Below are 57671 nucleotides of genomic sequence, written 5' to 3'. Positions count from 1 at the left end.
AAAGTCATGTCCATTTTGTTCAAACAACTCTAATCAAGATAGATTAAGTCTTGAAAATTTTTTCAATAATGTTGAGATAAAATTTGAAGGTGAACTTGCTAATAAAATGAGTAATTTTTTGCTAAAAACTCTTGATGATATTGTACAAAGACTTCCTAATGAAAACGCGTTTAAATCTCCAGGAACCATCTATTTTTCTACATTAGAAAACATAGCGAAAAGACGCAAATCTGGTCCTATTCATCTTAAAAAAACCAAATATTTGCAAGACATTGAAAATGCAGAAAAAGAATGGAAAAATTTGGCTCCAATAATTGGAAATAATCCTGATAATCTTTTTGATATTGTTAGTACTATGAGAGAATATCCTGATGGAGTCTGTTTTCTAGATTTTTATCTTGACTCTAAGGATGAAACCAGTCTCAAATTTGATATCGATATTGTAATTGATCACCGGATTCATTGCAGAAATGATGATTACATCAAAGGAGTGATAATCCATGAATTAGTTGAATATTCTACAAAATACAATGTGTTAGAAGAACATAATGATGAAGTAACTACAGTTGAAGACATTGGACTAATACTCAAGAAATATTTGAAATCTGGATATTATCCCCCTTCAAAGGAATATGATGAACACGAAAAAATTGTGAATCAAGAAGTAAAACGTTTAGGATTTGAAAAAGAGATTTCAATAATGGAAAAATACGAATTTACCAAAGAAAATATACAAAAATAAAAAAAGGATTGAATTCAGGATTCACACCTGATATTTTTACCAGCCTCTGTAACCTTGTGTAACTCCGGATCTAGCAGATAGTATGTTGCAAACATCATTTGCGCTACCAGTCTGACTCGTCCGGGAGTTCCAAGTGGATACTTTTTCTCCATTTTTTCGACAAATCCTTCGACTAACGGCATCAAGTGTGTCGTTTCTGGAAGGTCTGTACAACTTTTCAAGTAGATGTGACAGTATCTGACGAGATTGCTGATTATCTCAAATCCGTCAGTTTTTTGTTCCAGTGCTAATGTCCACTTGTCAAGACCACCATTAATCCATGCTCGAATTTTGTATCGTTGTTCCAGATATTCTTTTTGAGCAAGTTTTGGTTCCAAATATGGCGATGTCACTTGTAAAAGTCTCCACGTGGCATACTTGCTTTACTTCTTACGAAGTTTATGCCATGGATTAGCTCGTCAAAGTCTTCATCCCAGATGTATAGCTTTGTCGTACCATACTCTAAGATGACAGCATCGTTTCCCTTTTCGTCTTTGTAGTCATAGAGGCTGATTCTATTTCCATTGAACAGTTCTTTTTCGTTTCCCATTTTTGATGACAACAAATTACGGCATTGTAGAATTTAAGCAGTATCCATATAGTAACAATAGTAATTTTATGTTAAGGAATACTGTATTGCAGCAGTAAAAATTTACTATCATTTCGGGCAATTTTTTGTGCCTGAAATGATAGTTTTACTATCAAAACGGAACTAATTGCATTTCTACGTTACATAGAATTCTTATAGTAATGGCAGTCTAGGATCGATCACTATGGTACAAGAAATTGAGATTCCTTTAGATTTAAAACGAGTCGTACTGATGGGTGCAGAAGAGACAAAACTTGGCGATAAAAAAGGCGCTCTAAAACAATACAGAAAAGGAAATTTACACATTCGAGAATACGCAGACAAATTTACAGTTCATACCGACAAGGTAGACCCAAGAACAGACCCAATGGGGCATCTAATCCATGACGCACAAGAAGTGTTAATCGGTTTAGCAGGTGCAGCCATTTCTGGCGCAGCAATTGGTTCTTACATTTACAAAATTAAAAAAAACTCACCATATAGAAAACAGCAAGCAGTAATTGGCGGACTGGCAGCATCTTTGGCTGCAGGATATGCATCTTACAAAATATCTAAAAAAATAAAGGAAAAAATGGATTGATACAATGGACGAAAAAGAGACAATTCAAAAAACAATTAATTTTATCGCATCTGAGATAAGAGAAAACAAAATCCAGCTAAAAAAATTGAATCTAGAGCTACAGGCAGCAATCAAAAAACAACAGGAACTAAAGGAGTAATTTACAATGGTTTTAGGAAGAACAATCTACGTTTTCATCAAATTATTGCCATCAATCATGGCATTAAGAAAAGATCGCGTCTTATGGATATCTGATGACAAAAAAGATGTAGATGAAGAACGATTCAAGCGTCATGCTAGACGTATTCTAAACACCTGCATCTCATTAGGTCCTGTTTACATAAAGTTTGGACAGTGGCTATCATCAAGAGCTGACATTTTACCTGAACCATACATGAAAGAATTATCAAAACTACAAGATGATGTTCCTGCTGAATCATTTGAAAAGGTCAGACCAGTTATAGAACAAGACATTGGAAAGATTGATGAAAAATTTGATTCTCTAGAAACTACTGCACTATCTGGAGCCTCTCTAGGTCAGGTTTACAGAGGAACTAGAAACGGTCAGCAGATTATAGTCAAGGTAAAGAGACCAGGAATTGAAAAGGTTGTTGAAAAAGATCTCAAGGTTCTAATGAAAATTATTCCATTTGCAATGAAGTTTGTAGATCCAAACTTGAGATTCTCAATAATTCCAATAATGAAACAGTTTGTAGAGTCAATGCACGAAGAATTGGACTATACAAAAGAGTCCGACAACCTCAAAACCATAAAGAAAAACATGGCACCATACAACAATGTAGTCATTCCAGAAGTCCATGATGATTATTCCACAAAAAATATCCTAACAATGGAGTATATTCCAGGAATAAAGGTAACAGACATCCAGTCTTTAGATGAAAAGGGAATAGACAGACAACAACTGGTAATTGATGTTCACAAGGTTTTCTTTACAATGCTTCTCAAGCATTCCATCTTCCATGCTGACCCACATCCAGGAAACATCTCTGTAAAAGACGATGGTACGCTCATTTTGTATGACTTTGGAATGATTGGTCGTATCAATGATGAAACTCGAGTAAAGCTAGTCAGATTATACCTAGGATTGATAGAGAAAAATCCACCAAGAACAGTCACAGCAATGGATGAGCTAGGAATGTTAGCACCTGACTTTAATCGCCAGGTAATTGAAAAGGGAATCGAGTTATCAATCAAGTCAATGTATGGAAAGAAACCTGATGAGATGGAAGTTGAGCAGTTAATGAACATGGCAAACAAAACAATGTCAAAATTTCCATTCAAGTTACCAAAACATTTAGCTCTATACTTGAGAATGTCTACAATTATTGAAGGCATATACCATACACACAAAGTTGATTTCAAGTTCATCAAGGTGTTAGGACAAATTTTAGAAGAAGAGTCTTTAATCAAAGATGCATACGTTGAAGAAATTAAAAGATCATTTTCACGTTTTGCAAAAACAATTGAAGATACATTAACGATTGCACCTGAGATAAAAAAATTCATGGAAGACACAAAACTAATGCAGCAACAATCTGGCAAAAAGAACAATGCAATGTTGGCTGGAAGTATTTTTGCAGCAGCGGTCTTTCTTGGTTCTGCATTTATGTTCCAATCGAATGAAACCGTTGGAGTGCTAGGAATGATCGCATCTGGCGTTATAATTGGAATTTCTGCTCTATTTAGGAAGAAATAATCCTATGTTATCTGTATAGAGAACGATCGCTAGTGTTAATATTGTAATAGTGGTAATTGTGTAATGAGCAAAATGGCATCTTCTAAATCAAAGAAATCAAAAGAAATCAAAGATGAAGTTGAGGATACTGTAAACGATGAAGAAACTACACGTCTTGATAAACTCAAAGTAGGCAGAAAAAATTATTCTTAATCCTGCCCAAGATTTTAATTCCAAGAAACATTCGTCTATACATTGATTATAACATTTGAAGGTGGTGACCAGGCTGGAAAAAAGACCCAGTCTGCTATGCTGCAACGAAAACTCCGCTCTGCAAAATTAAAGGTAAAATTATTCTCATTTCCTGATTATACAACTCCTATTGGAAAAGAAATTGATAGATATCTACATGGAAAGAGAAAGTATCCTGCACAGGTAATCCATTGTCTTTTAGCTGCAAACAGATGGGAACGAGCTAATGATGTCATAAAAGCTCATGAGAAAAATTCTGTTGTTATAATGAATCGATATAGAGAATCTAATTTGGTATATGGAATAACAAACGGCCTCAAACTAGACTGGCTAGAGAAGTTAGATGAAGGATTACCAAAATCAGACCTTGTCATTGTTTTAGATGTGCCTCAAAAGGAATCATTTGCAAGAAAAAAACAAAATCGTGATAAATTTGAGAAAAATAAGGAATTTTCAAACAAAATTTCTCAAGGATATCGAAAATTGGCAAAAAAGAAGGGGTGGAAAATTGTCAATGCCTCTCAATCAAAAAATGATGTTCATAGTGACGTAATGAAGGTTGTAACAAAAAAGATGAGGCTATGAAAAACCAATTTCTAGAAATTACAGATCCAATTCATGATTTTATTCGACTGAACAGTACTGAACAAAAAATTATTGATACATCTGTCTTTCAAAGATTGAGACGAATCAAACAATTGTCTGGTGCGCACTTGACATATCCTGGCGCACAACATACAAGATTTGAACACTCACTTGGTGTGATGCATATTGCAGGAATGGCAGGAACTTCACTTGCATCAAAAAAACAAATGCCTGGAACAGATATTGATGATATTAGATTAGCAGCATTACTGCATGACATTGGTCATGGACCATTTTCACATCTATTTGAAGAAGTGTTACAGAAAAAAAAGCGAATAACACATGAACAGATTGGAAAAGAAATTATCTTAAAATCTGAAATTGGTGATATCATCTCTAAAACTACTGATAAGAAAAAAATTAATCGTCTTGCAGTTGGAGAGGGAAGTAAACAGTTTGAAAATGAAATCATCTCTGGTGCGCTTTCTGCTGATATGATGGATTATCTGCTAAGAGATGGTTATTTCACAGGTGCTGAGCATGCAAAAATTGATCATAATCGAATAACAAACTCCTTTGAGGTTTACAAAAACAAGTTAGCACTCCAAAGTTCTGCTTTGGTAAACTTTGAAACAATGATGATTTCTCGTTTTCAGATGTTCAAGGCCGTATATTTCCACAAAACTGTGCGTGCAGGAGAGGTAATGTTGTTAGAGGCAATGAGTTTGGCCGATGATCATCTCGGATTGAGTTCAATGAATGCTCAAGAATATGTCAAACAAACAGATGATACCATTTTAGAAAAATTAACATCTCTTCCAGAAACTAATTCTGAATTAAAGGCAGCCAAAAAAATTGCCAATGACTATCAAGATAGAAAACTCTTCAAATGTGTATTTGAAAAAACAATTTCTGGCAAAAAGACATTTGGAAAAAATACACTAAAACAATTTCGAGCAGATATTGCTAAAAAATCAAAACTAGCAGAAAATCAAATTTTCATAGATACCACCACTACTCATTCGATGCCTCTTGCTCCATCCAAAAAAGAATCAAGCTCGATAATCCTAATCAAAAAAGAGGGAGGCAAAATCACTCCGCAGATAATCCCGATATCTAAAATCCCTCTTGTATCTACAATGTCTGGAAAAATGAATATTCTTAGAGCATATACTCAACAAAAGAATAGAAACAAAGTTGAAATTGCTGCAAAATCAATTCTTGGTGAACTGTAAAAATGAAGAAAAAAATTGTAATCAAATTTTCAGGCAAAGTCTTCGCAATGGAGAATGTAAAACTCCTCAAAGATTATGCTAGATTTCTTGTAAAAATTAGCAAGACATACCAGCCAATCATAGTTGCTGGCGGCGGAAAAATTGCAAGACACTACATTACACATGCACGCTCATCTGGTGCTGATGAATCCACTTTGGATGAGCTTGGAATTGAGATATCGAGATTAAATGCAAAATTACTCATTTATGCACTAAAAGACAAGGCATACCCACATCCTCCAACCACTTTGCGAGAAGCAAAACATGCAGTAGATAGCGGATTAATTGTAATTGCTGGTGGATTACATCCAGGTCAATCAACAAATGGAACTGCTGCATTAATTGCTGAAAAAGTAAATGCTGAACAGTTCCTTAATGCAACAGATGTATCTGGAATTTACGACTCTGATCCTAACAAAAACAAAAAAGCAAAACTCTTCAAAACAATCGAGATGAAAAGCCTCAAAAAACTTCTAATTCATGAAGATTCCGTAGCCGGCGGTTATGATCTGATGGATATAGTTGCACTCAAAATTATAGAACGCTCAAAAATTAGAACCAGAGTGATAAAATCTGATATCAAAACTCTTGAAAAGGCAATCAAGGGTGGGGCAGCTGGAACTGAAATCATCTTAGGAAAAAAATAATCGCATAATTCATGTCTGAAATAGAATCATTACTAAAAAGTGGACAAACTGCACTAAATTTGGGTAATCCAAAAGACGCACTAGCATTTTATGAAAAGGTTCTTGAACAAGATCCAACTAATCTTCAGGCGTTATTCAAAAAAGGTAACATATTTGGAAAATTTGGAAAATATGAAGATGCCATCATTTGTTATGATGGTGTTCTCTCACAAGAAAAAGAAGACATCTTGTCATTACTGAACAAAGGATTATGTTTTCACAAAATTGAGCAGTATGTTCCAGCCATAGAATGTTTTGATATAGTTTTGAAGATAAAACCTGACAGTAAAACTGGGATGTACAATATGGCATCATCTTTAATCAAATCAGGAAAACTCAAGGAAGGATTGCAAGTTTTATCTCAATTAATTGAATTAGATGCCTCATACAAAGAGCAGGCAAAATGTGATATTGATTTTATTGATATCAAACATCTGAATGAATTCAAAGAAGTTACCGTCTAATTTTTTATTTGAATTCTGATTGAATTGTATCAAATGTCTCGGTCCAAATAGTAATCTGGTTTCCTGAAAATTCTTCAATTCCCGATTCTGCAACTTTGGAATAAATTTGTCCTGCCTCTTCTTTTTCCAAATCCTTTGTTTGTGCTTTTGTATATCCCTCTGCATCAACTAGAATTACCAGATAGCCTTCAGGTCGATGTATTGCGGCACAATAGTTCTCCGCTCCTATAGGAATGAATTTTCCATCTTTCTTCTTTGTAGTTAGAGTTAGCATGGCAAATCCTGCAATATCGAACAGTTTCATCTGGGCTTCATTTGCCCGTTTTTTGCCTTCCTGAACCGCTTGAAAATACTGCATAATTTCCTTCAGCACTAGTGCTATATTTTAGATTCCTTTTTATGAAGAAAAAATAAGAAATTTTTATTGAATCCCAGAATACCTGTAATCGGAGTTGTTGGCGCTTTTGCCGTAGTAATCCTGATAATCGCATATTCTGGAACCTCCGTCATTGATGATACCTCTGGTGAGGCACGTTTGGGTAGTTCAAGTGGCACTGTAATTGAGCCATTAGTAATTGATCTGGATGAGATTATAATCAAAGATGTTGATGAGAGAACTGCATATGTAGAAATAGCATTCAAGGTCACAAATCCAAATTACAAATCTGTAATTTTAGAAATGATTCGTTATAATGTGTATGAGGATGGAATGAAGATTGGTACAAAATCAATTGGTGACAGAGCCGCTCCTGGTGGATTAGTTTCTGCTTCCAATTACTTTACAATTCTAAGTGACAGACCATCAATTATCAAAGATGATTTTACCATCAAAAATGATGGCAATATCCCTGAGCTTTGGAAAGCACTAGAGAATGATACCCCGCAGTGGCGTGTTTCAGGTGAGGCATACTACAACCTCAGTTCGATGACTGCAGGCGGAGAAAACGAGATCACCTTCGAATTTACTAGGTAATAGTATCATAATTTTTCAAAATTATGATACAACATGTTATATTCTATTTCTAGTCGATTTTTACCATGGCAGAAGCAGATATGGCCGCATTCGGTTCAGCAATTGGCGTAGCAATCGCACTAGCAGTAGTTACATTTGCACTTAGAGGCAAAGGCCACCCAGAAGAACCAGGCGAATAAACTAAAACCAAAAAAGAATTTTCTTTTCTTTTTCTTATTTTTATAGATCTTCCAGCTCGAATTTGTGCGCGTCATTATGGACACCTTTAAAACACTGATGATTTGCAAATGATCTACAATGATGGGAGATCGCGACTATAGGTCGGTTATTCAAAATTCAGTTGAATCAGTCGGAAGGGAACTGGAATACAGATTCAAAAAAGACGATATAACAAAAATTCATGCCAGTGAAGTGACAGGATGTCTCAGAAGAGCATTTTATGATAGAACAGACGAAATTGAAAAAGATAGAACAAGTTTTTCAGATCTAATAGGAGGCATGTTCAGACAGTTAGATTATGGAGCACAGCCTAAGGATTTCTCCTTAGAAGACATTAGCCTACAAGCCCAAGCAGACCTAATTGTAGATGATTTAGTGATGGTTTTCAGATCAACAGGAGACTTTCCAGAGAGTCCAAATGCAAAAGATTTGTTGTACATTAACGCATGTATGTACGCATACGATAAGGTTGATGGAGTTATAATTTACATAAACGGCAAAGGTGATGAGATATCATTTTCAGTTACAAAACATAAGAAAATGTTCGAAGAAACTATCAGAAGAGTTCGTGTCCTAAACGATTTACTAAAAGAGAAAAAGACTCCAATCCTAGAGACATCTGTTGAATGTACAGATTGTCAATATTTTGAAAGATGTTACACAAACAGGAAGGCTGGAAAAACCATTAACTTCTTTGGTGCAGGAAAAGACTTCTTGGATAGTATGAAATCGTAGCTAATAGGTTAGTTTCGGAGTACTTTTTGAATATTTGTCCAAAGCTACATGGAATACTTGATGCTCAAGCATGTAGCTATGAACATCTTTTTTCTCCTTTCCATCTTCGTTAATACTCAACACCATCACGTTTTCCTCATCTGTCTCAAATGTGAAAAAGTCACTTGACATGAATCCATGTGTGTCTGCTTTTTTCTCTTTATCATCTATCAGATTTGTCAGAAAATTCGAAATCTTATCTGATTTCATTAACAGCACAAAATGAACAACAAATGCAAGCACACCGCCAACCAGAATATTGTCAAAAACTGCGTAAAAATACACAAAAACTCCTATTGCAGGAACTGCCAAAATTGCAGCCACAATTGAACTCACCCAAAATCCTAATGCAAGAAAATCAATTTTCTTGTCCTTGTATGGGCTCATTACTCGTTTGATTTCTGGTTGAGCTCGTTCCTTGATTACATAATACAGTTTGTTATTTGGAATTACTCTTAGATTCATTTCTATTCAGCTTCTTTAATGATTAATTTTGACATTGTAGTTTCAACTGGAATTTTTTGTTCAACGCCAAATGCAATTGAGCCAATGTTTCTGACCTCATATCCAATTAATTTTGAAATTCCTATAACTGTTGCAAAGTTAAACATCTTTGAAAATGCTCCGTTAATTGCTTTGTAATATCCCATCTCAAATGCATGTTCAAATTCGGCAATTGCTTCAACATCATCTTCTGTTTCTGGTACCAAGTCTTTGTATTTTGTTGATGCTAATTCATCTAATGCATCTTTGACACTTTCAGCTGCTCTCATTCTATCCATTACTTGATTTGGAATGTTTAGAGTTGCAGCACAGCTCAAATCCTGAATTCTTTCATCATCCAGTCCCCAGAATTTTCCTCTAACAACGGTCATGATATTGAAAAAGTCAATTTCCATTCCAAACACATGAGATATGTCCTGATCATTTTCACTGCGTAGTGATTTTGATACATTTTGATAATACATCTTATCAAAGTAGATATCAAATGCCTGAATGTTTTTAGTTTCATTGTATAGTTCAACTGCTTTTTGAATTTCTGAATTAAATGGTGATGAGGCTAATGATGATACTGCCTCTTCCAAATCTTTTGAGACTAGTGCTTTCACAACAGTATCTCTTTGTTTTGTCAATTCTTCAGCTTCCATGTTAAAGTAAGTTGAAATTTCATCTTGAGATTTTTCAAGAATTTTTCCTTTTAGGATTAGTTTTAGATTTGAAATAATAAATTTCTGGAAAAATGCATCTAGAATTTTTGCGTTTCCAGAAGCCTTTGCAATCTTGTATTGTTGATTTGCAAGATATGTCTTGAGTGCCATTTCCAACTTTTCGGCTGTATATGGTTTTGACACAGAGTTAACAGCATCGATATATTTTGTATTTTTGATTCTGGTAACTAATTCGTCTAAATCGCGAGATTCGGCTAAAGTTTGGAGATCTGGTCTTTTTAGTAATTGACCCCTCTTACTATAAGATTTTACAGTAACGAAAATTTTCTGAGAACCTCCAGAGCCCATTTAGCTTTTCTCACGCCGAACTGATTTTAAATGTTTGTTAACTCAGTCAATCTTCTTCAGAAAATCAATAGTCTGATCCCGATCTGACTTTGAAAGCTTAGAAAATCCTTCTAATAGCTCCATTTGGAGTTGGGCTGAATTATCTGCTGATTTACTCACATTTTCTACTGTAAATGGAAGCAGATCGTCAATCTTGTTTTCACAATATGCCTTGACATATCTTTCAAAAATTGAAAATCCAAAATGAGGTGCAATCTTAACTAATTTCTGCATAATCTCAAATGCTTGTTTTTCATGTTCATCTGCCTGATTTACTATTCCTTTGAGAATCTTCTTCTTTTCTGACATGCTGTCAATCGCTAATGAGACAATCATTCCCTTTTTTGTTAGATGGTAAAATGGCATTCCGTTTTGTTGCAATGCTTTAGGTCCTCTTTTCAGAGGAAGTCTACCTTCTTCTTCAACTATTCCTAATGGAATTAAAATTTCATCCAAATCTCTGAATATTCCTGAATAGATATTCTTCCACAAAATCTTATTTTTCTCTGCAATGCTTTGTGATATGGCAGTTCTTGTCTTTGATGCGGAATTCGTCGAGTTTGACAAGTGATGTATGATTGCTCTTTGTCTTGATGCTTCTCCAGTAATCTGTTGAGTTTTGGTTTTGAATGTATCAAAAATTGCTAATCGTGATTTTTCTGATTTCATACCCCTTTTTGCCTCATTAAGTAACATAATTTACTCATTTTATGTTACTATCACAATATGCTAGAATATAATAATTTACATTAGGTACAGATTTTACATCTTAATTGTTATATACATTCATCCAGCGGATTTGATCAATGAAATCTCGAAACCATAAGTATGCTCTAATACTTATGGCCGCAGTCGCTATGACGGCAACAGGTGCTCTATCAACAGCATATGCCCAACAAACCTCTGATGGTATGGACGGCTATGTAGTCGGTGATCCCGATGGAGGTGCTGGTATCTATACCGGTAACCCAAACGAATGTTGGTATGACACTGATGATGACGGCGTCCCAGACATGTACTGTTATGTAGATACAGGTGACATGGCTTGGATGCTAACCGCAAGCTCTCTAGTACTTTTCATGACTCCAGGTGTAGCATTCTTCTACGGAGGATTAGCACGATCAAAGAACGCAGTCAATACAATTGGCATGGTCTTTGTAATCATGGGTCTCATGAGTGTACAATGGGTATTGTGGGGTTATTCACTTGCATTCGGCGGAATAGACAACGATGCAAACATGTTCATGGGCAACCTTGATTATGTTGGCTTCAACCAAGTTTCACACTGGGCACCGTTAGGTGCTCCAAGTCCATGTGAAGATACTTGGGCACACTATTACCAAATGCAAACGATGAAGGAGGGAGATGTATGTAGTGATACATGGCCAGGCACAGTGCCTCACCAACTATTTGCTATGTTCCAAGCAACCTTCGCAATCATCACACCAGCACTCATTGTTGGTGGTTTAGTTGACCGTATGAAATTCAGTGCAATTGTAGTCTTTGTTCTCTTATGGGGAACATTCGTCTATGACCCAATTTGTCATTGGGTATGGGGCGGTGGTTACATCGGCGGAGGAAGCTTAGACTTCAACCCTGACTTATCACCATCATATGCACTTGACTTCGCTGGCGGAACTGTGGTTCACATTTCATCAGGATTTACAGCACTTGCAGGAGCCTTAATCCTCGGAAGAAGATTAGGTTACGGCAAAGTTCCAATGGAACCACACAATGTACCAATGGTAGTTCTAGGTGCATCTATTCTATGGTTCGGATGGTTCGGCTTTAACGCTGGAAGTGAAGTAATGGTAGATGGAATCACTGTAAGCGCATGGACAGTCACAAACACTGCCACCGGTATGGCGACAGTAACGTGGGTGTTGATGTCATGGGCACACACCGGCAAACCTAGCATAGTAGGTGCCGCAACAGGAGCCGTCGCAGGCTTAGTCGCAATCACACCAGCATCTGGTTGGGTTGGACCAATGGCTGCAATAATTATCGGTATTGCTGCAGGTACAGTTTGTTATGGATGTGTTGCATTCAAGAACGCTCGAAAGTGGGACGATGCCCTCGATGTTTGGGGAGTTCACGGTATGGGTGGTTTAACAGGTGCTATCTTAACAGGTACACTAGCTAGTCCACACATCTGGGACACAGGCGATGGTATTGGCGCATGGACCGGCACACCAGAAGGTTACGAACAACAAGCAATTTCAATAGTTGCTGCAGGAATGTCAATTGCATATGCATTTGGTGTCTCCATTGTAATCTTCAAGGTTATGGATGCAGTATGGCCTGGAGGAATCAGAGTCACTCCAAAAGAGGAGGAAATCGGACTCGACCTCTCACAGAACGGTGAAAGAGCATACGTAAACGAATAGAAAAAAACCAATTTTCTTTTTTTCTTTTTTTAGATTTTCCAAGCAGCGGATGCTAAACTAATTTTTATTCCACTTGCGAAAAGTTAGTTTATGTTTATCTCAACTATGGATTTGGCAAAAATCTACAAAGATGATTCTGTTCTCATAATAGATGCCCGCTCTTACAAGGATTATTCTAAATCACACATTCCCGGTGCTGTAAGTTTGGATCTATTTTCATTTCATTGGGCTGATACATCTGAAAAAGGATTGATAAGTTTTGGAGAACATATGAGAAAAATTCTATCATATGCTGGAGTCGATGAAAATAAAAAAATAATTTTCTATGATAATACCACTGGAATGCTTGCAGCTAGAGGAGTATGGATGTGTCTATATTTCTCACATCCAGATGTTCAAATGTTAGATGGTGGTTTATCAAACTGGACTGGGGAAAATCAACCGACTGAAACTGAATCTACTATTTACAAACCTTCTAGACTTACCACGACAATTGACCCTTCAATCATAATTGGATTTGAGGAATTAAATGAAAATATTGGCAAAGTTACAATAATTGATGCTCGTTCACCTGAAGAATTTGATGGAACTACTCCTAGAGCAGCACGTGGTGGCCACATTCCTACTGCAAAAAACATAGATTGGAATAACAATCTTGATGATTCTGGAAAACTAAAGTCTGATGAAGAATTAGAGTCTCTATATCAAATAGATAAGGAGACTGAAATTGTTACATATTGTCAGGGTGCATATCGTGCTGCAAACAGCTATCTCTCTTTGAAAAAGATTGGATTCAAAAACATCAAAGTGTATTTGGGCTCTTGGGGCGAATGGGGAAATGACTTGAATCTTCCTATAGAAAAATAGCATACGATTTTTAATTAATCTATTCAAGACTAGATATGTCTGAAAATGATATTGAAAAGACAAAACAAGAGATAGTAAAAATAGATGAATTAATCGTCAAGAAACAAAAAGAAATGAATGAACTCCAAAAAGTACTGATGATAGAACCATCCAAGATTGACATCTTAGGAGAAAATTATGAAGAATTACGTAATGAGATAAAGGAATTAGGAGACAAACTCAAAGAACGCAAACAAAGGATTTAAAAAAAATAAATTATTTTACAAATGAATAGTGTTGATTTAGACTTATTTCAGATTAACATCCTGTATTATTCTGCAAAATTCAAGGTCATGGAGAACGTGCCACGATCTTCATGTTATCATACTTCTTTTCATTATGTGTCAGTTCATCAAATTCATTGAAGCATTTTTGTTCTTCAGCTTCTTGTCTTTTCTCACATTGATCATTGTCAACACAAGGATTATCCAAATGCTCACTAATGATTGCCCTACATTCTCCAATTTTATCAAGTCTGTTTTGTTCGTCAATCTCCATGTTTACAAGAACTCCAACTATTATCACAATGCTAACAATTCCTACTATGATTTGGTTTCTTCGTAATTTATTCAATATCTATAATATACTGGTTATTTTTTGTTCCACTTGAATTGATTGTAGAACATTTCTGGAACAACTTGTTTGAATGGTTGTGCTCCACCATCATACCATTTTGTGAAAAATTCGTACAAGTGAAGTCTTAGTGACTGGATGTATACGATTAATCCTTCAATCATCATAATTCCGATGTTTCCACCAATGAGTAGTGCTAGTGCACCTGGTGATTCCATACCGCCTAGTGATGCATAAGAATTGTTAACTGTCAATAATAGCGCCGCATGCACAAGCAACATAATTCCAAGTCTAGCATAACTAATTGTATGTGCAAGACATTCTACACTTTTTCCAAGTAAAACTTCCATGAAGACATTTGCGGGACTTCCACCTTCTTCTGGATGTGCCTTGATATGTTTTAGTCCTCCAATCATCATTACTACAATTGATGCAATTACAATAATTCCTGCAATTCTAGTAATAATCCAAACTTGAGCCCAATCACCTAGGAAAACTGTAACCCATGGAACTGGTTCTGTGTGTATTTTTGAATACATGTTCATTACATCATAACCTGAACCAATTGCACACATCATGATTACTACAATGCCGCCGTAAAGTGTAACATTAGGAATTGCTTCTGTAAACATTGTTGTTTTGTGACCATCTTTTGCAAGTTTTCTGATGTGTAAAATAAATGCCCAAACGATGTGAATTATTCCCAAAAATAATGAAACTTTTAGAATCATAATTACTTGTTCAAAGTTTAGTTCTGCTACACTAATCACGCCAACTAGCCATGAAACAGAGTGCAATGCGCCGCCCTCTTCTAACAATCCTTTCCATGGATCGAAGTAGTTTATGTGGAATCCAAACGCTTCTCCAGTTCCCACTCCCGCTATTGCAGCAGCGGCACCGGAAATTGCAATTAGCATTCCCCATCTTGAAAGATTTCCTTGTCCTTTTAGTTTGAAAACTAATCCTAATCCCATTAGTAATAATCCGTGACCTACATCTGCAAACATCAATCCATAGAAGATTGGCCACATCAATGCAATCATTGGTGTTGGATCTGCTTCTCCTTTCTTTGGAATTCCCTGACTTTGTGTAATTACCTCGAATGTTCTAACAAAAATTTTGTTATCAAATAGAGTAGGTCTCTTTTTAGATAGTTCAGGATCTGATACATCTTCAACAACTGACATCCATTTACCTGTAGTCTCTTTGAATTTTTTCTCCATTTTTTTAGGAATATATCCTTGAACTACTGCAAAGTTTTTGGTTCCACCAGGTTTTCTTAATAGCTCTAAAACATCTTTTGCAACTGAAGCTCTTTCATGTAAGGTTAGTATGTCTTGTCTAATCTTTGCTATCATTTTTGCAATTTCTTTTGTTACTTTCTTGTGTTTTTCTTCAAACTCTTTTATTTTTAATTCAGCAGTTGCATATGCTTTTGTTGGAACTTGTTCCACATTTTCTGGAATAGAAAATGGGTTTGCATTAAAACTGCGCATGACTTTGAGAATTTTCTCCAAGTTTGCAACATCTGCAATAATCATCAATGCAGATTCTTCTTTTGTATTTAGAGGATATTGATTGAATGTAGCATCGTCTAATGTTTTTTTAATTTCATCAATATCTTTTGTTTGAACAATGAACAAGTTTGTGTAAAATTGCTTCATTAGTCCAAATCCTGTAAGATCGATATTGAGTTTCTTTACTACCTCTAAAGTCTCTTTTAGTGTCGTATAATCCGAAATCTCTTTTTTGTACTCTTCTTGCTGTTTGAGTAATTTTGCAGGGGCGTCGATTATTCCAGGTGCCTTTTTTGCAATCTCATCAACCATCTTTTCTAATTCGTCTAATTCTTGATTCTGTTTTTTGAATACAGTTCCCTTGAACAAAATCTCAAGCATTCCTACCTCTCTAGGAATTTCTAGTCCTTTGATGACTTCGTCAATTTCCTGAAATGTCTGTTGGGCTTTTAGTAAGATATCATCAACTTCAGGAGTTACAGTCTCAGATGTAGAGTCTATTTTATGAAACCATTCAAATTCTGTTAATCTAGAAACGATCTCCGGTGTTTCGGATCTGGGCAAAATAACTGTCCCAATTTTTAGATCTGCCACTACCAAGATATCCAGATGTGAAACGTGTGTGTTTAATATCTTTCCAAAACCCCAACATTAAAATCCCATTCTTTAAAACGGCATTCATTGTCATCTAATTCCGCATTAGAATCTACAATCGATCAGGTTTTAGACCGAAATTCTGCGGAATTTTCACAAAGTCTGAAAAATTCTCTTACAGATGCACAAAAAACACTCTCTGATTCCTTACCTATGCTAGAAGAGGAATATGAAAAAATAATTGCTGATGGAAAAAAAGAAGCAGATAAAATTGAAAAACAGATAGTTGGAAGTGCCGATCTAGAGGCCAGAAACAAGTCTCTTTTAGTTGTACAAGAATCTGCTGAAAAAGTCTTAGAAAAAGCAAAAGAAAAAATCGCAAATATGGAAAGAAATTCTGAATATTCTAGTTTAATTACAAAATTACTAACCGAAGCAACTTCGGCACTAAACACTAGTGATGTTATAGTTTACACAAATTCTAAAGACAAAGATTTAGTTCAATCTGCTGTATCAAGTATGTCTGGCGCAGAACTCTCAAGCGATCTAATTGATTGTATGGGTGGAGTAAAAGTTACATCCAAAGATGGATCAATGAGCTTTGATAATACCATAGATGCAAGAATTGAATTATTGAAACCTTTAATTAGAAAAGACATCGCAGCTCAATTTAACCTAGGTAATTGATATGGTAGCACAAGGAAAAATTGTTTGGATTAGTGGACCTGCCGTCAAAGCTGATGGTATGGCCGATGCAAAAATGTATGAAACTGTATCTGTCGGAGAATCAAAATTAATCGGTGAAGTTATTCGTCTTACTGGAGACGTAGCATTCATTCAAGTTTACGAATCAACCTCTGGTCTTAAACCAGGCGAACCTGTAGTTGGTACCGGTAACCCCCTTAGTGTATTACTAGGACCGGGAATTATTGGTCAAATTTATGACGGAATTCAAAGACCGCTAAAGGATTTGGCTGCAAAATCAGGCTCATTTATTGGAAGAGGTATTACTACCACTCCTGTTGATATGGAAAAACAATATCATTTCTCACCATCTGTAGCAGTTGGTGATGAAGTAGAGGCAGGAAACATCATTGGAACTGTTCCAGAAACATCATTAATTGAACATAAAATTCTAGTCCCACCAGATCACAAAGGTGGAAAAATCACAAACATTGTTGCAGAAGGTGACTATGCATTAGAAACTGAAATTGCAACTGTTGAAAAAGATGGTCAATCATTCCCATTGAAAATGTATCACAAATGGCCTGTTAGACAACCAAGACCATATCTCAAAAGATACGATCCAACTGTACCATTACTTACTGGTCAAAGAGTTATTGACACATTTTTCCCATTAGCAAAAGGTGGTACTGGTTCAATCCCAGGTGCATTCGGTACTGGTAAAACTGTAACACTACATCAAATTGCAAAATGGGCTGACTCTCAAGTTGTAGTCTACATTGGATGTGGTGAAAGAGGTAACGAAATGACTGAGGTACTTGTCGAGTTCCCAGAATTAAAAGATCCAAGAACAGGAAAACCACTCATGGACAGAACTGTACTTGTTGCAAATACAAGTAACATGCCTGTAGCAGCAAGAGAAGCAAGTATCTACACTGGTGTAACAATTGCAGAATATTATCGTGACATGGGTTATGACGTTGTACTTGTTGCAGATTCTACAAGTAGATGGGCTGAAGCACTTCGTGAAATGTCCGGAAGATTAGAAGAGATGCCTGCAGAAGAAGGTTATCCATCATATCTAGCATCAAGATTAGCAGAATTTTATGAAAGAGCAGGACGTGTTCGAGCAAAAGGTTCTCCTGAAAGAGACGGCTCTGTATCTCTAGTAGGTGCAGTATCTCCATCTGGTGGTGACTTTACAGAACCTGTTACAACACATACAATGAGATTTATCAAAACTTTCTGGGCTTTAGATGCAAGTTTAGCATATTCAAGACATTATCCATCAATCAACTGGATGAACTCCTATTCTGGCTACCTTGCAGATATCGCAAAATGGTGGTCTGAAAACATTAGTCAAGACTGGCTAAGCCTTAGAAGTGAAACATACGGAATCTTACAGAGAGAAGATACACTAAAAGAAATTGTAAAACTACTAGGACCTGAAGCACTTCCTGATGAAGAAAAATTAATCCTAGAAGTTGCAAGAATGATTAAGATTGGAATATTACAACAAAACTCATTTGATGATGTTGACACATATTGTAGCCCTGAAAAACAATTCAAATTAATGAAATTACAAGTTGACTTTTACAACAAAGGTCAACAAGCACTCAAAGATGGTGCATCACTAGCTGACATTCGTTCTATGGATGTAATCTCACTATTACTCAAAGCAAGAATGGATGTTAAAGACGACGAGATGCCAAAATTAGATAAAATCGAAACTGATATGGCAGAACAATTCAAAAGTATTACAGGAGTTAAAGTTCAAAATTGAGTAATCAAGGCGGAGTTCAATACAGCAAGATTGCTGAGATTAAAGGACCACTTGTAATTGTTGATGGTGTAGACAATGCAGCATTTGACGAGCTTGTAGAAATTGAAACAACTGAAGGTGAAAGACGTCTAGGTAAAGTCTTAGAGGTTGGAAACGGCAAAGCAGTTGTTCAGGTCTTTGAAGGAACAACAGGTCTTTCTGTAGCTGGAACAAATGCAAAATTTGTTGGAAAAGTTATGGAAATGCCTGTATCGGACCAAGTACTTGGTAGAGTTTTTGATGGTTTAGGAAGAGCAAAAGATGGCTTACCAGAACCAGTTGCAGAATCATTTTTAGATATTAACGGCGCACCAATGAATCCAGAACAAAGAGAATATCCAAAAGATTTCATTCAAACTGGAGTTTCTGTTATTGATGGAATGCTTACTCTTGTAAGAGGACAAAAACTTCCAATATTTTCTGGCTCTGGTATGTCACACAACATCTTAGCAGCACAAATTGCACGTCAAGCAGCAATCATTGGAACAGATGATAGTTTTGCTGTAGTATTTGCAGCAATTGGTGTGCAATACAGTGAAGCAGAATATTTCAAAAGAAGTTTAGAAGAATCTGGTGCACTAAAAAGAAGTGTACTATTTTTGAATCTTGCAGACGATCCTGCAATTGAGAGAATTATCACGCCTAGAGTAGCATTAACTGTTGCAGAATATCTTGCATATGATTTAGGAATGCACGTACTCGTCATTCTTACTGATATGACAAACTATGCTGAAGCACTTCGTGAAATCAGTGCAGCAAGAGAAGAAGTACCTGGAAGAAAAGGCTATCCTGGATATCTTTACACTGACCTTTCAACAATTTATGAAAGAGCAGGAAGATTAAGAGGCAAAAAAGGAAGTGTTACACAAGTACCTATCTTAACAATGCCATCTGATGATATTACTCACCCAATTCCAGACCTTACCGGTTACATTACTGAAGGACAATTGGTACTTGGAAGAGATTTGTTCAGACAAGGTGTTTATCCTCCAATCAACATCTTGATGAGTCTTAGTAGAATCATGAAAGACGGAATCGGTGAAGGAAGTACACGTGCTGATCATCAAGAAATTTCAAATCAAAATTATGATGCATATTCTCGTGCTCAAGAAGTTAGGGCACTAGCAGGAATTGTAGGAAAAGCAGGACTTACACCAGTTGATCTTAATTACATGAACTTTGGTGATGAATTTGAAAAGAAATTCTTGACACAAGCAATAGATGAAAACAGAACAATTGAGGAAACTCTGGGACTACAATGGAATTGTGTCTCAAAACTTCCAAAGAATGAATTAACCAAAGTCAAAGACAAATACGTAGACCAATACTATAAGGAATAATTCTAATGTCATTTGGGCAAAACGTAACAGCAACAAAGATTGAGCTATTCAAGTACAAACGTTCTAGTCAAGTTGCAACTATGGTACAGAAAATTTTAGATGATAAACGTAAAGTTTTACTAAAAAATATTGAAGAGATGATTGCCGAAGCACAAAAAACCAGAGGTGGAATCTGGGAACCTTTACAAGATATCTACCAATCAGTTAACGAATCATATCTATCTCTAGGTGTAGGAACAGTCGATTCTGTAGCACAATCCACACCTGCTGTAATGGAGGTAGAATCAGATGTAAAACGTGTAGTAGACGTAACCATACCTGTCCTGAGCGTTACTGAAAAAGACACAAAATCAATTCCATATGGATTTGCAGATACTAATGCATCAATTGATCGTGGTGCAAAACTAATCAAAGATTTACTTCCAAAAATCTGCAAGGCTGCTGAGTATGAAAACTCTATCTTTAGTCTTGCAAAAGCACTTGAAAAGACACAAAAACTTCTAAATGCATTAGAAAATGTGATTATTCCTCAATACAAACAAAGAGTTCGCTTTATTCTTGCTACCCTTGAAGAAAGAGAAAGAGAGGAATTCGCAAGGTTAAAAAAAGTGAAAGCTTCCATGGAGAAAAGACAGTAAAATGGCAAAAGATGAAATTAAAAGATTACTTGAAAATTCTAAGAAAACTTTAGACAGTGAGTATGAGACTTCTTCAAAATCGATCAAAGATAAACTTCAATCCGCAAAAAAGAAAACTTTGGATAAGATCTAATAAAATTGGGTGTTGGTTTAAATATGGTCACTAAAATTCAAAAATTGAAAATGAGACCACTCTCAATATTCTTACTTGCAGTCATCGCAGTTTCATTTACAGGACTAACCGGCGTTGCACATGCTGCTGAAGAAGACGCTTCTTCTGGTAGTGGTGACGGTTCAAAACTAATCGGTGCAGGTCTTGCATTTGGTCTTGCAGCAATGGGTGCAGGAATTGGTTTAGGTTATGTCGGTTCTGCAGGTTTAGCAGTAATTACTGAAAACCCAGCATTACAATCTAAAGTGTTCATCTTCATCGGAATGGTAGAATCAATTGCTATCTACGGTATCGTCATGATGTTCATTATCTTAGGACAATAATCAAAAATAATTTTTTTAAAATTTTTTAATTTTTCTTTTGGATTACTAGATCATTTACATCTAAAATCCGTCCACAATATCTACACTTTAGAACAAGATTATCCTTGTCAATGACTTCCATTATGGACTCTATGTGCTCTTGACTGTTTGTAATGCAGTCTGGGTTTGAGCATCGAAAAATATCTTCAATCTGATTTGGTAGTGAAACTCTTCTTTTTTCTACAAGTTTGTAATCTTTGATTATATTCACCGTAGATGATGGGGCAATCACTGCTAACCTGTTTGTATCATCCCCTTCTAGAAACCTACCTTCTACCTTTATCATGTCTTTTTTCTTTAATTTACCGCTAGGCATATTCAAAGCGATGGTAATGACGTTTCCACTACTGCCATCAATTTCTAGTGCTTCTAAAACATTGAGGCCCTTTCCTTCGTTAATATGATCAATTACTGTTCCGTCTTTAATACGCCTGACTAACAGATCAGATTGTTCCATAGAATAGTTTGTATATCTGCCACTATATATGATTCAAAGAATGAAGAATTTTTCCCAAAATGATATCATATCTATACGTGATTTATCAAAGGATAATCTAGAAGAAATCTACTCTAAAACAAACGAAATTATCGAAATGAAGGCAGAAGAGAGACGTGAAATAGCTAGAGGGAAAACTCTAGGTTATCTATTCTTTGAACCAAGTACTAGAACTAGACTTAGTTTTCAATCAGCAATGGCTCTACTTGGTGGTACCTCATTTGGAATTGCTGATGCAACATCTTCTTCTGTTCAAAAGGGTGAAAGTCTAGCTGACACTGTAAGAATAATGTCTGGATATACTGATGCAATTGTTTTACGTCATTCTCTAGACGGCTCCAGTAAATTTGCAGCAGAGGTATCTTCAAAACCTATTATCAATGCAGGTAGTGGAACTGAAGAACATCCTACACAAGCGATTCAGGATTTGTATACAATAAAAAAAGAGCTAGGCAAGATTGATGGAAAAAATATTGGAATTGTTGGTGATCTCAAATATGGACGAACGGTTTACTCTTTATTGTATGGTCTAAGCAATTATGATGTTAATGTTCATCTGATATCTCCAGAATCACTAAAAATTAGAAGTGATTCTACATACAATCTAAAAGAAAATCTATCATATACTGAATCTGAAAATCTAGATGAGTACATAGAGGACTTGGATGTTTTGTATGTAACAAGAATTCAAAAAGAAAGATTCCCTGATGAAGAAGAATATGTCAAAGTAAAGGGCAGTTATGTGATAGGTCAAGATGTTGTAAATAAAATGAAAGACGATTCAATACTGTTACATCCTCTTCCAAGAATTGATGAAATTTCAACTGATGTTGATTCTTCAAAACAAGCAAAATACTTCCAGCAAGCTGAATATGGAAAATTCACACGTGCAGCAATTTTGAGCCTACTTTTACAATAAGAAAACAATAGTCATACTTGATCTATATACCCAATTATCATTAAATACAAACTTTGCAATAAGATATGGAAATGTCACTATACGACTGTAAGGGAGGAAATCTCCTAGTTTGCTTTGAGTGCGGTGAAGACTCAAATCAATGCAAGTGCAAAGAAACAAAGGTTGAACAATCTAGTTTTGTTTCAGCTTTTGAATAACCAGAATTTTTTTAACTTATTTTTATAATTCCGTCTTTGATCAAATATTCAATTCCATCAATGAATGCAGAGTCTGGTATTCGTCCATCAGCCCACCATTCAGCGTTATTTTTTATCCATTCTGGAATTCCTTGTGCTTGTGATTCACTTTGTTTTGCATTTGAAACAACAATAATTCCGTCTTTGATCAAATATTCAATTCCATCAATGAATGCAGAGTCTGGTATCTGACCATCAGCCCACCATCCAGCATTGTTTTTAACCCACTCTGGAACTGATGATGTTTTTGTTTCAGTTTGTCCACCTACTACAAATGCAAATTCTGTTTGTTGCCCACTTCCTGAAATATTTGAAAATCTGGCAATCGTAAGACCTGTTTGTTCTTCTGTAAATGTAAAGTCTGTAAAGTCTGCGCCAATTTTTGCAAATCTGTCTTCAGAAAAAATTGTTTTACCATCTTGTAATATTGTAAATGTGTAATCAGAATCTCTAATTGGACCCAAGTCTGTCGTATCTCTAAATGTGTAAATGAACTTGACTTTTTCTCCAGGAACTATAACTTTAGGATCCCATGATAAATCAACTTGATATTCTTCACTAAGTGTTAGAGTTCGTAATGGAAATTCTATTTCTTTTCCTTTGTTGAGAACTAAATCAATTGAATTTGGCATTTCTTCACCCATTTTTTTCATTTGATTTTTGATATGTCTTACATGATCTGGCAGTAATACAAAGTGAACTATGCGATTATCTTCTTCAGAATAATCATCAATGAATATCGATGATTTGAATAACTCTATGCCATTACCAGTGCCAGAATAATTTGGTGAAAGAAATTCAAGTGTATTTTTTGCAAACATTATTTCTGTATGTATTACATTTGTATGTGAAATATTTGTCTCAGAAAAATCAAATGGAAAACTAATTTTTGCAACATTTTCTTTTGAATCATACTCAAAATTGCTAACTTTATCATAGTAGGATTTCACTCGAAATTCTGCATCTTTTTCTCCTACCTTTTCTTGATAATACTTTACATTAGTTACGCTGACTTGAACCTCAAACTCTACATCACTAATTATTCCCACTTCATCTTGAGCATCTAGATTAATTTTGAAGGTGTATATTCCGCCCTCATCAAAAATTGGTCCAGTTACGATTAATGGTGTTGTATCTGTTTTCTCCCACAAACCAAAACTATTCTTCTCTCCAGAAATTTCAATAGTATTTCTGTTAGTGACAATTACATCAGGATCGACTTCTAAAATCAAGTTTCCATCTTGTGTGTAAAACCACTCATCTAGCAATAACTGATTGTCATTAAAAATTTGAACCTTAAAACTAGCATTTGTAATGGTTTCTCGATTTGTATGATCATATGCATCAATCTTAATCATTTTTTGATCTGATTTGTAAAAATCTGCTGGAAGTAATTCTACTGTAACTTTTACTTCTCTATCATTTGTAAAAATTAATGGTGATGCCTCAATACCTGCTCCATGACCAAATGCTGTTCCAATTGAGAATGTTACAAAAAATACTAACAGTATTCCAATTATGATCTTCATATTGTAAAACTATTCTTACTCTTATTTTACTTAGTGGAAATTAAATCGTCAATTCTTCTCTTATCTTTTACACTTTTAACATAAAATAATGCTGTAGCAATAATTCCTGCTGCAATAATTGGTGCTACTAATTCCACATACATTATGTCTTGAGATTTTACTTCTTGAACTGTTCCTATTTGACTTGGTACTGCGCTGATTGAAACTTTACCAAGTTTTCCTCCACGTTGTTCTACAAACCAAATATCTCCATTATCATCTGCAATTACAAATTGCGTGAATGAACCTTCAGTTGGTATGGCAATTTCAATTATTTGACCACTACTTTGATCATATACTACCAAACTATCTATGACGTGTTGTGCAACCCACATGTTGTCATATTTGTCAAAAGCCATTCCAAATGGTAATGAATCTGGATTTGAAATTTTTATTTGCTTAAAGTCTTCTAAAATTGGATTGAATTTTGTTATTGCAGGACCAATGTGCTCTGCAATCCAGACATTTTCTTCTTTGTCAATCATTAACGCAAATGGCTCTGCCATTGGTTCTCCTTGAGGAGTAAATTCTGTCAACTCTTTTGTTTCTCCATCAATTTTACCTAATTTACCTACTAGAGATTCTGCAAACCATACGTTGTTTGCATCGTCAATTTCAATAGCAGTTGGCCCTGCTTCAGGCGTAATTGTATTAACTATTTTGAATTTTTTTGTGGATTGATTATACTCTAAAAGTAATGATTGATCAATTACTGCTACCCAAACATCATTTTCGTTGTCAACTCCTACAGATGTTGGAAGTGATTTTTTGATAGCCAAGTTGAATTGTGGTAATTGAATTGTTTCAAATTTTTCTGTTTTAGGATCAAAGCTTCCGATTTTTGAATTAGGTGTGTCTGTAAACCAAATCTTTCCGTCTTTACCAATGTCCATGAAGATTGTTGTTAGTCCATCAAATGTGTAAGGAGTAAACTGTTCATCTTCTATTGAAAATTTCCATAACCTTGGCTTTTGTGCATCAGAAATCCAAATGTTTTCTCCATCATAAACAGGGAATAATGGTGCTGTTTCTTCTGCTGGGAAATCATATTCAGTAATTTCAGTTCTTATATCATTGAGTGATGGTTTTATCTGAAGACTAAATATTGCATTTTCATTTGAATTCTCTGCTCTTTGAGCTTCTAATTCAATCTGCCAGTTTCCAACAAATCCAAATGTAGCATCTGCAGAATATTTCGTAACTGAATCTTGTACATTTTCTGTAACTTCAGCTTCTATAGGTGAAATATTTTTCTGTGGATTTGAAACCTTAATCTTCAGCCCAGAAATATCTACAAGTGGTTTGTCATCATATGATGTAACTATAACTGAAATTGTATTTGATCCAATTCCTGCTGGCAATACTTTGACATCAAATTTTGCGTTTTCAGAAAATAATACTGATTCATAACCAAATGTTCCTTGTATAGCATCTGCTGATTGAATTTCTCCTGCTGGAAGCGAAGAATTTACCAAAAGTGCAACAACTGCAAGTAACGCAATTCCTAATCCAGCTTCAAATTTTAGTGGTTTACTAATTTTTCTTGAAATGTTTAGTTTTTCAAGATCGCTCATATTTTTTAGGAATTTAATTTGATACATTCCTCCAAATCCAATCATTGCAGCAGCAATTGCGATTTTTATTAAAATCAATTTTCCATACGTAGAATCAGTAAGTGATGCTACATTATCATCTAAGAACCATAGTAAAGTTGGACCTGTTATGATTAAAATTCCAATTGCGATAATGAATAACCCTGAAAATCTTGGAATCAAACTTAGTGTAATTTTCTCTTTTATTGAATTCTCTGTCTTTGTGATAGTTGGTAATGCAACAAATGCAAAAAATATTACTCCTCCAATCCATATGGAAGATAACAAATTATGTGAATAATCTAAAATCCACGGAGCTTCTAATTCAGTTGATGCGCCGTGCCCCATCATTGTCGTAGTTGCAATCAAAATTAATGATGCAATTAATAATGGAATTTGTCCTTTAATTGTAATTTCATTTTTCTTTTCCATCCAGAACCAAAGTCCAATTATGATTATTGTTATGATCATTCGAATTAGCCAGGTTGTTCCAAATGTTGTTCCGATAACATCTAATGGAGACGTTTCTAATCTCCATGTCTGAACTCCTAGCATTATGAAATTTGATGCAAAAGTTGCAATTACTCCAATTCCAATAATCTTTGAGAATTTTATCTTAAATTGTTCATTAATGTCAGCAAAAACTTCTCTAAATCTAGTTTGTTGTGATGACCAAATTGTAATTGAAACTATTACTCCTCCTAGAACTATTGTCTGACCAACTAATCCCGGAAATCTTGCAATTGATTCTGGAATGAATGTCGTTTCTGAATTTTCTTGTTTTTCTAATAATGATGAATCAATTTTTACATCTCCAACTCCAAACACTATGGCTGCTTGTACTAGATGACCATCGATTTTTGATAGAACTTTACTAGTAATTGTATAAACTCCATCTTCAAGTGGTGGTGTAGTAACTATTAGTGATGTTTCTCCACCATTGTACGCTGTATCTTTGTTGTCAATTTGATTTCCATTTGCATCATATACCCTTAATTCAGAAAAACCAATCTCAACTGCTTCAGAATAATTTGTAATTATTTGTGTAGTTCCTGCTGGTGCATTTTGACCTTGTCCTGGTTCGGAATCTAACAAAAATGGGTGTGCGCTAGCTAAAGGGAATCCTAAAAAGAATACTAGCACAGGTAAAATCCAAATTTTTTTCAATTGTATCAATTTTGTTTACTTATAATTTAAAGAAATGCTCTCTGAAAATTGTACTATCTTAGTAAAGATAATAATGTAATGAAGAAAATGATATTTGTTGAAAAAATCTTTTCTCTTTCTTAGTGTTCTTTTAATTTCTGGCTTTGGTATGTCTTCAGCATATGGACACACGACTATCTACCTTGAACAATATGAAATTGAAGCAGGCTGGGGTGATGAACCTCCAGTTGTTAATTTGCCTAACAAAATTGTAATTGAGGTAGCAGAATCTGGTGAAAAAGAAGGATTACGAATTGGAGTGAATAGCGCTTTCAAAAGCATGACTGCAACTTTGATGGCAGGTGGTGCAACTAAAGAATTGGATATTAATTCTGATCCTCGCCCTGGTCATTACTATGCAAAAATATTCCCAACTAAAACAGGTTCAATGTCTGTAAAATTGGTTGGTGAACTAAATGGTTTGCCCGTTGATGTTGTGATTCCTATTGAAGATGTTGAAAGTCAATCAATTATTGCATTTCCACCAGTTAGTGGTTCATCTTCTGCAGGTGAAATTGGCGCAGTGAAAAATGCATTATCATCATTACAAAAAGATGTCTCTAACATCAAATCAAATGTTGGTGACGTAAGTCTTACCGCAGGTGGGGTTGACATTCAAAACGCTTACAACTTTGCTGTATTTGGTTTGTCATTAGGTGCTGCTGGTGTTATTCTAGCAATTATAGCAATGCTTCGAAGAAAATAAAAAGAAAAAGAGAAAAAAAGTCTTTCTAGATTTTTGGCATAAAGCTAAGTCTTGATTTTGCAGATACTGCAATTATTGAACCAATTGCTACTACAAGAATCAATGCTGCTATTGTACCAAACTCTGGAACTGCTTGAGCATTACTGGTTAATCCAATTGGGCCAGTGAATTCTTCACCTGGTATACCAAATCCTTGGAATGTTACAGTGACGTCAATTGGCAAATCATCAGATGCATCTGCTGCGAGTGCTGATGTAACGTGGTTACCTTCTCCTGTATGTGAGTGAACATTACTCTCACTTAGGATTGTTTCACCACCATGAGTTGCAACAATGTCATAGTTAACGTGTTCACCGCCAATTGTGACATCAATTGATACTCTTTCACCTGCTTTTGCACCATCTGCGATATCAATTGCGATATCTGCTGCAGTTAATGTTTGCATTTTCATTTCCATGTCTCCATGGTCATCATGATCTTCTTTTGTTTCATCATGACCGTGATCATCGTGACTTTCTTCTTCAACAATTACTAATCCTTCCATCCATGGATGTACCATACAGAAGTAAGGATATTCACCTGCCTCTAGTGCTGGAGTTGTGTATGCTGCGCCCATCATAACTAATGAACTGTCCCATACACCACTTGGTCCATCAGCTGGAGTACCAGCTGTAGAGGTATGTGCTGCTGAATCATTGTTAGCGAATGTGACCATTCCACCAACACCAATAGTAACTGTTGCTGGGATGAAACAATCTGGTTCACATCCCGGTGTTGAAGAACCCATTGCGTTCTCTACTGTTGCATTCATGCTGTGTTCAGCAAATGCACCAGGTGCTGCAGTCATTCCGATTGAAACAATTGCAAAAAGAACGAATAAGGAACTTACAGTCTTGTTATTCATTAGGTAAATTTTGAACTTTGATAATAAAAATGATCTCCAATTTTGAGCCTAAATGATAGAAAATTGTACTACTTTGACTTTTATTCAAACCATTATTCTCATAAAATATGAAAAAAACATACCTAATCGCTTTATTTTTGATCTCACCATTAATGCTTAATTCTGCTTTTGCTCACCAATCAGATTCTGTTGGAGATTACAGAATTGAAATTGACTGGAAAAACAAACCAATTGTAACTGGTGAATCAAATGCAATTATTGTTTATGTCAGTGTAATGGATAAAACCAAAGAAGCTGCAGACCAACCATTTAATCCTGATAAAGGAATAGAAGGCTTGAAAAAAACTTTGAAAATAAAACTAGTTGTTGAAGAAAAATTCATCACTCTTCCATTACAACCAACTGATATTCCAGGAAAATACGAGTCAGCAATCACTCCTACATTTTCTGGTTGGTCACAACTAAATTTTCTTGGAAAAATTAACGAACAAAATGTGAATCTAGCATTACATCCACTAAAGGTACAGGAACAAGAAGTTTTACAATTTCCTCCAGTTGAGTCATCTGTTGTTGAATCCGGTGACTTTGAACGTGAAGTAAATGATTTACGTGGTGATATTAGAGAATTACAAGAAACAATTAATGAGTTAAAAGAAGAACCTGAAGATGATAATGGAATGAGCGGAATGATAATCGGAGCTATTGGGTTAGGTATTGCAGGAATTGTTCTAGGTGCAATATCTCTTGCAAAGAAAAAATAATTTTATTTTCTAAGTCTGTTCTTTATTGCAATAATTGCAGCAGCTGGTGCTACAAAGTACATTCCAATGTTTAGAAGAATAATTCCAATACCATAACCTAGCATTTCTTCTTCAGTATCAACTTGTACATAGTTGAGTAGTGTTAGTGATGTTAGCATTGGTGTTAGTGTTACCTTGACTACTTCTTTGAAGACTGGGTTTTCTCTTTCATAGTCTGCTACATATGGCGAGAATGAATAGTAAAATTGGTTGAATCCTGTCATGAATGTTGTACCTGATTGTGTGTTCATTACAGTGTTATCTCGAATTTCTCTCAAGAATTGAACTTGTGGTGCCATTTCAGAACCAAATGCTGCAGTTGCAATTAGACAACCGCCACCTTCATTGTTATTTTCTTGTGATGGCTGTGATGTTTGCCCTTCTCCTACATTAATTGTAAAATATGTTATTTCTAATGGAATTGGCTGGAACAAAATTCCCTCCATCTCTACTTTAATTTGGTGTTCGCCGTTTGATGTAAATTCTACAGGAATTTTTACTGTGCCTACAGATGTATGTGTTAGAGGAATTGGACCAAAGATATTTTGGCCATCTTTGATAACTGTAATTCTATAATCTATGTGCTCTTGAATTTTGTTGAATCCTGGTTTTATCCATCCAATGTGTAATTTAGAAACTTCATTTACTTTTGCTGGTGGATCAACTGTTAATCCAATGTCTAATGTTCCATTTTCTGATGGTAACACCTGTTCATAATCTTCTGGACTTTCTGCAAAGGCTGGACTTAGCAATAACGGAAGTAACATTAGCCCAAGAAGGTATTTCATAGTGAAAATTCATCTGAATATAATAAAAATGATCTTGTAATAACTATGGAAATCCATCGAATCATTAATAGGTGATTTATGGGAAAAAATGGTAATTGTACTACAAAAGTTTCTTAATTATTGCAGCTGTCTGTGTGACCTTACCATTTCTAAGTGAAAGTGCTTTTGGTCATGGTTTAGGTGGTGACGCTGCTCCTCCAATTAGTTTTGAAGGTATGGAAGTTACAATTTTCACACAACTAGATCCTGCTGATATGACTGCAGGTGAAGTTGATTCAGCAAACATTTCAATTCGTTTCTTTGATATGTTAACTGATGAAAACTTAAACCAGGTTACTTATCGTGTTGAGGTCTGGCGAAGCGGTGATCTTTTAGCTAGAAATTATTTCTATGATGATGATGGAACACTAAACGTTGAGGTTCGACCAAAAGCAGATTGCTATGAAGAAAAGCCTTGGAAGTGTACCGAATATTATGGTGAGGTACATGGAACCGCAGGTGGATTGTTTGCACGAGGTGAGGGACGACCACTCATTGATGGACCAATCTTTGAAAAAGGCGGATTGTATAATGTTAAAGTCTCAATTGAAGGTGCTACCAGTCCTCGTTCATTAGTTGCACAACCACTAAACTTTGATACATTTGTTAGTGTTGCACAAGATCAAAGCTTTTTCATTAAAACTGCAGAAGCTGCAGAAGTTCCTGTTACAGTAAAAACATACTATGATGATGTAGAAAATTTCACATATAATCAAGGTAATAATGCCATTTCATTTGACATGCCATTTGATTGGGATCCTGAATATATTGAACTAGTTCAAATGGTTCATGAAGAAATTCGTGTTCCAAAATCATTTGACCCATACAATCCTGAAACATCATTCAAGGGTTATGTAGATGGTGTAGAAGTTGATCAAAGAGTTCTAGTAATGGATCCATATTCATCTGAGACTGAAAACATTGTTCACTTTTTAGTTACAGGAACTGAATTACAAAGAATTAATGAACTCTTAGGAGAATCTCACTATTCATCTAAAACAATGAGCTTTGAACTAGTTCCAGAAGGAACTGTTGAGAAAAATTCGTTTGATATGCCATTTGATAATGGATACAAGGCACTCATTGCTTGGGACTCTGCATATGGTGCAGGAGATGAAATTCCATTTGAGTTTTCATTCTTTGATAACAATGGCGGTATAGTAAAAGATGTAATCTATGCATTTGGTTTAGTTAGTCCACAAGGTGAACAATTCAATTTAGTTACAGGTGATACTCCTGAAGAGTTTGTAGGTACAAAATCAGTAGAGGGAATTGCCACTCATTTCATAACCATTCCTGATGATGGAATGTACACTTTGAATTTAGTACTAACTGGTGAGGGATTTTCTAACTATGATGAATTTTTCCAATCATCTCAAATGTTTGAAGTAGGCGTATCTACTACAAGCTCATTTAATCCAATTCCATCTGCAGAACAATCTGTTAACATTCCTAATTGGGTAAAGAACAATGCAAAGTGGTGGTCAAATGGTGAAATTGATGACAATACCTTTGCTTCTGGAATTGAATTTATGATAAAAGAAGGAATTATTTCAGTACCAACCACATCTAGTGGTGCACAAAATGATAATGCAACCATTCCTGATTGGGTTAGAAATAACGCTGCATGGTGGGCAGACGGTCAAATTGATGACAATACCTTTGCATCTGGAATTCAATTTTTAGTTAAAGAAGGAATTATCTCAGTTTAGATCTACCTGAAAATTCTTATACAAACCAAACAAACTTTGATTGATTCATGCTTCCATTAAGAGATGAAAATCCACATCCACCAGGATTCAAACCAAAACTAACAATTGCACTAATCATTATGAATGTGATAGTATTTGGAATTGAGGTTGCAATAACTGGTCAGTTCATTGAGTTTTCAAATCGTGAAGCAATGAACATGTTTCTAACATGGGGTGCAGTTCCTGGATGCGTTACAGGTCAGATTGATGGTGTAAACACAGGAATGGGAATCGTTAACTGTCCTGCCATACCCGAACTGACTTTGATTACTTCAACGTTCATGCATGGAGGTATAATGCATCTTGGAGGTAACATGCTGTTCTTGTGGATCTTTGGTGATAACATTGAAGCAAAATTTGGTAGAGTAAAGTACATTGGAATTTATTTAATGTGGGGTGTTGGTGCAGGTTTAATTCACATCTATGGTGATGCAGGAAGTGGAATTCCTGCAGTTGGTGCATCTGGTGCGATTGCTGGAATCTTAGGCGCTTACCTAGTAATGTTCCCACGAGCTAAGGTCATGACGTTTGTCATGTTAGGATTTTTCTGGCGTATGATGCACATTCCTGCAAAATTCTTCTTACCGTTCTGGTTAATCTTTCAAAATCTATTACCATTTTTCATAGGAGGTTTTGGTGTTGCAGGTGGCGGTGTAGCATTTTTGGCACACATCGGTGGTTTCTTTTTAGGATTGGGTGTTGGATATTTCTACAAGAAAACAAACAGATCTGATTATACCTATGGCTCTAGGTATGGATATAGAGATGATTTTAGATAATTCAATCAATTAAATTATCATAGTTATAATTACAATTATGCCATACGTACACGTATCACTATATCCTGGACGTTCTGAAGAACAAAAGCAGGAATTTGCAAAGGCTGTCACTGATTCTGCAGTTGAAATCCTAAAAACAAAGAAAGAACATGTGATTGTAGTCTTTGATGAAAACCCAAAAGAGAACTGGTTTCTTGCAGGAGATCAACTCTAAACTATTCTTTTTATTTTGACTATTTTGGATAAAATACAAGCAAATTAGTCAGATTTCTTATTCAATTCTAAATCTCTGAGAATTTTTTTATAATCTTCAGGAAACATTACTTTGATTTCTTCTAACATTTGTAATATTGTTTTATAGTTCATTTCCTCTTCAAACCTCAAATTGCATTGTTTTACTTGATGTATTTCTCATAACGGATACTACACATGCATTTTGATTAAACTGTGACTCAAAATGGTATACAATGATAATCATTTGATATACATTGAATGCATAAATTTGGAATAACTGTAACAGTATAATAATAGATTTTTTCGATAAAAAATATGAAGAAGATTGAGGCTATTATCAACAGAAAAAACTATCCTATGATTCGTACAGAATTAGATGTATTAGGAATAGAAATTATTGATAAACGAAATTTAGAAGATAGTAAATTCATTACAAAATCTACTGGTTCTCGTGCAGGTGGAACTGGTGTACGTTCTACAATGCTTGCAAAGATCGAACTTGCTATGCAGGATAAAGATGCTCGTGCTGTGCTTGAGATGATATCAAAACTTTCTGGACTTCCTCCAAACATGCCTCAAAAAATCTTTGTTTTTGACATGAATGAAATGGTTGATGGCTCTACTCTTGAAGGTCAAGCAGACATGGAGATTGAACATTCTAAATCTCCACGAAGATTTGTTACAAAACGAAACAGACTGGTCCCTCTCCAAAAACGCACTCTATACAAATTAGAAGAAATGTATGATAATAATGCTGAAATTTTAGAAACTGATTACAGAATCAAATCCTTTGCAGATTTTGTTAACTATTGTATTATGAAACAACTTCCATCAATGCAAAAACAACTTGATAATCCTACAATTCTATACGAAGATAATTTTTAGATATAATCTGCAACTAAATACAAACTAAGAAACGCAATTCCTACGGCAGCCATGCCTATTTTTGCTACTCGAATCTTAGATTTACTTAGACTAAATGGCATTTTTTGGAGTTTCATTATAGCTTCAAAAGTCTGCGTTTTGTGCCTCTATTTATGGCAATGTATACCTGAGAAATTTTAGTCTCAGATATGATTGATGATTCTAGAATTGTTTGTGTCGTACCTCTATTTGTAGATAGAGTGGTTGGTCGGCTTTTTTGTGCGATTATCTTGATTGTTCTATTAGTTTGAAATTCTTTGAATTTGTTACCTGCCCAGTTTGCGCCTTCATGAGCAATTATTTGTCTTAATGTACCTCGTCTTCTAGAAACTGCTGTCATCAATTTAGATTCCTCCTATTATTGCTAATGCAACTGGTGGTACGACAACTATTCCGCCAATAACTACGAGTTTCATATAATCGGCCCTGGTTAAATTTGAAATTTTGATGTTGTTTTTTGGTAGAGAAAGTTTCATCTAGATAATTTCTTCCCCTTCATTTCCCGTCTTTATATCGATTGCACGTAGCAATTGTGAAATGAAAATTTTGCCACCTCGTGAGTTGTTCTTTATGATGTTGACAGCTTTTTCTTCTTTGGATTCAGGAATAACTACCATTATTCTATATTTGTCACCAAAATGTGGTACAAATACTTCTGAACCTTTGTGCACGAGAATTTCTGGTGCAGTTTTTTCACCTCTTCCTCTAACCTTAGTAATTGTTAAACCACCAATGTCAATTTGTTTAAAACCTTCACTGATTGACATCACGTCATTCTCAGAAAGTATTATTTCTAATTTTAGCATGAATAAAGTGATGCATCCAAAGTAAATAATATTTTAAAAAATGAAAGTCATTTGATTATCAATGTTAACCAACTTTGATAAACGTTAAATGAAAAAACAAATTAAAATTTCATATGCTTATAGATACTGGTGATACAGCATGGATGCTTGTAGCAGGTATGCTTGTTTTGTTAATGATCCCTGCACTTGGTCTATTTGAATCAGGTCTATTACGAAAGAAAAATGTGGTTTCAATTCTTTCACAAATTATCTTTGGTTTAGCATTACTTAGTGTAATGTGGTTTGTTTTTGGATATAGTCTATCGTTTGGTCCATCACAAGACGGTATGATTGGTAACTTAGATAATGCATTCATAAAAGGTATTCCGTGGGACGAACCTCTTGAAGGAATGACTATACCTGGTGTACTGTTTGTAAAGTTCCAAATGATGTTTGCATGTATTACTCCTCTCTTACTTTCCGGTACAATTGCCGAAAGAATGAAATTCAAATCTTTTATTATATTCATCTCTGTATGGTCTGCTCTCATTTACTATCCACTAGTCCACTGGATTTGGGGCGGTGGATGGTTAGCAGAATTAGGAGTTGTTGACTTTGCAGGTGGTATTGTTATTCACACTAGTGTAGGTATGGCTGCACTTGCAGCAGCAATAGTACTTGGGCAAAGACGTGGATTTGGTCCGGCAATAAACATCCCTCATAGCATACCTATTGCCGTACTAGGCGCTTCATTACTTTGGTTAGGATGGTTTGGACTCAATGCTGGTAGTGCCTTAACTTCCGGCGCTCTTCCTGCAAACATCGCACTTGTTACTCATCTAGCTTCATCTGTTTCTGCATTGATTTGGGTAGGCTTCTCATGGATGAGAACCGGAAAGCCATCCATAGTAGCTGGAATTAATGGCGCAATTGCTGGACTTGCCGGAATTACCCCTGCCTCTGGTTTTGTCAGCGTTGAACATGCATTTGTAATTGCAATAGCAATAGGCATATTCTCTTATGGCGGAGTTGTACTAATTCGAGATAAATTAAAAATCGATGATGCCCTCGATGTCAGTTCTGTGCACGGCATCGCAGGTATTGTTGGTGCTCTTGCCATAGGTATTTTTGCCAGTGCTGCAATCGGCGGTGTTGATGGATGGCTTTACGGTAATCCTGATCAACTCTGGATTCAAGCAGTCGGTATTGGAGTTGCAGCAGTATTGGGCTTTGGAGGAACATGGTTGATTCTACAAGTCATGAAACGTACTATCGGAATACGTGTTGATCCAGAGGTGGAAGATATGGGTCTTGATCTAGCTGAACATGGTGAAGCCGCATATGCTGATGAAGAAGAGTTTAGATTGACTCCTGATGATTACTTGCAAAAGCAATCAAAAGAAAAATAATAATTTTTGATTTATTATGTATTATATGGACGACGACGAATCAGAAGAGAGACCAGAGTGGGATTGGCTAAAGAAGTAGTTACAACTCAGACTCATGAAAAATTATGTTCAGATATACTTTTTTCACATGAAAGCGTTCGTTTTGTAGGTGTCGTAAATAATAAATCTGATTTATTATACAGCACACAAAAAAAAGATTTAGATCCTCTTTTGGATGAAGATGAAATAAGAATTTCAATAAATTATTCTTTAGAACGATGGAGAAAAGCACAAAATCTTTCATTCAGATTAGGAAATGAAAAACTCACACTAACTGAATATGAAAATGTCACTTTAATCTCAATTCCTTATCAGGAAAATCTGTTACTAATCAGCACTCAACCAACAGTGCATTATCATGATGTGGTGCAATCAATTATTGCTACCATTCCTCCATGGGAGATTTAATCTTTGGAAAACGCAACTGTCAGTTATGTTCAATTACTAAGAGAAGATTTAGCTATATTCCGAGTTGTTCCTGAAGGTCCTTTTCCTGAATACAAGGCAGGTCAGTTTCTAACTTTGGGGCTACCTGTAAAAAGTGAAAATAATCGTGTAATCAATCGTGCATATTCAATTGCTTCTCATCCAGAAAATAAAAAATATTTTGAGTTTGTCATTCGATGGGTAAGAAAACCATATCCTGGAAGATTGACTACTGCAATGTTCAATCTAAAAGAAGGTGACCCAATTCAATGGAGAAAAGCTAACGGTACTCTAACAATTAATGACAAATTACCAAATGGTGAGCCTGATGAAAGACGAATTGTCTGTATTGGTGGTGGTACCGGTCTTGCACCGTTTGTTAGTTTTGCTCAGCATCTTCATGACATTGGAGATAAACGTGAACTTGTTGTTTTACACGGAGCAAGTTACGTTGATGAATTAAGCTATAGAGAACGTTTGACAGATTTAGAGTTAGAGAGTGTTGATAGAGGTACTGACAAATGGAATTTCAAATATCGAGCTGCAATTAGTAGACCGCAAGAATGGCTAAATCGTTCTTGGACTGGTCAAATTGGACGTGTAGAACAATTTCTAAGAGCAAGACCTGGAAGAGTATCTCCATTAGAAGAATTAGTTGGTGAAAAAATTACAAAAGACAATACCATGTTTTACATTTGTGGATGGCAAGGAACAATTGATGGTACTTTGGATTATCTTGGAAACAATGAGTTTGTAACAGAACGAAACAAAAGAGAAGATGGTAGTTACGAAGTAAAATACGAATCATACGGATAGTATTTAGGAAATTAAAAAAAAAAGATTATGGGAGCGAAAATACACTTGCACCCACAATCACCAAAAATCCTAGAAAGAGAATAGTACGTTCTCTATGGTCTACTCGGAGTTTTCCCTCATGCATGAGTCATAGCATTTCTTTTTAGTTTTTAAAGAATGTATCCTGTTTTTATGGTTCTATGGTACAAATGTTTTTAAAGAAAATATTTCATGGTCTTAACGGCAGTTACATTACGTCTCTTAATGTATGGTATCTTTTTATTTTCACAATCTTTAGATTAATCATGTCAAAGATTGCATTAGTTCAATTCAAAGCGTCAACTGAAAAAGAAAAAAATCTACCAAAAATTTTAGGCTACATAAAACAGGCTGCAAAGAACAATGCTGATATGGTTACATTTCCTGAATACATGATGTTTTACACTCCATCAACACAAACAGCAAAACAAGTTGCACAGGAGGCTGAAACTATCAATGGAGAATTTGTTTCTGCTGTTGCACAATCTGCAAAGGATAATTCCATTGGTATAGTGGGTACAATGTATGAAAAGAGTAGGAAAAAAGATCGTGTGTATGATACCTCATTTATTGTAAATAAAAAAGGAGAAGTAACAGGAAAATACAGAAAAATTCATCTCTACGACGCACTTGGCTTCAAAGAATCTAACAAAATGTCATCTGGCACAGAGATACCATTACCAACAAAAACTTCTGTTGGAAAAATGGGTATGCTAATCTGTTATGATCTACGATTTCCTGAAATGTCACGAACATTGGCATCATCTGGTACAGAAATCCTAGTTGTACCATCTGCATGGGTTAATGGTCCTATGAAAGAAGAACATTGGCTAACGTTAAACAAATCTCGTGCAATTGAAAATGGTTGTTATGTTATAGCACCTGATCATTTAGGTCACGTATACTCTGGAAGAAGTTTAGCAGTTGATCCTTACGGTCGCATCTTACTAGATATGAAAAAACGGCAAGGAATTGGTTATGTTAACATATCTTTAGATAAAGTTCATGAAATTAGAAAAAAACTTCCATTATTAAAAAACCGAAGGACTGATATCTATTCTGATTTTAAGATCTAGTTTTACATTTCATGTTGGCACATTGTCTTTTCCATTCCTGTTTTCTTGAATATCTGAAAATTACAGTAGGCCATTGACATTCTGGACATTTAGTTTTTAGAACCTTTAGCATTGCCTTTTGTAAAAGAGGTGCTGAGGCTTTACATCCATTTTGATAATTTGTGCATCCAATGAATCGTTTTTTGGTTGTAATTGATTTTATTACCGATAATTGTCCCTTATGGCATTCTGGACATTCGCAAATTCCTTCTTTTGGAGAATTTGTTCCTAAAATTGTATATTTTTTATTTTTTGCAGAAAATGAAACAAATCCATTTTCATCATAGTATTGATCAATTTCTATCTTAAAATTATCTATAATTTTTTTGGTAGACTTTGTTACATTTCGTTTTTTTGATTTTACAACAGAAATTTGGATCTTTTTTCTCATACTGGTTGATACTGATTCAAGTTTATGAAATTACTTGATCAATTTTTATAGGGACTAGGTCAGCAAATTTTCGTGGAAAGAGAAAGTGTTTGTGTTTTAGGTGGCGGAAGTACAAAATATGGCAAACTAGATGATAGTATCTCTGATATTACTTTACAAGCATCTGTTGGTGCAATTGAAAGTGCAGGAATTGAACCTAAAGAAATTGAAGCAGGTTACATTTCTAATGTATTTGGTGTAGCTGATAAACAAGTTCACTTGGGACCTGTAGTCATGAGTAATCTCGGAATTTCAGAATGTCCTTCACTTTCTATAGAATCTGCATGTGGTAGTGGATCTGTTTCATTTAGAGAAGCATTTGCAAATGTTGCTGCAGGATTTTATGATGCAGTATTAGTTACCGGTACTGAAAAAGTTACACATACCGGAACCGACTGGACTACAACTTACTTTTCTTATTGTTCTGATTTCTTTTATGAAGGTCAAGCAGGCGCATCATTTCCTGGTTTATTTGCATCAATGGCTCGTGCATATCTACACGAATTTGATGCAACTGAAGAAGATCTTGCAAGTGTTGCAGTAAAAAATCATGAGAATGGTGTATTGAATCCAAAAGCACACTTGAGAAAAAAAATTAGTATTGATGATGTTATGGATTCTGCAGTAGTTGCAAGTCCTTTAAAATTATATGATTGCTGTCCATTTTCTGATGGAGCAAGTTCTGTTATTTTATGTAATGAAAAATTTGCTAAAGAACATTCAAAAGATTATGTTAAAGTAATTGGTTCTGGACGTGGTGGTTCCCCTGCAGCACTGCAAGGACGTGAACAATTAACTACAATTCCAAGTACTAGAATTGCAGCAGAAGCTGCATACAAAATGGCTGGAATTACCGCAAAAGATGTTGATTTTGCTGAAGTTCATGATTGTTTTACTGTTGCAGAAGTAGTTGACAGTGAAGACTTGGGTTTCTTTGAAAAAGGTACTGGCGCAACAGCTGCAAGAAATGGTGATACAAAATTAAACGGTTCAATTTCTATTAATCCTTCAGGCGGTCTAAAATCAAAAGGACATCCAATTGGCGCAACAGGTGTTGGTCAAGTTGTTGAAGCATTTGAACAATTAACAGGAAAATCTGGTGAACGAACCGTTAACGACGCAAAAATTGGATTGACACAAAACTTTGGCGCTACAGGTGCCAGTTGTGCAGTTCACATATTCGAAAGTGTGTAAATTGTCTGCAAAACCTGAATTCATAGACGCAGCAAAGTCTGGAAATATTTTAGCTAGAAAATGTGCAAAATGTGGTGAGATTCTTCTGGCAACTGTCTATTATTGTAAATCATGTGGAAGCAAAGAATTTGGAGATACTATTCTAAAAGGAGCCGGAAAAGTTGTTACATATACGATAATGACAGTTCCTCCTGCAGGATTTGAGGATTTGGCTCCATATGCTTGGGTTGTGATGGAATTAGATGATTCTGGAATTAGAGTATCTGGCTTTTTGGCTAAAATATCAACTCCTGAAGATCTACCTATTGGAACTCCTGTAAAAGTTACAGGATTTGATGAACGTGGAATCGTCTTAGAAAAACTGTAAATCAATTTTATTGCATTTATTAAAAAAAATTTTCACAATTTTTAACTGTCTTAGAAAAATTGATCTATTATGTCTGTAGAAATTGTTTGTGGAAAATGTGGCGAAAAAATTTCCACTATGAAAATGCTGAAATCTGTAAAGGATGTTCTAAAACATTATAACAATAAGTGTCCATCATGCAATCAAACCCTGTCAACATCAGAATTTTCTTTAGATGTTGAAGAAAAATAATATTTTTCATTGATGTACTAGTGACAACAAGCCTTAATACCTAATTTCTATTTATTATTTCAATGGGGAAGCAGGAAGAAGATTTTGAAGAAGAATTAGATATGGATGTCGATGTCGCCGCAGATGACGACGATCTAGATATTGACATGGATGATGATTCTCAAGGTGATGGACGTTTACAATCTACATCAAAACGAGTTAGAATGATCTTCTCTGTTATGGCTAGTCCAAACAGAATCGATATTTTGAGAATCCTAAACTCTAAAGGCCCTTTGACATATTCTGAGCTAAAATCTCTAGCTGGCTTTAAATCAAAAAAAGAAAGTGGAAAATTTGCTTATCATCTGAGAAAACTCCTTAGACAATCACTTGTAGCATTAAACAAATCTGAAAGACGTTATACTATAACAAATCTTGGAAAACTAGTTCTAAGTTTAGCAAGACAAATTGAAGAACGATCCATAATAGAAAGTGGAAAAATGTATGTTCGTACATCACATGATTCCATAGAAGAATTCAACTCTGACAAAATTATTCAATCGCTAGTTAGAGAAGGAAGTCTTCCACTTGAATTATCACAAAAAATTACAGAAGAAGTAGAAAATAGAATCTATAAATTCCAAACAACATATCTTACTGGCTCATTAATCCGTGAAATGGTAAATAATGTTCTATTAGAGCATGGCCATGAAGAATATCGAAATAAACTCGCAAGACTTGGTATGCCTGTATTTGAGGTGCAAGAAATGTTCACAAACGTTGAAAATATCCAAAATGGCGTTGAGGATATACTATTCACTAGCGGGAAAAACACTCTAGCTGAATATTTACTCACAAATACGCTGCCTAAGGATATAGCAGATTCTCATCTATCTGGAGAATTACACATTTCCAACTTGGGTTTGTGGTCACTAATTCCTGATACAATATTTCTAAGTCTCAAAGAGCTTATAGAAGATGGAATTGAATTAAAGGGAAAATGTCCTAGCGTTGCACGAATTTCTGCAGCAAAAACACTTGACGATCTAAAAAAATTATTGCCAATGATATTTAATTTAATATCTAAAGAATCATCACAAGAAATAGTAGTTGATGATCTACCTGCAGTACTTGGAAAATTCTCAAAAAATACAGATGATATTGAAAAAATGTTAGTAGATGTTTTTACAATGTCATCTACCTCTACAAGTTTAGATAAATCGCCAACCGTACTATCCTTTAGAATACCACTTTCCGCTGATAAAAAATTAATCAACGCAATTTTCTCTGCTTACAATACTTTTGTTAAATCCACACCTTCACCAAAAATTGGATTAGTTGTTGATTATGAAAAAGGAAAAGTTGCAGATCATTCTGAAATTCTTGCACAAACTGTGTCTCTTGGTGGTAATGTAACATTCTCAAAAGGCGCATGTTCAACTAACGCAATTAAAAATTCTAGTAAAACTTCTGAACCATCAATTAAACTTGGATCGTTAACTATCAATCTTCCACGTTTGGCACTTGAATCTAGTAAAGATGAGACTTACTTTAGAGCCAGACTTGTATTATTAATGAAACCTGCGATCGCTGCAATGGCAACTCGTAAAAAAGATGTATCTGATCTAATACGACGTGGCGTAAATCCAATTTTAGCAGAAAAAACTCAATTCATGCAAAAAAATAATTCTTCTATAATTCTAAATTTTGTTGGAGTAAAAGAAGCAGTCCATAAAATACTTGGACATAAAGATGACAAAGAAGGAAAAGAAATCTTAAACAAAGTTTTACAAACCGCAGTTGATATTGCTCATAAAAAAGGTCAAGAAATGGGAATTGATGTATCTATTTCTATGGTGGACAGCAACGATCTAACAAGATTTGTCACACTTGACAGTGAAAAGTATGGTAAAAATTCTATTATGGATGTATTAGAAGGAGATTCTTATTCTCAAGGATTAGAATTAAACCCTGGCGAACTTGATAAATTAACTGCTAAAAGCGAGTCAATATCTGATTGTAATAAGATCTCAAAGATATTGGACGGTGGTGTACTTGTTAAATTACCATTTGATGCAAAGGCAAAAGAATCTGACATCAAGAAGGCAATTGAGAAAGCATCTTCACTAATTTCGTCATTCAAGCCAAATCAAATTAAATAATTTCTAATTTTGTGCAGATAATAACTGGATTTTTTTTAGAGTTTTGATTAACGTACTAATTTTAAAACGAAATTCGTTTCGATCATTTACTGATCTTACATAGTATTATTTTTTTCAAGGTTAGCACTATCAAAAAAAGCAAAACGAAGTTTTTCGTACCGTTGTGAATTTTATTTACCCATTGTTAGAAAAATAATTGCCAAAGAGTTTTTTAGCTCATCAGTTTAACATGTACTTGGGGATTATAATTGGTTGAAAATTCACAGATAGAGTCATCTTTCGCGGAAATTCGAAAGCGAAATGGTGATACAACAAAGTTTGATCAAGATAAAATTACAAATGCGATCTATAAAGCACTACTTGCAACTAGTGAGGGTGATCGTGATCTTGCACAAAGCCTAACAAATGGAGTTCTTAACAAATTATCATCTCAAGGATTTGGCACTGAAAACCCACCATCTGTTGAAGATATTCAAGATATGGTAGAATCAACCCTGATAGAACAAGGACATAGCGAAATCGCAAAGTCATACATATTGTATAGACACGAGAGACGAAAAATACGTGATGAGAAGATGAAGGTTCTCAACACCAAAGTTCTTGATCCTGTCTCAAAAGAATTTGATCTTAATTGTCTTAGAGTTTTGGCATCTCGATATCTATTTAGAAATAAGAAAAATGAGATTACCGAAACTCCAACTCAATTATTTGAAAGAGTTTCAATTTTAATTGGAATTGGTGATCTTTTACATGATTCTTCTGTATTCAATGCAGCAGGAACCACACCACAAAATATTGAAGAAGCAAAAGAATATCTGACAAAACTAGATCAGTTTGATTATAAATTTAAAATTGATGAATATTATCTAAACCAATATCATTTTAGAGGTTTAGTAAACGGATACATTGATCTTGCACAAAAAGGACAAGCAAAAATTAGCTTTAAAGAACTACTAACAAAGATTGCAGCAAAAGAATTTACTGATTATGGTGCAAGAATTACAGAATATTATGATCTAATGGTAAATCAAGTCTTCTTACCAAACTCACCAACCATGATGAATGCTGGTGGACGTCTTGGACAATTGTCTGCATGTTTTGTATTAGGAATGCCTGATGATATGGGAAAAATTATGAAAACAACTTCTGATGCAGCACTAATTTTCAAATCTGGTGGTGGCGTAGGAATAAACTATTCAGAATTAAGAGAAGAAGGTGACATTGTTGCATCTACATCTGGTGTTGCATCTGGACCTGTATCATTCATGAATATTATCAATACAGTAACTGATGTTATCAAACAGGGAGGAAAGAGAAGAGGTGCAAATATGGGAATTATGGATGTATCCCATCCAGATATTGAAAAATTCATTACTAACAAAACCGAGCCTGGCGTTTTAGAGAACTTTAATGTTAGCGTAGGTGTTTGGGGTGACTTTTGGAATGCACTAGTAGATAGTGAAGATGGTGCATACACATTACGAAGTACACGAGATGGTAGTCCTGTACGTGAAATTAATGCACATCATCTAATTGATCTTATTGCAACATCTGCATGGAAAAGTGCAGAACCTGGTTTAATTTTCTTTGATCTAATTAACAAGTATAATGTATTTGCAAAAGCACGTGGTGGTCCACTTCGTGCAACAAATCCATGTGGAGAACAAAGTTTGTATCCTTACGAATCTTGTAATTTAGGATCAATTAACTTAGCAAATCTTACAAAAAGAACCGCAGATGGTCAGTATGAATTTGATTGGCAAAAATATGAAGAAATTGTTAGAAAAACAACTCGATTCCTAGACAATGTAATTGACGTAAATCACTATCCAGTTCCAGAGATCAATGTCGCATCAAAAGAATCTCGAAGAATTGGTCTTGGTGTAATGGGCGTTGCAGATCTATTGTACAAATTAAGAATTCCATACAACTCCAAAGAAGGCTATGAGTTTATGGGCAAACTATCTGAAGCATTATCATATTATTCAATGGAAGAAAGTGTTGCTTTAGCACAATCTCGAGGTGCTTTCCCACTTTGTTCAAAGACAGAATATCCTGAAGGTAAGATTCCAATTGCTGGATACTATGAAAAACCAAAACAACGACATTATTACGATTGGGATGCCTTAATCGCAAAAATCCAGAAACATGGTGTTAGACATGTTCTTACAACCACTGTTGCACCAACTGGAACATTATCCATGTTGGCAGATTGTTCAAATGGAATGGAACCAACATTTGCTCTTGTATTTGAAAAACGTGTTACTGTTGGAAGATTCTTTTATACAAATAAAATATTTGAAGAGGTTTTAAGAGAAAACGGTCTTTACAGTGAAGAATTACTAGCCAAAGTTGCTGATAACTATGGCTCAGTTAAAGGAATTGATGAAATTCCAGAATGGATTCAAAACATCTTTGTCACTGCAATGGATATTCACTGGACTGATCATTTGATGGCTCAAGCAGTATGGCAAGATTGGATTGGAAATGCAATTGCAAAAACTATCAATATGCCAAATGATGTTTCTGCAGAAGATGTTAAAGCAGCATATTTGCTTGCTCATGAGTTAGGTCTGAAGGGAATTACGGTATATCGTGACGGTTCAAGACACAAACAGGTTCTTCATATGACTGGTGAAAATTCTCAAAAAACTTTTGAGGTTACAGCAACTGATTATCTACATGATTATATCACAAATAATATCAAAAACCCATACATCCTAAAACAAATCAACGAAGCACTAAAAGTAGTAGTTCCACAAGAACTTCCTCGCCAAGATCATGTTGCAGCAGAGCCTGAAATCGAAGAAAAACTATGCCCAACATGTAAAAACACTCTTGTTTTAACAGAAGGATGTCACATTTGCATCGAATGTGGATACAGTGGTTGTACCTCTGGATAATAAAATAACAACATTTTAGAATACAAACCCGTCTCAACACATATTGAATACCAAAATAATTGGAATCATAATCTTAGTTGTTGCAATAGGTGGCGCATCTGCATATTTCATAACAAAAAATGATCCCGTTGAAACAAACTCTTTTTCAAATCAACCAATTTCTCAAAATGAAAAAATTAGTCTAGTCATTAACACAATTAATCCTCCAAAAAGCATAGATGATTTAGAGGAATCATACAAAATTGCATCAACATCTGGGGTTGGAAGAACAAATCTGTATGTATACTGGAGTGACCTTGAACCTGAAAAAGGAAATTTTGATTGGCGTGTTACTGACATTATGATGAAATTAAATGAAAAATATAATCTTAAAACAACTCTTTTCTTTTCAGTCATTAACGCTGACCGATTAGGTCCATTTCCATTATGGATGGGCAATCAAGCATTAGGAGAAACATTAGAAGACGAAACAATCCGTGTATTGGATTCAATTCTTTCTAGATATGAAAACATAGATTATGTAATATTTTCAGGTGACATTGATTACCACTTTCAAAGAGCAAGTGGTTCTATACCAACATATGTTAACTTTTTTGATGATGTCTATGCAGAAATAAAATCAAAACATCATGATGTAAAAATTGGCAACAGCATATCACTTGAAAATGTCATAAACAAAGGAATGGGACCTGGTGGTTCATTTGAATTAACTCCTAAATTAGAGATGGGTGATTTCATAGCTCTTTCATACAAACCTACTGATGTTGTTGGTGATATTGATAGAACACCGCAAGAAGCACTCGCTAATCTAGAACAGTCTCTTGAAATATTCCCTTCTCAACAATTGGCATTTTTTGAAATTAGTTGGAGCACATCAGATTTTGTGAATGGAAATGATAATGATCAAGCAGAATTCATAAAATCAAGTTTAAACTTCTTTGAGGAAAATGAATCAAAAATAGAATTCTTTACAATATCGAGATTATTTGACAAACCAAAAGGAAGTTGTGCTTCTCAGGAAATTGAATCTATAGGAGGTTCTGGTTTTGCTTCTAACTCATTTCGTCTTGAACGAGTGGATGAATATGTTTGTAATTCTGGTTTAATTGATACAAATGAAAATGCAAAACCTGCATGGATGCAATTCAAATCAAACATCACTCAATGATCAAATGTTTACTATAATTCTAGTAGAATCTTCACTTGAACTAATCCCTACAGAATTATCCAATCACCAATCAGTTTTAGCATATTCAAAAAAATTTAAAAAAAATATATCAAATACGTTACTTGATAATTCTTGGCATTTTGGTGCTATGAAAGGATTAGAAAATGAAATCAAACGTGGAAGACCCGATATCGTTCATTTGACATTATTGTCCATTTGTACATCTCCTGCATTTTATCAAAATAAAATTCAAGTATTTGTTCATACGATAAATGATGAAATCATTTCCATAAACAATAATACACGTTTACCAAAGTCATATCATCGATTTCAAGGATTGATGGAAAAACTATTTCTTACCAAAAAAATTGAGTCTGAATCAGAAATTTTAATACAAATGGAAAATTCCTCGTTGTCTAAATTAATATCAAAAATAAACCCAGATGAAATTATTGGGTTAACAACACAAGGCCAAAAAACTACTTTTGAAAAATTAACTCATCAAATCAAAGAAAATTCATGTATTTTGATAGGTGGATTTCAAAAAGGACATTTTAACAAAGAAACTGAAAAAATTATTGAAACATCATTTTCAATACATGATTCTTCTTTAGAAGCACATCTTGTGGCAAGTAGACTTGTTTATGAATACGAAAAAACCATTTTTATTTAGGTGAATTTTTTTTAGACCTTATGCAGTCATAGTATAGCCTGGTTAGTATTCGGGGTTTCCAACCCTGTGACGCGGGTTCGAATCCCGCTGACTGCATCTAATCATTTATTTTTAATTAATGATCTATACCAACATGAAAAACTCTAAGAAAGAAATTGCAAGAAAACGTATGGAAATTCTTTTCAATAATGCATTATTAAATGCAAGAAATAATCCTGAACTGGCTCAAAAACAAGCCCTACTAATAAAAGGAATCAGTATGAAATTCAAAATCGCAATACCCCCAGAAATTCGTTCTAGTTTTTGTAAAAAATGTAAAAAATTTATTGTACCGAATATTTCATCTAGAGTTAGACTTGGACAAGGAAATTCAAAATCAATTTCTATAACTTGTAGTTTTTGTAATCATGTTTATAGAAAAATAATAAAAAATTAAATTTATTTTGATTTTCCTATGTAGAAGTAGCTTTCACGTTCTGAATTTTCTAATATGGGATGTACTATTTTTTCAAATTCTACATTCGAAAATAATTCTTGAATTTGATCTGGTTGAAATGTAGTTTTAGGATCAAATCTGTCATAGGTTATAAAATTATAAACCGACTCTTTTGTTCCTATTTCTAAAAATCTCTTTGCATAATTTTTTACAATTTCTGGTGACATTTCAACAAATGAGTTTGAATTCCAAAAACAATCAATAGGAGATGAGATTTTTTCAATTTCCCATGGCGGTATAACGAATATCTCAAGACTTGTATCATCTTTAAATTTTATTTCTTTCATATTCTTGGTAACTAAATAATCATTCACACTTTCTCCATACAATTTTCTTAAATATTCTGTTACAACCCAAACATTCGGAACAATATCAATAACAATGAATTTTTTGAAATTAGAAAAATTTTGTTCGATTAGATGTATGTTGACCCCAAAACCTGGACCAACTTCAAGAAATGATTGTAATTTATTTAGAGATCTTTTACTTTCCACCAAATCTAATAGATCTAAAATTTGTAAATAATAAGTTGAATAATCTTTATTTCTAAAAGTTGATATTCTGTCACAACCAAAATTTATAGAATTTTCAATTTTATAGTTTTCAACTAAATGATTTAATCTTTCAGGATTCGATAATGCTAATTTATTTTTTTCAAGTTCAAGAACAGTTTTTAACAAATTTTTGGTAGTAGCGACTTGAAAATCAAATAATTTCTTTAATGATGTATGATTTAAAATTGCTAAACCTAATCTATTTTTTAATGATGTAGTTTCTAAAATTGTACGTGCATCTGTTATTGTGTTATCACCATATGCAGATGCAGCAGAATTGATATCTATTGAAGAACGTAGATTGTTCAAACCATTCTTTTTGATTTCTCTTATTGCAGATAGTGCTTTTTTCTGCCAATATTGACTTGGTTTGTAAATTTCTGGAACATTTTTTTGATCATTGACAAGCGTATCAAGTAGTTGATTTTCCATTGTATTCATTTTTTCTAATTATTATCTCATATCATCCTTTCAATAAAACATTTTGAAGTTTTTTCTATATGAAAAAATTCTTGATAATATATTATACGTCGTTATTTTTCATATTTCTTAATTTTTTATGGCTCAATGATTTATAAGACGATTATCAAGATTTTTGACAATGGCAAAAGTTTACGATGTACCTCAACAGGAATTCATCTCAAGACTTACTGAGATATTGAAAAATGAAGATATCCCTGCACCAGTTTGGGCATCTTTTGTCAAAACAGGATCGCATGCTGATAAACCTCCACAACAACCTGATTGGTGGTATACCCGCTGTGCATCTATAATGAGAAAAATTTACCTTCATGGTCCTCTCACCGTAAATGATCTTAGAACAATTTATGGTGATGGTAAACGCAAAATGTACTATGGTGCACGTCATCATAGAGATGCAAGTGGTGCAATTATTAGAAATGCAATCCATGGATTAGAAAAATTAGGCTATCTTGAACAAGTAGAAAAGAAAGGACGAGTTGTTAGTCGTCAAGGAATGCAGAAATTAGATAAACTTGCAACTGAAATTCTAGGAGAACTAATTCAAACAACTCCAAAACTAAAAATTTATTCTTAGTGTTAGAAATGAGCGACCCCGCACCTGATGTAAACGATCAACCAAATGAGGATCAAATTAATGCACAAAAAGACATGTTGCTAAAACAACTTCTTAGCTCTGAAGCCCGATTGAGACTAAATAATGTCAAAATGGTAAAGCCTGATCTGGCAAACATGGTTGAAAATTATTTGTTAGGTCTTGCCAGTCAGGGTCGATCTCCTAGTCAAATAACCGACGATCAACTAAAACAAATCCTATTATCTGCTCAACAACCAAAAAAAGATTTCAAAATCAATAGAATCTGATCTCAAAAAAATATAATTAGGGGTAAACTGGGTCGAAATTATGAAAGCAGTTGTGTATCGTGAATATGCCCCTGATGATAATTATGCAAAAATCCTCAAGGTTGAAGACATTGATTCACCAAAACCAAAACCAGATGAGGTAGTTTTTACAAATAAAGCATCTGCTCTAAACTATAATGATATTTGGGGAATGAGAGGTGTTCCAATTGCAATTCCTCTACCACACGTTTCAGGTTCCGATGTTGCAGGAGATGTTATTGCAGTTGGTGAAGATGTAAAAGGTTTCAAAGTTGGCGATAGAGTTGTTTCTCATTCTAATCTAGCATGCAGAGTTTGTAGTGCTTGTACAAGCGGAAGAGAATTTGATTGTACCCGAAGACAAGTTTGGGGGTTCCAAACCGGTCCGCTATGGGGTGCATACAGTGAAGAAGTTCATCTACCAGAAGTTAATGTTTCACATATTCCAGAAGGAGTATCATATGAAGATGCAGCAGCAGCATCCATGACAATTTTAACCTCATGGCACATGTTAGTTGGAAGAGCAAAAATTACTCCAGGTCAAACCGTACTTGTTATGGGTGGCGGTTCTGGTGTCGGAAGTTTTGCAATTCAAATTGCTAAATTATACAACTGTGATGTTATTGCAACTGCTAGTCCTGACAAACTTGATAAATGTCTTGAATTAGGTGCAGATCATGCAGTAGATCATAGACAAGAAGACTGGAGTAAACAAGTCTTCAAAATTTCAAAAGAAATTGCTAAAACAAAAGGTCAAGCACCAGGAATTGATTTATCATTTGATCATATTGGTGAAACTCACTTTAACAAGCAACTACAATTGCTCAAATACGGTGCAACTCTAGTTTCATGTGGCGCAACAACAGGCTATGATGCCAAAATCGATCTTAGACACATATTCTTTAAGGGAATTAATGTTCTAGGTTCAACACAAGGAACAAAGGCTGAACTTGATGAAGGTCTATACTGGATGGGTCAAGGAAAAATTAAAGCCGCAGTTGACTCAGTTTATACATTTGAGCAAGCAGCAGAGGCTCACACAAAAATGCTATCTGGTAAGTTCTTCGGCAAAATCCTTTTGAAGCCTGAAGGCGCATAGTCATTTAATGACAAATCTTTTTCGAAGTCTAGTTTTTGTACCAGGAAATAATCCACGATTCTTAGAAAAGGCAAAATCACTTTCTGGTGATATTGTCTGTTTTGATTTAGAAGATTCTGTACCTGATAAAGAAAAACAAAATGCCAGAACTTTAATCGCAAAAAAATTAAAAGAACGCAAAGATTTCAAAGCATCTGTTTTTGCTCGAACTAATTCTCCACAATCTGGAAAAGTTCCTAGTGATTTAGAAAAAATTGTTCAGAAGGGGCTTGATGGTATAGTAATTCCTAAAGTTGACTCAGCAAAAGAACTCAAAAAAATTGAAAAAATCATCTCAAGCTTGGAAAAGAAAAGAAAATTAAAAACAATACGTATAATTCCTTCTATAGAGTCTGCTTTGGGCGTGATTAATTGTTATGAAATTGCTTCTGCAAGTAAAAGAATTGATGCTATTGTATTTGGAATTTTTGATTTACTTAATGACATGCAGATTGAATATACAAAAGGAAATCCAGTTGGTGGAAAATATTCCAGATACAGAGTGCCTGTTGCAGCAGCTGCAGCAGGAATACCTGCAATAGATGGAATTTGGCAAGAAATTAAAGACAAAAAAGGTTTAGAACAAGATTGCAAACTTGGAAAAGAATTAGGATATTCTGGCAAAAGTATAATTCATCCTGACCAAATTGAAACAACTCATAAAATATTTCATCCAAATTCATCAGAAATTACTTGGTCAAAATTGGTAGTAAAAGAATATGAAAAATCAACAAAGAAAGGAAGAGGCGCAATTGTAGTTGATGGAAAAATGATTGATGAAGTTCATTACAAACGAGCAAAAGCGCTGCTTGAAATAATCTAAACATTATTTATACACATAATATCACAATGATCATGTTCACTGGAATAATTACTAGTACTGGAAAAATTAAAAAAATTGAACAAAATACAAAAAATCGTAGTGCAATTAAGGTATCAGTTGATCTTGGTAAAGATTCTAAAGGATTGAAAATTGGTCAAAGTGTTGCACTGAATGGTGTTTGTCTTAGTGCAACTAAAATTGCAAAAAACACTTGCACATTTGAAATGATTGATGAAACAATGAAAAAAACAGATCTAGGAAATCTAAAAGTTGGAAGTTTAGTTAACGTAGAAAGAAGTTTAAAAGTTGGTGAAAGACTAGAAGGTCATTTTGTTTTAGGTCATGTAGATGGTGTTGCTCAAATTAAAAAAATAGAGAAAAAACCAAAAGAAGTAAAAATTTGGTTTAAAATTCCAAAGAATTTAAAAAAATATGTTGTTCAAAAAGGCTCAATTGCTTTAGATGGAATTAGTTTAACTGTAGTTGATGTAAAAAATGATCTAGCATCTGTATGTCTTATTCCTCATACAATTGAAATTACAAACTTCAAAACAAAAAACATTGATGATAAACTAAACATTGAGACTGACGTACTAGGAAAATACATCTTAAAATAAATACTAACTACCAATTTATTGGTAATAACAATAAATCTAGTAAACTTTATAATAACAAAAAATCCATTTTTTTTCATGACATTTGATTCTGCCCTTTCATCACTGAAACAAGGTGAATTTGTAATGATTCATGATTCTGATGGCCGTGAAAATGAAATTGATATGGTCGTTGCAGCAGAGTTTGTCACACCTGAACATATAGTTCGAATGAGAAAACATGCTGGTGGTTTACTTTGTCTTGCAATTGATAATTCTCTTGCAGAAAAATTACAGCTAAAATACATGCATAACATGTTATCTGCATCAAATGAACTTGATGAAGAATCCAAAAAAATGATTATGGGGACTGCACCATATGGTGATCATCCAACATTTTCAATTAGTATTAATCATAAACAAACCTATACCGGAATTACAGATAGAGATAGAGCATTAACTATCAAAGAAATGTCCACCTTATACAAAAATGAAAATCCAAAACAATACTTCAATTCTACTTTTAAAACTCCAGGACATGTTCCATTATTGATTGCATCAAATGGCCTTCTTTCTTCTAGAACCGGTCATACTGAAATGTCCGTTTATCTTGCACAGTTAGCAAATCTTTCTCCAATTACTGCCATATGTGAAATGATGGACTCAGAAACATATTCTGCATTGTCAGTTGATAAAGCAGAAAAATATGCAAAAGAAAATGCAATTCCTTTCATTGATGGCAAGGAATTACTTGAATTTTCAAAGGTGAATTAATTTTGAAAATTGCAATAGTGGTAGCAGAATTTAACCAAAAAATCACGTCGCGTATGTATGATGTAGCATTAGAAACTGCAAAGAAACTCAATCTTGATGTAATTCATACCAGTAATGTACCTGGAATTTTTGATATGCCGTTAGTCATTGACAAGTTATTGCAAAGAAGTGATGTTGATGCGGTAGTAACTTTAGGTGCGGTAATCAAAGGTCAAACAAAACATGATGAAGTTATTGCACATTCAACTGCAAGAAACATTGCTAAATTATCAGTTAAACACCAAAAACCTGTATCCCTTGGAATTTCAGGTCCTGGAATGCAAGTAAGACAAGCATATGCAAGAATTAGACCTGTTTCTGAAAATGCAGTCAATGCAGTCTTTAAAGTTCACAATGAAATTAAGGAAATAGAAAAATGATTCAACTAACAATAATGAAAATTACAGGATATGGCCCATGGACACTAACTTTAGGATTTGACCGTGAACATGAATTACAAATGTTACAATCAAAATTATACAATAAACTTCAAGAATTATTCTCAAAGAAAAATTGTCTAGTATTTCTCAATCGTTCTGATGAATACTTTGCAGTCACAAATGGTCTTTCACTTGATGATCATGTAGCAATACAAAAAGAATTAGAGTCATCTTTTGATATCAAACTTTCAATGTCAATTGGCTATGGAGAAAATCCATACGATGCAAATTTAGATGCATATGAAGCAAAAAAATCTCAAAAATTCCTAAATGAACAATATTCTATTTTTGGAACACTAAATGGACATTCAGAACATTCTGTTACTGTAATGCACTTGGATGTCGATGATATAACATCTATAAGAAAAAAGAGCATGTCTCCATATGATACTTCATCATTAATGTTCAAAATTTATTCAAGAATGTCGGAATATTTTCTATCAAAAAATTCACTTACATTTTTCATGGGTGGTGATAATTTCATGGTTGTAACAAACTCTGAATTCAAAACTTTTGCAAAAGATTTCATTCAAATATGTAAAGATGAATTTCAAATTGAACTAAACTGTGGAATAGGTACTGCATCAACTTCTAGAGATGCAGTAAAACTTGCAACAGAATCCCTAGATACAATAAGAGAAATTAGAGATGCAGGAAAAGAAAAACCTGAAATCTATGAATTAAATTGATTCTAAAAAATATTAGCATACTTTATGGAAATGAATTAAAATTAATAGAATCTACTAGTGTACAGATTAAAAATGAAAAATTTCAAAAGATTTCAAAAAACATTTCTTCAAAAGAAAAATCTATTGATTGTTCAAATTTATTATTAATTCCTGGCTTCGTAAATTCTCATACACATATTGCAGATTCAATTGGAAAAGATTTGTCAATTAATGCAGATGTCAATTCAAAAATTCATCCAATGTTTGGATTAAAACAAAAGTTACTCAAAGAAACTCCTAAATCGTCATTATCAAAATATATAAAAAAATCTGCAAAATCAATGATCAAAAAAGGAATTACAACATTTATTGATTTTAGAGAAGGTGGTTTAGACGGTGTATTACTACTAAAATCTGCTTTAGATAATATTCCTATCCGTTGTGTAATTTTAGGAAGAATTGATTATTACAATACAAAAAATGAAATCAAACAAAATCTTTCTTTCCCTAATGAAAATACCAAAAAATTAACTCAATTATTGAAAAACTGTGACGGAATTGGAATCAGTGGAACAAATGAAAATGCTAGTTCAAACCTAAAATCATATTCAAAAACAAAAAAAATTCGTGCAATTCATGCAGCTGAGACACAAGATAGTGTAAATACCTCTAAAAAAATAACTGGAAAAACAGAGGTTCAAAGAGCCATGCTTCTTAATCCATCATTTCTAATTCACATGACTTTTGCAACAAACAATGATTTGAAACTTGCAGCAAAAAATACACGTGGAATTGTTGTTTGTCCTCGCGCAAATTCTGCGTTATCTGAAGGAATTCCTAACATTTCATTAATGCAAAAGTTTGGTTGTAACCTTACAATTGGAACAGATAATGTAATGATTAATTCTCCAGATATTTTTCGAGAAATGGATTATCTATGGAAAGTGACAATGGGTATTTCTCAAGCTAGATTTAATCCAAAAGAGATATTGAAAATGGCTACTGTAAACGCAGGTAAAATGCTAAATCAGAAAATTGGCTGTATCAAAGAAAATTATCTTGCAGATTGTATTTTTATAGACAAAAATTCACTTGATTTGGAACCAATGAATAATGTACATGCATCTATAGTTCATCGCGCTTCTGAAAAATCAATTAAAGCTGTAATGATTGGAGGTGAAATTGTTAGTGGCAAACTCTAAACCAAAAGTTACTCTTAGTGCTGCCATAACTCTTGACGGAAAAATTGGCCAAAAGAATAAACAAATTGTTTTGTCCTCAAAAACTGATAAAATACGAGTCCATAAACTTCGTTCAAAATCTGATGCCATACTTGTTGGTAAAAATACTGTAGAGCAAGATGATCCGCTCTTAACAGTCAGATATGCTAAAGGAAAAAATCCAATTCGAATAATTCTTGATTCCCATGGAACAATCAAGAATAATTCAAAAATAATTAAAACATGTAAACGTGTTCCAACAATAATTGTAACATCTGAAATTATATCAAAACCAAATCTAAATCGCTTACAAAAATTACCTATTGATGTAATTGTATGTGGAAAAACTCAAGTGAACATAACAAAACTGCTATCCATCTTATCAAAAAAGGGAATTAAGACTGTACTATTAGAAGGTGGAGGAACACTAAATCGTTCTTTTTTAAAAAAAAATCTAATTGATGAAATGATTATTGCATTAACTCCTTATGTTTTAGGTTCAAAAAATACTGTTAGTTTGTTTGAAGGAATGTCTTTTCCAGAGCTAAAAACAAAATTGCCTCTAAAATTAAAAAATGTTCAAAAAAGTGGTAATGAAATTATTTTAAATTATAAAATTTAAACTCTCATGTCGCCTTTAATCTGATCAATTTTCTTTGAAAAACTTTTTCTCGTTTTTTCATGTTTTCTAATATCTGTGTCGTCACGTTTTAGAACTTGACCACATGATGGACATTTGAAAAATAATTCCAATGAATTTTCAAATGTTTCTCTTGAACAATCTTCATTTCCACAATGGTAAAAGTCAGAAGAATTTTCGTAATCTAGTCTTTTTTGTAATCTATCGAGAATTTTCTTCTTTTGGTTTTCAATGAAATTCTCAACTTCATCTCTTCTTGAACGCCATCTGTAAACAAACCAACCTTTTCTTTCATCTTTAACACGAACTCCTGTAATCAAACCTTTTCCAAACAAATCATACAACACTCTTCTAACCATGTTAATTCTAAGACCTGTTGAAGAAGCAATTTCTTCGTCTGTTGCATCTTCGGTTTTTAACAAAGATCGAGCAACTTTGAGATATTCATCTCCTCCAATCATTGCTGAAATTTTTACAAAAGGGTCTTCATACTTGTCAACCATATTCTCTCACATTCTCTCCTCTATTTTTACTTTGAAACTACTTTTTTCCCTTTTTTTGTAGGAATTATTGTTCTATCAGAATTATCAAATTTCATATCAAACTGTTTTCCTTTGTGAAGCCTATCCAGAACTATAGCTAATGCACTAATTTCTGAGTGTGGTTGGTTTGAAACTGATACGTTATAGTCAGATTTTTCATAAATTGTTCTAGGCACCTTTTCAGCTCCTACAACAATTAAGATATTTTGATTTTTTCTAATCTCTTTTGCAACATCATCAATTTTCTCTCCATACATTGTCAAATGAACAATTTTGTATTCTTCAATTTTTGATTTTAGGACCTTTTTCCAATCCTCAAAAA

Annotated in this window: 69 protein-coding genes and 1 tRNA gene (2 of these 70 running past the window's edge); 50 read left to right on the top strand and 20 right to left on the bottom strand. The window is 34.3% G+C overall.

The features are described 5' to 3' along the window. Positions 1 to 742, top strand: partial view of a hypothetical protein gene (locus T478_RS06820; RefSeq protein WP_048106378.1) — the 3' portion only. It extends 47 nt beyond the left edge of the window; 742 of the gene's 789 nt are visible here — the last part of the coding sequence; its start codon lies beyond the left edge, outside the window; the stop codon is at positions 740 to 742. 14 nt (positions 743 to 756) lie between these two features. Here T478_RS06820 and T478_RS06815 read toward each other — a convergent pair whose 3' ends face one another. Together T478_RS06815 and T478_RS06810 are read right to left on the bottom strand one after the other, a co-directional pair. Further along, positions 757 to 1134: a hypothetical protein gene (locus T478_RS06815; protein WP_107734676.1), complete on the bottom strand. Its 378-nt coding sequence runs from the start codon at positions 1132 to 1134 to the stop codon at positions 757 to 759. Next, the gene (locus T478_RS06810) at positions 1131 to 1331 is read right to left on the bottom strand and encodes a hypothetical protein (protein WP_048106370.1); all 201 of its coding nucleotides are present in this window, start codon (positions 1329 to 1331) and stop codon (positions 1131 to 1133) included. The genes T478_RS06815 and T478_RS06810 overlap by 4 nt, the downstream gene beginning before the upstream one ends. A gap of 223 nt (positions 1332 to 1554) precedes the next feature. On the opposite strand from T478_RS06810, the gene T478_RS06805 reads away from it, so the two are divergent. The 8 genes from T478_RS06805 (at position 1555) to T478_RS06780 (ending at position 6886) form a co-directional block, all read left to right on the top strand. Beyond that, positions 1555 to 1950: a hypothetical protein gene (locus tag T478_RS06805; RefSeq protein ID WP_048106368.1), complete on the top strand. Its 396-nt coding sequence runs from the start codon at positions 1555 to 1557 to the stop codon at positions 1948 to 1950. 4 nt (positions 1951 to 1954) lie between these two features. Next, positions 1955 to 2089: a hypothetical protein gene (locus tag T478_RS07895; protein ID WP_256378797.1), complete on the top strand. Its 135-nt coding sequence runs from the start codon at positions 1955 to 1957 to the stop codon at positions 2087 to 2089. 6 nt (positions 2090 to 2095) lie between these two features. After that, positions 2096 to 3646, top strand: coding sequence for an ABC1 kinase family protein (locus T478_RS06800; RefSeq protein WP_048106366.1), 1551 nt, complete (start codon positions 2096 to 2098; stop codon positions 3644 to 3646). Positions 3647 to 3709: 63 nt separating this feature from the next. Beyond that, positions 3710 to 3838, top strand: a complete 129-nt coding sequence (locus tag T478_RS07890; RefSeq protein WP_256378796.1) for a hypothetical protein — start codon at positions 3710 to 3712, stop codon at positions 3836 to 3838. 42 nt (positions 3839 to 3880) lie between these two features. Beyond that, positions 3881 to 4462 carry a dTMP kinase gene (gene tmk, locus T478_RS06795; RefSeq protein ID WP_048106364.1) on the top strand — a complete coding sequence of 194 codons (582 nt, stop codon included), beginning with the start codon at positions 3881 to 3883 and terminating at the stop codon, positions 4460 to 4462. Continuing rightward, on the top strand, positions 4459 to 5697 hold the full coding sequence (locus T478_RS06790) for an HD domain-containing protein (protein ID WP_048106357.1): 1239 nt from the start codon (positions 4459 to 4461) through the stop codon (positions 5695 to 5697). The genes tmk and T478_RS06790 overlap by 4 nt, the downstream gene beginning before the upstream one ends. 2 nt (positions 5698 to 5699) lie before the next feature. Then, complete coding sequence (pyrH, locus tag T478_RS06785; protein ID WP_048106354.1) at positions 5700 to 6383, top strand: UMP kinase; 684 nt, start codon at positions 5700 to 5702, stop codon at positions 6381 to 6383. Between the two features lie 11 nt (positions 6384 to 6394). Continuing rightward, on the top strand, positions 6395 to 6886 hold the full coding sequence (locus tag T478_RS06780) for a tetratricopeptide repeat protein (RefSeq protein ID WP_048106347.1): 492 nt from the start codon (positions 6395 to 6397) through the stop codon (positions 6884 to 6886). Positions 6887 to 6890: 4 nt separating this feature from the next. Here T478_RS06780 and T478_RS06775 read toward each other — a convergent pair whose 3' ends face one another. Further along, positions 6891 to 7244, bottom strand: a complete 354-nt coding sequence (locus T478_RS06775) for a Rossmann-fold NAD(P)-binding domain-containing protein (protein WP_048106345.1) — start codon at positions 7242 to 7244, stop codon at positions 6891 to 6893. A 66-nt stretch (positions 7245 to 7310) separates the two neighbouring features. Between T478_RS06775 and T478_RS06770 the strand changes: the two genes are divergently transcribed. Beyond that, positions 7311 to 7859 (top strand): hypothetical protein, encoded by a 549-nt coding sequence (locus T478_RS06770; RefSeq protein ID WP_048106343.1) that lies wholly within the window; start codon positions 7311 to 7313, stop codon positions 7857 to 7859. A 297-nt stretch (positions 7860 to 8156) separates the two neighbouring features. After that, entirely contained in the window at positions 8157 to 8813 is a 657-nt protein-coding gene (locus tag T478_RS06765) for a PD-(D/E)XK nuclease family protein (protein ID WP_048106336.1), read from the top strand. Here T478_RS06765 and T478_RS07400 read toward each other — a convergent pair whose 3' ends face one another. From T478_RS07400 to T478_RS06750, 3 genes are read right to left on the bottom strand one after another with little or no spacing between them, the layout of a single operon-like run. Then, a complete protein-coding gene (locus tag T478_RS07400; RefSeq protein WP_052433931.1) occupies positions 8814 to 9317 on the bottom strand; it encodes a hypothetical protein in 504 nt (167 codons plus the stop codon). A gap of 2 nt (positions 9318 to 9319) precedes the next feature. Beyond that, positions 9320 to 10369 carry a V0D/AC39 family V-type ATPase subunit gene (locus T478_RS06755; protein ID WP_048106330.1) on the bottom strand — a complete coding sequence of 350 codons (1050 nt, stop codon included), beginning with the start codon at positions 10367 to 10369 and terminating at the stop codon, positions 9320 to 9322. Positions 10370 to 10411: 42 nt separating this feature from the next. After that, the gene (locus T478_RS06750) at positions 10412 to 11077 is read right to left on the bottom strand and encodes a hypothetical protein (protein WP_048107073.1); all 666 of its coding nucleotides are present in this window, start codon (positions 11075 to 11077) and stop codon (positions 10412 to 10414) included. 137 nt (positions 11078 to 11214) lie between these two features. Here T478_RS06750 and T478_RS06745 point away from each other — a divergent pair, with 137 nt between their 5' ends. The 3 genes from T478_RS06745 to T478_RS06735 all read left to right on the top strand — a co-directional run bounded on the left by T478_RS06745 (position 11215) and on the right by T478_RS06735 (position 13907). Beyond that, on the top strand, positions 11215 to 12795 hold the full coding sequence (locus T478_RS06745) for an ammonium transporter (protein ID WP_048106323.1): 1581 nt from the start codon (positions 11215 to 11217) through the stop codon (positions 12793 to 12795). Between the two features lie 90 nt (positions 12796 to 12885). Continuing rightward, positions 12886 to 13662: a sulfurtransferase gene (locus tag T478_RS06740; protein WP_048106322.1), complete on the top strand. Its 777-nt coding sequence runs from the start codon at positions 12886 to 12888 to the stop codon at positions 13660 to 13662. Between the two features lie 35 nt (positions 13663 to 13697). Beyond that, on the top strand, positions 13698 to 13907 hold the full coding sequence (locus T478_RS06735; RefSeq protein WP_048106320.1) for a hypothetical protein: 210 nt from the start codon (positions 13698 to 13700) through the stop codon (positions 13905 to 13907). An 85-nt stretch (positions 13908 to 13992) separates the two neighbouring features. On the opposite strand, the gene T478_RS06730 is transcribed toward T478_RS06735, so the two are convergent. Together T478_RS06730 and T478_RS06725 are read right to left on the bottom strand one after the other, a co-directional pair. Beyond that, positions 13993 to 14274 (bottom strand): hypothetical protein, encoded by a 282-nt coding sequence (locus T478_RS06730; RefSeq protein ID WP_048106313.1) that lies wholly within the window; start codon positions 14272 to 14274, stop codon positions 13993 to 13995. A gap of 17 nt (positions 14275 to 14291) precedes the next feature. Beyond that, entirely contained in the window at positions 14292 to 16391 is a 2100-nt protein-coding gene (locus T478_RS06725; RefSeq protein WP_048106311.1) for a V-type ATP synthase subunit I, read from the bottom strand. A gap of 81 nt (positions 16392 to 16472) precedes the next feature. Between T478_RS06725 and T478_RS06720 the strand changes: the two genes are divergently transcribed. The 6 genes from T478_RS06720 to T478_RS06700 all read left to right on the top strand — a co-directional run bounded on the left by T478_RS06720 (position 16473) and on the right by T478_RS06700 (position 21364). Beyond that, positions 16473 to 17072, top strand: a complete 600-nt coding sequence (locus tag T478_RS06720; protein WP_048106309.1) for a V-type ATP synthase subunit E — start codon at positions 16473 to 16475, stop codon at positions 17070 to 17072. Position 17073: 1 nt separating this feature from the next. Further along, positions 17074 to 18852, top strand: coding sequence for a V-type ATP synthase subunit A (locus T478_RS06715; protein ID WP_048106306.1), 1779 nt, complete (start codon positions 17074 to 17076; stop codon positions 18850 to 18852). Continuing rightward, positions 18849 to 20231, top strand: coding sequence for a V-type ATP synthase subunit B (locus tag T478_RS06710; RefSeq protein ID WP_048106304.1), 1383 nt, complete (start codon positions 18849 to 18851; stop codon positions 20229 to 20231). Before T478_RS06715 ends, T478_RS06710 begins: the two co-directional genes overlap by 4 nt. A 5-nt stretch (positions 20232 to 20236) precedes the next feature. After that, positions 20237 to 20869, top strand: coding sequence for a V-type ATP synthase subunit D (locus T478_RS06705; protein ID WP_048106297.1), 633 nt, complete (start codon positions 20237 to 20239; stop codon positions 20867 to 20869). Position 20870: 1 nt separating this feature from the next. Then, positions 20871 to 21002 carry a hypothetical protein gene (locus T478_RS07885; RefSeq protein ID WP_256378795.1) on the top strand — a complete coding sequence of 44 codons (132 nt, stop codon included), beginning with the start codon at positions 20871 to 20873 and terminating at the stop codon, positions 21000 to 21002. Between the two features lie 65 nt (positions 21003 to 21067). Continuing rightward, positions 21068 to 21364, top strand: coding sequence for an ATP synthase subunit C (locus tag T478_RS06700; RefSeq protein WP_048107070.1), 297 nt, complete (start codon positions 21068 to 21070; stop codon positions 21362 to 21364). Between the two features lie 25 nt (positions 21365 to 21389). Here the strand turns inward: T478_RS06700 and pyrI are convergent, their stop codons facing one another. Beyond that, a complete protein-coding gene (pyrI, locus tag T478_RS06695) occupies positions 21390 to 21860 on the bottom strand; it encodes an aspartate carbamoyltransferase regulatory subunit (RefSeq protein WP_048106295.1) in 471 nt (156 codons plus the stop codon). A gap of 40 nt (positions 21861 to 21900) precedes the next feature. Here pyrI and pyrB point away from each other — a divergent pair, with 40 nt between their 5' ends. Beyond that, positions 21901 to 22818, top strand: a complete 918-nt coding sequence (gene pyrB / locus T478_RS06690; RefSeq protein ID WP_048107068.1) for an aspartate carbamoyltransferase — start codon at positions 21901 to 21903, stop codon at positions 22816 to 22818. Between the two features lie 208 nt (positions 22819 to 23026). Here pyrB and T478_RS06685 read toward each other — a convergent pair whose 3' ends face one another. Both T478_RS06685 and T478_RS06680 read right to left on the bottom strand, forming a co-directional pair. Then, a complete protein-coding gene (locus tag T478_RS06685; RefSeq protein WP_052433929.1) occupies positions 23027 to 24583 on the bottom strand; it encodes a hypothetical protein in 1557 nt (518 codons plus the stop codon). 26 nt (positions 24584 to 24609) lie between these two features. Then, on the bottom strand, positions 24610 to 27381 hold the full coding sequence (locus T478_RS06680; RefSeq protein ID WP_048106293.1) for a copper resistance CopC/CopD family protein: 2772 nt from the start codon (positions 27379 to 27381) through the stop codon (positions 24610 to 24612). A gap of 148 nt (positions 27382 to 27529) precedes the next feature. On the opposite strand from T478_RS06680, the gene T478_RS06675 reads away from it, so the two are divergent. Then, positions 27530 to 28126, top strand: a complete 597-nt coding sequence (locus T478_RS06675) for a hypothetical protein (RefSeq protein WP_048107064.1) — start codon at positions 27530 to 27532, stop codon at positions 28124 to 28126. A 25-nt stretch (positions 28127 to 28151) separates the two neighbouring features. Here the strand turns inward: T478_RS06675 and T478_RS06670 are convergent, their stop codons facing one another. Further along, on the bottom strand, positions 28152 to 29030 hold the full coding sequence (locus T478_RS06670; protein WP_048106291.1) for a PEFG-CTERM sorting domain-containing protein: 879 nt from the start codon (positions 29028 to 29030) through the stop codon (positions 28152 to 28154). 107 nt (positions 29031 to 29137) lie between these two features. Here T478_RS06670 and T478_RS06665 point away from each other — a divergent pair, with 107 nt between their 5' ends. Further along, positions 29138 to 29791: a hypothetical protein gene (locus tag T478_RS06665; protein ID WP_048106285.1), complete on the top strand. Its 654-nt coding sequence runs from the start codon at positions 29138 to 29140 to the stop codon at positions 29789 to 29791. A 2-nt stretch (positions 29792 to 29793) separates the two neighbouring features. On the opposite strand, the gene T478_RS06660 is transcribed toward T478_RS06665, so the two are convergent. After that, positions 29794 to 30618: a CFI-box-CTERM domain-containing protein gene (locus T478_RS06660; RefSeq protein WP_048106284.1), complete on the bottom strand. Its 825-nt coding sequence runs from the start codon at positions 30616 to 30618 to the stop codon at positions 29794 to 29796. Positions 30619 to 30752: 134 nt separating this feature from the next. On the opposite strand from T478_RS06660, the gene T478_RS06655 reads away from it, so the two are divergent. From T478_RS06655 to T478_RS06640, 4 genes are all read left to right on the top strand, one after another. Next, complete coding sequence (locus T478_RS06655) at positions 30753 to 32369, top strand: peptidase (protein WP_238573583.1); 1617 nt, start codon at positions 30753 to 30755, stop codon at positions 32367 to 32369. Between the two features lie 47 nt (positions 32370 to 32416). Then, positions 32417 to 33187 (top strand): rhomboid family intramembrane serine protease, encoded by a 771-nt coding sequence (locus tag T478_RS06650; RefSeq protein WP_048106280.1) that lies wholly within the window; start codon positions 32417 to 32419, stop codon positions 33185 to 33187. Positions 33188 to 33224: 37 nt separating this feature from the next. After that, positions 33225 to 33401: a tautomerase family protein gene (locus T478_RS06645; protein WP_048106278.1), complete on the top strand. Its 177-nt coding sequence runs from the start codon at positions 33225 to 33227 to the stop codon at positions 33399 to 33401. A 335-nt stretch (positions 33402 to 33736) separates the two neighbouring features. Continuing rightward, a complete protein-coding gene (locus T478_RS06640) occupies positions 33737 to 34306 on the top strand; it encodes a hypothetical protein (RefSeq protein ID WP_048106275.1) in 570 nt (189 codons plus the stop codon). A 115-nt stretch (positions 34307 to 34421) separates the two neighbouring features. On the opposite strand, the gene T478_RS06635 is transcribed toward T478_RS06640, so the two are convergent. From T478_RS06635 to T478_RS06630, 3 genes are read right to left on the bottom strand one after another with little or no spacing between them, the layout of a single operon-like run. Further along, on the bottom strand, positions 34422 to 34688 hold the full coding sequence (locus tag T478_RS06635) for a hypothetical protein (protein ID WP_146150874.1): 267 nt from the start codon (positions 34686 to 34688) through the stop codon (positions 34422 to 34424). Between the two features lies 1 nt (position 34689). Then, positions 34690 to 34821, bottom strand: coding sequence for a hypothetical protein (locus tag T478_RS07880; RefSeq protein ID WP_256378794.1), 132 nt, complete (start codon positions 34819 to 34821; stop codon positions 34690 to 34692). Next, positions 34822 to 35151, bottom strand: a complete 330-nt coding sequence (locus tag T478_RS06630; RefSeq protein WP_048106271.1) for a P-II family nitrogen regulator — start codon at positions 35149 to 35151, stop codon at positions 34822 to 34824. Between the two features lie 113 nt (positions 35152 to 35264). Here T478_RS06630 and T478_RS06625 point away from each other — a divergent pair, with 113 nt between their 5' ends. The 4 genes from T478_RS06625 (at position 35265) to T478_RS06610 (ending at position 38914) form a co-directional block, all read left to right on the top strand. Beyond that, a complete protein-coding gene (locus tag T478_RS06625; RefSeq protein WP_048106269.1) occupies positions 35265 to 36539 on the top strand; it encodes an ammonium transporter in 1275 nt (424 codons plus the stop codon). 57 nt (positions 36540 to 36596) lie between these two features. After that, entirely contained in the window at positions 36597 to 36986 is a 390-nt protein-coding gene (locus T478_RS06620; protein ID WP_052433926.1) for a DUF6659 family protein, read from the top strand. 3 nt (positions 36987 to 36989) lie between these two features. Beyond that, on the top strand, positions 36990 to 37820 hold the full coding sequence (locus T478_RS06615; protein WP_048106267.1) for an FAD-binding oxidoreductase: 831 nt from the start codon (positions 36990 to 36992) through the stop codon (positions 37818 to 37820). Positions 37821 to 38104: 284 nt separating this feature from the next. Next, a complete protein-coding gene (locus T478_RS06610) occupies positions 38105 to 38914 on the top strand; it encodes a carbon-nitrogen hydrolase family protein (protein ID WP_048106265.1) in 810 nt (269 codons plus the stop codon). On the opposite strand, the gene T478_RS06605 is transcribed toward T478_RS06610, so the two are convergent. Then, positions 38904 to 39344 (bottom strand): hypothetical protein, encoded by a 441-nt coding sequence (locus T478_RS06605; RefSeq protein WP_048106262.1) that lies wholly within the window; start codon positions 39342 to 39344, stop codon positions 38904 to 38906. The two genes, T478_RS06610 and T478_RS06605, sit on opposite strands and share 11 nt — an antisense overlap. Before the next feature lie 72 nt (positions 39345 to 39416). Between T478_RS06605 and T478_RS06600 the strand changes: the two genes are divergently transcribed. From T478_RS06600 to T478_RS06565, 9 genes are all read left to right on the top strand, one after another. Next, complete coding sequence (locus tag T478_RS06600) at positions 39417 to 40577, top strand: thiolase domain-containing protein (RefSeq protein WP_238573581.1); 1161 nt, start codon at positions 39417 to 39419, stop codon at positions 40575 to 40577. Next, positions 40570 to 40944 (top strand): Zn-ribbon domain-containing OB-fold protein, encoded by a 375-nt coding sequence (locus T478_RS06595; RefSeq protein WP_425320017.1) that lies wholly within the window; start codon positions 40570 to 40572, stop codon positions 40942 to 40944. Before T478_RS06600 ends, T478_RS06595 begins: the two co-directional genes overlap by 8 nt. Positions 40945 to 41013: 69 nt before the next feature. Continuing rightward, positions 41014 to 41175, top strand: a complete 162-nt coding sequence (locus T478_RS07755) for a hypothetical protein (protein ID WP_177313241.1) — start codon at positions 41014 to 41016, stop codon at positions 41173 to 41175. A gap of 62 nt (positions 41176 to 41237) precedes the next feature. Beyond that, positions 41238 to 43316: an anaerobic ribonucleoside-triphosphate reductase gene (nrdD, locus tag T478_RS06590; protein ID WP_052433924.1), complete on the top strand. Its 2079-nt coding sequence runs from the start codon at positions 41238 to 41240 to the stop codon at positions 43314 to 43316. Positions 43317 to 43564: 248 nt separating this feature from the next. Continuing rightward, positions 43565 to 46219 (top strand): adenosylcobalamin-dependent ribonucleoside-diphosphate reductase, encoded by a 2655-nt coding sequence (locus tag T478_RS06585; RefSeq protein WP_048106255.1) that lies wholly within the window; start codon positions 43565 to 43567, stop codon positions 46217 to 46219. 43 nt (positions 46220 to 46262) lie between these two features. Continuing rightward, complete coding sequence (locus tag T478_RS06580; RefSeq protein WP_048106253.1) at positions 46263 to 47387, top strand: hypothetical protein; 1125 nt, start codon at positions 46263 to 46265, stop codon at positions 47385 to 47387. Further along, entirely contained in the window at positions 47341 to 48060 is a 720-nt protein-coding gene (locus tag T478_RS06575) for a ribosome biogenesis protein (protein WP_238573579.1), read from the top strand. The genes T478_RS06580 and T478_RS06575 overlap by 47 nt, the downstream gene beginning before the upstream one ends. A 22-nt stretch (positions 48061 to 48082) precedes the next feature. Continuing rightward, positions 48083 to 48156: transfer RNA gene (locus T478_RS06570), tRNA-Gly, on the top strand. Between the two features lie 37 nt (positions 48157 to 48193). Further along, a complete protein-coding gene (locus tag T478_RS06565; protein WP_048106251.1) occupies positions 48194 to 48496 on the top strand; it encodes a ribonuclease P protein component 4 in 303 nt (100 codons plus the stop codon). A 2-nt stretch (positions 48497 to 48498) separates the two neighbouring features. On the opposite strand, the gene T478_RS06560 is transcribed toward T478_RS06565, so the two are convergent. Next, complete coding sequence (locus T478_RS06560) at positions 48499 to 49551, bottom strand: putative sugar O-methyltransferase (protein ID WP_048106248.1); 1053 nt, start codon at positions 49549 to 49551, stop codon at positions 48499 to 48501. Between the two features lie 160 nt (positions 49552 to 49711). Here T478_RS06560 and T478_RS06555 point away from each other — a divergent pair, with 160 nt between their 5' ends. The 10 genes from T478_RS06555 (at position 49712) to T478_RS06510 (ending at position 56789) form a co-directional block, all read left to right on the top strand. Further along, positions 49712 to 50167, top strand: coding sequence for a 30S ribosomal protein S19e (locus T478_RS06555; RefSeq protein ID WP_048106246.1), 456 nt, complete (start codon positions 49712 to 49714; stop codon positions 50165 to 50167). 8 nt (positions 50168 to 50175) lie between these two features. Continuing rightward, complete coding sequence (locus T478_RS06550) at positions 50176 to 50454, top strand: DNA-binding protein (RefSeq protein WP_048106244.1); 279 nt, start codon at positions 50176 to 50178, stop codon at positions 50452 to 50454. 40 nt (positions 50455 to 50494) lie between these two features. Further along, on the top strand, positions 50495 to 51571 hold the full coding sequence (locus T478_RS06545; protein WP_048106242.1) for a zinc-binding dehydrogenase: 1077 nt from the start codon (positions 50495 to 50497) through the stop codon (positions 51569 to 51571). A gap of 7 nt (positions 51572 to 51578) precedes the next feature. Beyond that, on the top strand, positions 51579 to 52433 hold the full coding sequence (locus tag T478_RS06540) for an HpcH/HpaI aldolase/citrate lyase family protein (RefSeq protein WP_048106240.1): 855 nt from the start codon (positions 51579 to 51581) through the stop codon (positions 52431 to 52433). Positions 52434 to 52465: 32 nt separating this feature from the next. Continuing rightward, positions 52466 to 53050 carry a riboflavin synthase gene (locus T478_RS06535; protein WP_048107050.1) on the top strand — a complete coding sequence of 195 codons (585 nt, stop codon included), beginning with the start codon at positions 52466 to 52468 and terminating at the stop codon, positions 53048 to 53050. A gap of 75 nt (positions 53051 to 53125) precedes the next feature. Beyond that, on the top strand, positions 53126 to 53800 hold the full coding sequence (gene ribB, locus T478_RS06530; protein ID WP_048106238.1) for a 3,4-dihydroxy-2-butanone-4-phosphate synthase: 675 nt from the start codon (positions 53126 to 53128) through the stop codon (positions 53798 to 53800). A gap of 2 nt (positions 53801 to 53802) precedes the next feature. After that, positions 53803 to 54219, top strand: coding sequence for a 6,7-dimethyl-8-ribityllumazine synthase (gene ribH / locus T478_RS06525; RefSeq protein ID WP_082008746.1), 417 nt, complete (start codon positions 53803 to 53805; stop codon positions 54217 to 54219). Further along, the gene (locus tag T478_RS06520; protein WP_048106235.1) at positions 54216 to 54968 is read left to right on the top strand and encodes a GTP cyclohydrolase IIa; all 753 of its coding nucleotides are present in this window, start codon (positions 54216 to 54218) and stop codon (positions 54966 to 54968) included. The genes ribH and T478_RS06520 overlap by 4 nt, the downstream gene beginning before the upstream one ends. Then, positions 54965 to 56149: an amidohydrolase family protein gene (locus tag T478_RS06515; protein ID WP_048106233.1), complete on the top strand. Its 1185-nt coding sequence runs from the start codon at positions 54965 to 54967 to the stop codon at positions 56147 to 56149. Before T478_RS06520 ends, T478_RS06515 begins: the two co-directional genes overlap by 4 nt. Continuing rightward, positions 56136 to 56789, top strand: a complete 654-nt coding sequence (locus T478_RS06510) for a dihydrofolate reductase family protein (RefSeq protein WP_048107045.1) — start codon at positions 56136 to 56138, stop codon at positions 56787 to 56789. Before T478_RS06515 ends, T478_RS06510 begins: the two co-directional genes overlap by 14 nt. On the opposite strand, the gene T478_RS06505 is transcribed toward T478_RS06510, so the two are convergent. Together T478_RS06505 and T478_RS06500 are read right to left on the bottom strand one after the other, a co-directional pair. Beyond that, positions 56786 to 57310, bottom strand: coding sequence for a transcription factor (locus T478_RS06505; RefSeq protein WP_048106230.1), 525 nt, complete (start codon positions 57308 to 57310; stop codon positions 56786 to 56788). The two genes, T478_RS06510 and T478_RS06505, sit on opposite strands and share 4 nt — an antisense overlap. A gap of 26 nt (positions 57311 to 57336) precedes the next feature. Further along, positions 57337 to 57671, bottom strand: the 3' portion of a protein-coding gene (locus tag T478_RS06500) for a tRNA (cytidine(56)-2'-O)-methyltransferase (RefSeq protein ID WP_048107043.1). 184 nt of this gene lie beyond the right edge of the window; the window shows 335 of its 519 coding nt (coding positions 185–519); its start codon lies off the right edge, out of view; its stop codon occupies positions 57337 to 57339.

The sequence above is a fragment of the Candidatus Nitrosopelagicus brevis genome (assembly GCF_000812185.1).
Taxonomy (GTDB): Archaea; Thermoproteota; Nitrososphaeria; order Nitrososphaerales; family Nitrosopumilaceae; genus Nitrosopelagicus; species Nitrosopelagicus brevis.
This window is presented reverse-complemented; position numbering and strand designations above follow the sequence as displayed.

Coding starts and splice junctions, on each gene's coding strand:
- T478_RS07895 (WP_256378797.1), top strand. CDS start 1,955: ATGGACGAAAAAGAGACAATTCAAAAAACAATTAATTTTATCGCATCT.
- T478_RS06790 (WP_048106357.1), top strand. CDS start 4,459: ATGAAAAACCAATTTCTAGAAATTACAGATCCAATTCATGATTTTATT.
- T478_RS06555 (WP_048106246.1), top strand. CDS start 49,712: ATGGCAAAAGTTTACGATGTACCTCAACAGGAATTCATCTCAAGACTT.
- T478_RS06715 (WP_048106306.1), top strand. CDS start 17,074: ATGGTAGCACAAGGAAAAATTGTTTGGATTAGTGGACCTGCCGTCAAA.
- T478_RS06650 (WP_048106280.1), top strand. CDS start 32,417: ATGCTTCCATTAAGAGATGAAAATCCACATCCACCAGGATTCAAACCA.
- T478_RS06550 (WP_048106244.1), top strand. CDS start 50,176: ATGAGCGACCCCGCACCTGATGTAAACGATCAACCAAATGAGGATCAA.
- T478_RS06775 (WP_048106345.1), bottom strand. CDS start 7,244: ATGCAGTATTTTCAAGCGGTTCAGGAAGGCAAAAAACGGGCAAATGAA.
- T478_RS06565 (WP_048106251.1), top strand. CDS start 48,194: ATGAAAAACTCTAAGAAAGAAATTGCAAGAAAACGTATGGAAATTCTT.
- T478_RS07880 (WP_256378794.1), bottom strand. CDS start 34,821: ATGAAACTTTCTCTACCAAAAAACAACATCAAAATTTCAAATTTAACC.
- T478_RS06575 (WP_238573579.1), top strand. CDS start 47,341: ATGCAAAACCTGCATGGATGCAATTCAAATCAAACATCACTCAATGAT.
- pyrI (WP_048106295.1), bottom strand. CDS start 21,860: ATGGAACAATCTGATCTGTTAGTCAGGCGTATTAAAGACGGAACAGTA.
- T478_RS06765 (WP_048106336.1), top strand. CDS start 8,157: ATGATGGGAGATCGCGACTATAGGTCGGTTATTCAAAATTCAGTTGAA.
- T478_RS06605 (WP_048106262.1), bottom strand. CDS start 39,344: ATGAGAAAAAAGATCCAAATTTCTGTTGTAAAATCAAAAAAACGAAAT.
- T478_RS06735 (WP_048106320.1), top strand. CDS start 13,698: ATGTCTGAAAATGATATTGAAAAGACAAAACAAGAGATAGTAAAAATA.
- T478_RS06805 (WP_048106368.1), top strand. CDS start 1,555: ATGGTACAAGAAATTGAGATTCCTTTAGATTTAAAACGAGTCGTACTG.
- T478_RS06520 (WP_048106235.1), top strand. CDS start 54,216: ATGATTCAACTAACAATAATGAAAATTACAGGATATGGCCCATGGACA.
- T478_RS06780 (WP_048106347.1), top strand. CDS start 6,395: ATGTCTGAAATAGAATCATTACTAAAAAGTGGACAAACTGCACTAAAT.
- T478_RS06750 (WP_048107073.1), bottom strand. CDS start 11,077: ATGAAATCAGAAAAATCACGATTAGCAATTTTTGATACATTCAAAACC.
- T478_RS06540 (WP_048106240.1), top strand. CDS start 51,579: ATGACAAATCTTTTTCGAAGTCTAGTTTTTGTACCAGGAAATAATCCA.
- T478_RS06630 (WP_048106271.1), bottom strand. CDS start 35,151: ATGCTAAAATTAGAAATAATACTTTCTGAGAATGACGTGATGTCAATC.
- T478_RS06645 (WP_048106278.1), top strand. CDS start 33,225: ATGCCATACGTACACGTATCACTATATCCTGGACGTTCTGAAGAACAA.
- T478_RS07885 (WP_256378795.1), top strand. CDS start 20,871: ATGGCAAAAGATGAAATTAAAAGATTACTTGAAAATTCTAAGAAAACT.
- T478_RS06810 (WP_048106370.1), bottom strand. CDS start 1,331: ATGGGAAACGAAAAAGAACTGTTCAATGGAAATAGAATCAGCCTCTAT.
- T478_RS06685 (WP_052433929.1), bottom strand. CDS start 24,583: ATGAAGATCATAATTGGAATACTGTTAGTATTTTTTGTAACATTCTCA.
- T478_RS06665 (WP_048106285.1), top strand. CDS start 29,138: ATGAAAAAAACATACCTAATCGCTTTATTTTTGATCTCACCATTAATG.
- pyrH (WP_048106354.1), top strand. CDS start 5,700: ATGAAGAAAAAAATTGTAATCAAATTTTCAGGCAAAGTCTTCGCAATG.
- T478_RS06740 (WP_048106322.1), top strand. CDS start 12,886: ATGTTTATCTCAACTATGGATTTGGCAAAAATCTACAAAGATGATTCT.
- pyrB (WP_048107068.1), top strand. CDS start 21,901: ATGAAGAATTTTTCCCAAAATGATATCATATCTATACGTGATTTATCA.
- T478_RS06560 (WP_048106248.1), bottom strand. CDS start 49,551: ATGAATACAATGGAAAATCAACTACTTGATACGCTTGTCAATGATCAA.
- T478_RS07755 (WP_177313241.1), top strand. CDS start 41,014: ATGTCTGTAGAAATTGTTTGTGGAAAATGTGGCGAAAAAATTTCCACT.
- T478_RS06505 (WP_048106230.1), bottom strand. CDS start 57,310: ATGGTTGACAAGTATGAAGACCCTTTTGTAAAAATTTCAGCAATGATT.
- T478_RS06800 (WP_048106366.1), top strand. CDS start 2,096: ATGGTTTTAGGAAGAACAATCTACGTTTTCATCAAATTATTGCCATCA.
- nrdD (WP_052433924.1), top strand. CDS start 41,238: ATGGGGAAGCAGGAAGAAGATTTTGAAGAAGAATTAGATATGGATGTC.
- T478_RS06745 (WP_048106323.1), top strand. CDS start 11,215: ATGAAATCTCGAAACCATAAGTATGCTCTAATACTTATGGCCGCAGTC.
- T478_RS06545 (WP_048106242.1), top strand. CDS start 50,495: ATGAAAGCAGTTGTGTATCGTGAATATGCCCCTGATGATAATTATGCA.
- ribB (WP_048106238.1), top strand. CDS start 53,126: ATGACATTTGATTCTGCCCTTTCATCACTGAAACAAGGTGAATTTGTA.
- T478_RS06625 (WP_048106269.1), top strand. CDS start 35,265: ATGCTTATAGATACTGGTGATACAGCATGGATGCTTGTAGCAGGTATG.
- T478_RS06670 (WP_048106291.1), bottom strand. CDS start 29,030: ATGAATAACAAGACTGTAAGTTCCTTATTCGTTCTTTTTGCAATTGTT.
- T478_RS06755 (WP_048106330.1), bottom strand. CDS start 10,369: ATGGGCTCTGGAGGTTCTCAGAAAATTTTCGTTACTGTAAAATCTTAT.
- T478_RS07890 (WP_256378796.1), top strand. CDS start 3,710: ATGAGCAAAATGGCATCTTCTAAATCAAAGAAATCAAAAGAAATCAAA.
- T478_RS06675 (WP_048107064.1), top strand. CDS start 27,530: ATGTCTTCAGCATATGGACACACGACTATCTACCTTGAACAATATGAA.
- T478_RS07400 (WP_052433931.1), bottom strand. CDS start 9,317: ATGAATCTAAGAGTAATTCCAAATAACAAACTGTATTATGTAATCAAG.
- T478_RS06610 (WP_048106265.1), top strand. CDS start 38,105: ATGTCAAAGATTGCATTAGTTCAATTCAAAGCGTCAACTGAAAAAGAA.
- T478_RS06660 (WP_048106284.1), bottom strand. CDS start 30,618: ATGAAATACCTTCTTGGGCTAATGTTACTTCCGTTATTGCTAAGTCCA.
- T478_RS06535 (WP_048107050.1), top strand. CDS start 52,466: ATGTTCACTGGAATAATTACTAGTACTGGAAAAATTAAAAAAATTGAA.
- T478_RS06705 (WP_048106297.1), top strand. CDS start 20,237: ATGTCATTTGGGCAAAACGTAACAGCAACAAAGATTGAGCTATTCAAG.
- T478_RS06640 (WP_048106275.1), top strand. CDS start 33,737: ATGAAGAAGATTGAGGCTATTATCAACAGAAAAAACTATCCTATGATT.